The organism is Mycoplana sp. 10N416 (assembly GCF_056394765.1).
In genome coordinates, this window is record NZ_JBFTIM010000003.1 from 1 (window position 1) to 56,957 (window position 56,957).

General features: G+C 63.9%; 50 protein-coding genes (1 of these 50 running past the window's edge). 15 read left to right on the forward strand and 35 right to left on the reverse strand.

Annotation, left to right across the window (positions count from 1 at the left end):
• The 6 genes from AC1DDS_RS07215 to hemP form a co-directional block, all read right to left on the reverse strand.
• Positions 1 to 250, reverse strand: a 250-nt coding sequence (locus AC1DDS_RS07215; RefSeq protein WP_477478623.1) for an exonuclease domain-containing protein, incomplete at its 3' end; no start/stop codon positions are given.
• 396 nt (positions 251 to 646) lie between these two features.
• A complete protein-coding gene (locus tag AC1DDS_RS07220) occupies positions 647 to 1,441 on the reverse strand; it encodes a heme ABC transporter ATP-binding protein (RefSeq protein ID WP_477478262.1) in 795 nt (264 codons plus the stop codon).
• A gap of 10 nt (positions 1,442 to 1,451) precedes the next feature.
• Positions 1,452 to 2,546 (reverse strand): FecCD family ABC transporter permease, encoded by a 1,095-nt coding sequence (locus AC1DDS_RS07225; protein ID WP_477478263.1) that lies wholly within the window; start codon positions 2,544 to 2,546, stop codon positions 1,452 to 1,454.
• 12 nt (positions 2,547 to 2,558) lie between these two features.
• Complete coding sequence (locus AC1DDS_RS07230) at positions 2,559 to 3,443, reverse strand: heme/hemin ABC transporter substrate-binding protein (protein ID WP_477478264.1); 885 nt, start codon at positions 3,441 to 3,443, stop codon at positions 2,559 to 2,561.
• A 10-nt stretch (positions 3,444 to 3,453) separates the two neighbouring features.
• Positions 3,454 to 4,515, reverse strand: a complete 1,062-nt coding sequence (locus AC1DDS_RS07235) for a hemin-degrading factor (protein WP_477478265.1) — start codon at positions 4,513 to 4,515, stop codon at positions 3,454 to 3,456.
• A 9-nt stretch (positions 4,516 to 4,524) separates the two neighbouring features.
• Positions 4,525 to 4,734 (reverse strand): hemin uptake protein HemP, encoded by a 210-nt coding sequence (gene hemP / locus AC1DDS_RS07240; protein WP_477478266.1) that lies wholly within the window; start codon positions 4,732 to 4,734, stop codon positions 4,525 to 4,527.
• A gap of 205 nt (positions 4,735 to 4,939) precedes the next feature.
• On the opposite strand from hemP, the gene AC1DDS_RS07245 reads away from it, so the two are divergent.
• The 3 genes from AC1DDS_RS07245 to AC1DDS_RS07255 are packed head-to-tail and all read left to right on the forward strand — an operon-like array spanning position 4,940 to position 8,929.
• Positions 4,940 to 7,177, forward strand: a complete 2,238-nt coding sequence (locus tag AC1DDS_RS07245) for a TonB-dependent hemoglobin/transferrin/lactoferrin family receptor (RefSeq protein WP_477478267.1) — start codon at positions 4,940 to 4,942, stop codon at positions 7,175 to 7,177.
• A 6-nt stretch (positions 7,178 to 7,183) separates the two neighbouring features.
• Positions 7,184 to 7,621 (forward strand): hypothetical protein, encoded by a 438-nt coding sequence (locus AC1DDS_RS07250; protein ID WP_477478268.1) that lies wholly within the window; start codon positions 7,184 to 7,186, stop codon positions 7,619 to 7,621.
• Between the two features lie 18 nt (positions 7,622 to 7,639).
• The gene (locus AC1DDS_RS07255) at positions 7,640 to 8,929 is read left to right on the forward strand and encodes an energy transducer TonB family protein (protein ID WP_477478269.1); all 1,290 of its coding nucleotides are present in this window, start codon (positions 7,640 to 7,642) and stop codon (positions 8,927 to 8,929) included.
• Between the two features lie 415 nt (positions 8,930 to 9,344).
• Here the strand turns inward: AC1DDS_RS07255 and AC1DDS_RS07260 are convergent, their stop codons facing one another.
• The 8 genes from AC1DDS_RS07260 to AC1DDS_RS07295 are packed head-to-tail and all read right to left on the reverse strand — an operon-like array spanning position 9,345 to position 18,504.
• Positions 9,345 to 9,731, reverse strand: coding sequence for a nuclear transport factor 2 family protein (locus tag AC1DDS_RS07260; RefSeq protein ID WP_477478270.1), 387 nt, complete (start codon positions 9,729 to 9,731; stop codon positions 9,345 to 9,347).
• Complete coding sequence (locus AC1DDS_RS07265; RefSeq protein ID WP_477478271.1) at positions 9,728 to 10,702, reverse strand: ABC transporter permease; 975 nt, start codon at positions 10,700 to 10,702, stop codon at positions 9,728 to 9,730. The genes AC1DDS_RS07260 and AC1DDS_RS07265 overlap by 4 nt, the downstream gene beginning before the upstream one ends.
• Before the next feature lie 11 nt (positions 10,703 to 10,713).
• The gene (locus AC1DDS_RS07270) at positions 10,714 to 12,249 is read right to left on the reverse strand and encodes a sugar ABC transporter ATP-binding protein (RefSeq protein ID WP_477478272.1); all 1,536 of its coding nucleotides are present in this window, start codon (positions 12,247 to 12,249) and stop codon (positions 10,714 to 10,716) included.
• Between the two features lie 21 nt (positions 12,250 to 12,270).
• Positions 12,271 to 13,308, reverse strand: a complete 1,038-nt coding sequence (locus AC1DDS_RS07275) for a sugar ABC transporter substrate-binding protein (RefSeq protein ID WP_477478273.1) — start codon at positions 13,306 to 13,308, stop codon at positions 12,271 to 12,273.
• Between the two features lie 29 nt (positions 13,309 to 13,337).
• A complete protein-coding gene (locus tag AC1DDS_RS07280; protein ID WP_477478274.1) occupies positions 13,338 to 14,348 on the reverse strand; it encodes a Gfo/Idh/MocA family protein in 1,011 nt (336 codons plus the stop codon).
• Positions 14,345 to 15,250, reverse strand: a complete 906-nt coding sequence (locus tag AC1DDS_RS07285; RefSeq protein ID WP_477478275.1) for a sugar phosphate isomerase/epimerase family protein — start codon at positions 15,248 to 15,250, stop codon at positions 14,345 to 14,347. Before AC1DDS_RS07285 ends, AC1DDS_RS07280 begins: the two co-directional genes overlap by 4 nt.
• Complete coding sequence (locus tag AC1DDS_RS07290; protein WP_310422465.1) at positions 15,250 to 16,590, reverse strand: aspartate aminotransferase family protein; 1,341 nt, start codon at positions 16,588 to 16,590, stop codon at positions 15,250 to 15,252. Before AC1DDS_RS07290 ends, AC1DDS_RS07285 begins: the two co-directional genes overlap by 1 nt.
• A gap of 42 nt (positions 16,591 to 16,632) precedes the next feature.
• Positions 16,633 to 18,504 carry a thiamine pyrophosphate-dependent enzyme gene (locus tag AC1DDS_RS07295; RefSeq protein ID WP_477478276.1) on the reverse strand — a complete coding sequence of 624 codons (1,872 nt, stop codon included), beginning with the start codon at positions 18,502 to 18,504 and terminating at the stop codon, positions 16,633 to 16,635.
• A 142-nt stretch (positions 18,505 to 18,646) separates the two neighbouring features.
• On the opposite strand from AC1DDS_RS07295, the gene AC1DDS_RS07300 reads away from it, so the two are divergent.
• Both AC1DDS_RS07300 and AC1DDS_RS07305 read left to right on the forward strand, forming a co-directional pair.
• Positions 18,647 to 20,074 carry an FAD-binding oxidoreductase gene (locus AC1DDS_RS07300; RefSeq protein ID WP_477478277.1) on the forward strand — a complete coding sequence of 476 codons (1,428 nt, stop codon included), beginning with the start codon at positions 18,647 to 18,649 and terminating at the stop codon, positions 20,072 to 20,074.
• The gene (locus AC1DDS_RS07305) at positions 20,032 to 20,811 is read left to right on the forward strand and encodes a FadR/GntR family transcriptional regulator (protein WP_310422457.1); all 780 of its coding nucleotides are present in this window, start codon (positions 20,032 to 20,034) and stop codon (positions 20,809 to 20,811) included. Before AC1DDS_RS07300 ends, AC1DDS_RS07305 begins: the two co-directional genes overlap by 43 nt.
• 68 nt (positions 20,812 to 20,879) lie before the next feature.
• Here the strand turns inward: AC1DDS_RS07305 and AC1DDS_RS07310 are convergent, their stop codons facing one another.
• The 5 genes from AC1DDS_RS07310 to AC1DDS_RS07330 all read right to left on the reverse strand — a co-directional run bounded on the left by AC1DDS_RS07310 (position 20,880) and on the right by AC1DDS_RS07330 (position 26,043).
• Positions 20,880 to 21,884, reverse strand: coding sequence for an arginase family protein (locus AC1DDS_RS07310; protein WP_310422454.1), 1,005 nt, complete (start codon positions 21,882 to 21,884; stop codon positions 20,880 to 20,882).
• 68 nt (positions 21,885 to 21,952) lie between these two features.
• Positions 21,953 to 23,557, reverse strand: a complete 1,605-nt coding sequence (locus AC1DDS_RS07315; protein WP_477478278.1) for a 5-guanidino-2-oxopentanoate decarboxylase — start codon at positions 23,555 to 23,557, stop codon at positions 21,953 to 21,955.
• Positions 23,558 to 23,597: 40 nt separating this feature from the next.
• On the reverse strand, positions 23,598 to 24,332 hold the full coding sequence (locus AC1DDS_RS07320) for an amino acid ABC transporter ATP-binding protein (RefSeq protein WP_310422448.1): 735 nt from the start codon (positions 24,330 to 24,332) through the stop codon (positions 23,598 to 23,600).
• Positions 24,333 to 24,356: 24 nt separating this feature from the next.
• Positions 24,357 to 25,100 carry an amino acid ABC transporter permease gene (locus tag AC1DDS_RS07325; protein ID WP_477478279.1) on the reverse strand — a complete coding sequence of 248 codons (744 nt, stop codon included), beginning with the start codon at positions 25,098 to 25,100 and terminating at the stop codon, positions 24,357 to 24,359.
• 121 nt (positions 25,101 to 25,221) lie between these two features.
• Positions 25,222 to 26,043: a transporter substrate-binding domain-containing protein gene (locus AC1DDS_RS07330; RefSeq protein WP_477478280.1), complete on the reverse strand. Its 822-nt coding sequence runs from the start codon at positions 26,041 to 26,043 to the stop codon at positions 25,222 to 25,224.
• 173 nt (positions 26,044 to 26,216) lie between these two features.
• On the opposite strand from AC1DDS_RS07330, the gene AC1DDS_RS07335 reads away from it, so the two are divergent.
• A complete protein-coding gene (locus tag AC1DDS_RS07335) occupies positions 26,217 to 26,798 on the forward strand; it encodes a cupin domain-containing protein (RefSeq protein WP_310422439.1) in 582 nt (193 codons plus the stop codon).
• 47 nt (positions 26,799 to 26,845) lie between these two features.
• On the opposite strand, the gene AC1DDS_RS07340 is transcribed toward AC1DDS_RS07335, so the two are convergent.
• The 9 genes from AC1DDS_RS07340 to AC1DDS_RS07380 form a co-directional block, all read right to left on the reverse strand.
• Positions 26,846 to 27,235 carry a RidA family protein gene (locus AC1DDS_RS07340; RefSeq protein WP_310422436.1) on the reverse strand — a complete coding sequence of 130 codons (390 nt, stop codon included), beginning with the start codon at positions 27,233 to 27,235 and terminating at the stop codon, positions 26,846 to 26,848.
• A gap of 24 nt (positions 27,236 to 27,259) precedes the next feature.
• Positions 27,260 to 28,483: an NAD(P)/FAD-dependent oxidoreductase gene (locus AC1DDS_RS07345; protein ID WP_477478281.1), complete on the reverse strand. Its 1,224-nt coding sequence runs from the start codon at positions 28,481 to 28,483 to the stop codon at positions 27,260 to 27,262.
• 373 nt (positions 28,484 to 28,856) lie between these two features.
• Positions 28,857 to 30,218, reverse strand: a complete 1,362-nt coding sequence (locus AC1DDS_RS07350; protein ID WP_477478282.1) for an FGGY-family carbohydrate kinase — start codon at positions 30,216 to 30,218, stop codon at positions 28,857 to 28,859.
• A gap of 8 nt (positions 30,219 to 30,226) precedes the next feature.
• Positions 30,227 to 30,541, reverse strand: coding sequence for an L-rhamnose mutarotase (gene rhaM / locus AC1DDS_RS07355; RefSeq protein WP_477478283.1), 315 nt, complete (start codon positions 30,539 to 30,541; stop codon positions 30,227 to 30,229).
• An 8-nt stretch (positions 30,542 to 30,549) separates the two neighbouring features.
• Positions 30,550 to 31,554, reverse strand: a complete 1,005-nt coding sequence (locus tag AC1DDS_RS07360; protein WP_477478284.1) for an ABC transporter permease — start codon at positions 31,552 to 31,554, stop codon at positions 30,550 to 30,552.
• Entirely contained in the window at positions 31,554 to 32,531 is a 978-nt protein-coding gene (locus tag AC1DDS_RS07365) for an ABC transporter permease (RefSeq protein WP_477478285.1), read from the reverse strand. Before AC1DDS_RS07365 ends, AC1DDS_RS07360 begins: the two co-directional genes overlap by 1 nt.
• Positions 32,528 to 34,054, reverse strand: coding sequence for a sugar ABC transporter ATP-binding protein (locus AC1DDS_RS07370; RefSeq protein ID WP_477478286.1), 1,527 nt, complete (start codon positions 34,052 to 34,054; stop codon positions 32,528 to 32,530). The genes AC1DDS_RS07365 and AC1DDS_RS07370 overlap by 4 nt, the downstream gene beginning before the upstream one ends.
• A gap of 233 nt (positions 34,055 to 34,287) precedes the next feature.
• Positions 34,288 to 35,277, reverse strand: a complete 990-nt coding sequence (gene rhaS, locus AC1DDS_RS07375) for a rhamnose ABC transporter substrate-binding protein (RefSeq protein ID WP_477478287.1) — start codon at positions 35,275 to 35,277, stop codon at positions 34,288 to 34,290.
• A 44-nt stretch (positions 35,278 to 35,321) separates the two neighbouring features.
• Positions 35,322 to 36,134: a DeoR/GlpR family DNA-binding transcription regulator gene (locus AC1DDS_RS07380; protein WP_310422414.1), complete on the reverse strand. Its 813-nt coding sequence runs from the start codon at positions 36,132 to 36,134 to the stop codon at positions 35,322 to 35,324.
• A 202-nt stretch (positions 36,135 to 36,336) separates the two neighbouring features.
• Here AC1DDS_RS07380 and AC1DDS_RS07385 point away from each other — a divergent pair, with 202 nt between their 5' ends.
• From AC1DDS_RS07385 to hutC, 3 genes are all read left to right on the forward strand, one after another.
• On the forward strand, positions 36,337 to 38,430 hold the full coding sequence (locus AC1DDS_RS07385; RefSeq protein ID WP_477478288.1) for a bifunctional rhamnulose-1-phosphate aldolase/short-chain dehydrogenase: 2,094 nt from the start codon (positions 36,337 to 36,339) through the stop codon (positions 38,428 to 38,430).
• Between the two features lie 29 nt (positions 38,431 to 38,459).
• Positions 38,460 to 39,749, forward strand: a complete 1,290-nt coding sequence (gene rhaI / locus AC1DDS_RS07390; protein WP_477478289.1) for an L-rhamnose catabolism isomerase — start codon at positions 38,460 to 38,462, stop codon at positions 39,747 to 39,749.
• A gap of 290 nt (positions 39,750 to 40,039) precedes the next feature.
• Positions 40,040 to 40,822 (forward strand): histidine utilization repressor, encoded by a 783-nt coding sequence (gene hutC / locus AC1DDS_RS07395; RefSeq protein WP_477478624.1) that lies wholly within the window; start codon positions 40,040 to 40,042, stop codon positions 40,820 to 40,822.
• Between the two features lie 9 nt (positions 40,823 to 40,831).
• Here the strand turns inward: hutC and hisC are convergent, their stop codons facing one another.
• From hisC to AC1DDS_RS07410, 3 genes are read right to left on the reverse strand one after another with little or no spacing between them, the layout of a single operon-like run.
• Positions 40,832 to 41,932 (reverse strand): histidinol-phosphate transaminase, encoded by a 1,101-nt coding sequence (gene hisC / locus AC1DDS_RS07400; protein WP_477478625.1) that lies wholly within the window; start codon positions 41,930 to 41,932, stop codon positions 40,832 to 40,834.
• A gap of 49 nt (positions 41,933 to 41,981) precedes the next feature.
• A complete protein-coding gene (locus tag AC1DDS_RS07405) occupies positions 41,982 to 43,091 on the reverse strand; it encodes a 2Fe-2S iron-sulfur cluster-binding protein (RefSeq protein WP_477478290.1) in 1,110 nt (369 codons plus the stop codon).
• Between the two features lie 13 nt (positions 43,092 to 43,104).
• Positions 43,105 to 44,157 carry an aromatic ring-hydroxylating dioxygenase subunit alpha gene (locus AC1DDS_RS07410; RefSeq protein ID WP_310422396.1) on the reverse strand — a complete coding sequence of 351 codons (1,053 nt, stop codon included), beginning with the start codon at positions 44,155 to 44,157 and terminating at the stop codon, positions 43,105 to 43,107.
• Positions 44,158 to 44,286: 129 nt separating this feature from the next.
• Between AC1DDS_RS07410 and AC1DDS_RS07415 the strand changes: the two genes are divergently transcribed.
• Entirely contained in the window at positions 44,287 to 45,216 is a 930-nt protein-coding gene (locus tag AC1DDS_RS07415) for a LysR family transcriptional regulator (protein WP_477478291.1), read from the forward strand.
• Positions 45,217 to 45,367: 151 nt separating this feature from the next.
• Here AC1DDS_RS07415 and AC1DDS_RS07420 read toward each other — a convergent pair whose 3' ends face one another.
• Positions 45,368 to 46,714 carry a formimidoylglutamate deiminase gene (locus AC1DDS_RS07420; RefSeq protein ID WP_477478292.1) on the reverse strand — a complete coding sequence of 449 codons (1,347 nt, stop codon included), beginning with the start codon at positions 46,712 to 46,714 and terminating at the stop codon, positions 45,368 to 45,370.
• Between the two features lie 102 nt (positions 46,715 to 46,816).
• Between AC1DDS_RS07420 and hutI the strand changes: the two genes are divergently transcribed.
• The 5 genes from hutI to AC1DDS_RS07445 all read left to right on the forward strand — a co-directional run bounded on the left by hutI (position 46,817) and on the right by AC1DDS_RS07445 (position 54,193).
• Complete coding sequence (gene hutI, locus AC1DDS_RS07425; protein WP_477478293.1) at positions 46,817 to 48,076, forward strand: imidazolonepropionase; 1,260 nt, start codon at positions 46,817 to 46,819, stop codon at positions 48,074 to 48,076.
• A complete protein-coding gene (gene hutH, locus AC1DDS_RS07430) occupies positions 48,073 to 49,608 on the forward strand; it encodes a histidine ammonia-lyase (protein WP_477478294.1) in 1,536 nt (511 codons plus the stop codon). Before hutI ends, hutH begins: the two co-directional genes overlap by 4 nt.
• 2 nt (positions 49,609 to 49,610) lie before the next feature.
• Complete coding sequence (hutG, locus tag AC1DDS_RS07435; RefSeq protein WP_477478295.1) at positions 49,611 to 50,411, forward strand: N-formylglutamate deformylase; 801 nt, start codon at positions 49,611 to 49,613, stop codon at positions 50,409 to 50,411.
• Between the two features lie 16 nt (positions 50,412 to 50,427).
• Positions 50,428 to 52,101, forward strand: coding sequence for a urocanate hydratase (hutU, locus tag AC1DDS_RS07440; protein ID WP_477478296.1), 1,674 nt, complete (start codon positions 50,428 to 50,430; stop codon positions 52,099 to 52,101).
• A gap of 85 nt (positions 52,102 to 52,186) precedes the next feature.
• Positions 52,187 to 54,193: a HutD family protein gene (locus tag AC1DDS_RS07445; protein ID WP_477478297.1), complete on the forward strand. Its 2,007-nt coding sequence runs from the start codon at positions 52,187 to 52,189 to the stop codon at positions 54,191 to 54,193.
• Between the two features lie 335 nt (positions 54,194 to 54,528).
• Here the strand turns inward: AC1DDS_RS07445 and gfa are convergent, their stop codons facing one another.
• The 3 genes from gfa to AC1DDS_RS07460 form a co-directional block, all read right to left on the reverse strand.
• Positions 54,529 to 55,104, reverse strand: coding sequence for an S-(hydroxymethyl)glutathione synthase (gene gfa / locus AC1DDS_RS07450; RefSeq protein WP_477478298.1), 576 nt, complete (start codon positions 55,102 to 55,104; stop codon positions 54,529 to 54,531).
• 47 nt (positions 55,105 to 55,151) lie between these two features.
• Positions 55,152 to 56,279: an S-(hydroxymethyl)glutathione dehydrogenase/class III alcohol dehydrogenase gene (locus AC1DDS_RS07455; protein WP_477478299.1), complete on the reverse strand. Its 1,128-nt coding sequence runs from the start codon at positions 56,277 to 56,279 to the stop codon at positions 55,152 to 55,154.
• Positions 56,280 to 56,457: 178 nt separating this feature from the next.
• Positions 56,458 to 56,957: the 3' portion of an ABC transporter permease gene (locus AC1DDS_RS07460; protein ID WP_310416862.1), read on the reverse strand. The gene runs 193 nt beyond the window's last position; the window shows 500 of its 693 coding nt (coding positions 194-693); the start codon falls outside the window, past its right edge; it ends in the stop codon at positions 56,458 to 56,460.

Below are 56,957 nucleotides of genomic sequence, written 5' to 3' on the forward strand. Positions count from 1 at the left end.
GCCGCAGTCCGCCGTAGACGGCGGTCACCGCACCGATCGTGCCGGTCTCATCGAAGCTGAAGGCAACAGCGCCGATCTCGATGATCTCGTCCTTGCGCGAACTGAGACCGGTCGTCTCGGTGTCGATGATGACGCCGCGCAACGGAAAGGCCGAATCTGGCAACCGGACAACCGGTCGAGGCTGGAGCTTTGACAGGATCCGATAGCGGCCCGTTGCCTGCAGATGCCGGACCATGTCGTCCTCGTTCATCGCCGGCGTCGCGCGTCCATCCGGACCTGTTCGCCTGACCACGATCGGCGCATCATCCGCAAACATGTCAAACTGAGCCGTCATTCCCGTCATTCTCTCCTCGCCTACCCCGAGTGCCAACCAAGCAAACTGCCGCCGATCAGCCCGTACTCTGCACCGGCTTTCAGTTCAACCGCAGCAAGGCCATCAGCATCGGCCCGATGCGAGAACTCGCCGGGCGCCGCTTTCCAGATAGGTGGCGTCGAGCCGCATCAAGGAGAGGCCCTGCAAGGCGTAGACGCTGGCATCGAACAGCGCGGTTGCCGTCGAAGTATTCCATCATCGCGTCCAGCCAGGACGCTGGTCAGGCAGCCGAAGCCGATCGATATGGATCTGCCCACCCTGCCCTCCGCTGTGTCAGCGTGATGCAATCGATTGCGGCAGCACGAAGGGTGTGCCGCTGGCCGGCACGGCGCCCACCTTGAGGCGGCAGCCGAAAACCGTCTCGATCAGCCCATCGTTCAGCACGTTGCCCGGCGTGCCCGCAGCGACCAGCTGGCCGCCGTGCATGACGTGGATGCGGTCGGCATACATGGCGGCAAGGTTGAGGTCGTGCAGGATGGCGACGACGCCGCCGCCGCTGGCCGCGAAGTCGCGCGCCACGTCCATCACCACCAACTGGTGGCGGATGTCTAGGCTGGAGACCGGCTCGTCCAGCAGCAGGTAGCGCGGCCGGCCGTCCAGCACCGGCGCCCAGACCTGGCACAGCACGCGGGCAAGCTGCACGCGCTGCTGCTCGCCGCCGGACAGTTCCTGATAGAAGCGGCCGGCATAGCCAGCGAGGTCGACCCGGGCTAGCGCCCGTTCCGGCAGCCGCCCCGCCTCACCGGCAGGCGCGCCGGACCGGCCGCTGGCAAGCCCGAGCCTGACCACCTCGTGCACGGTGAACGGAAAGGCGAGCGACGCGGCCTGCGGCAGCACGGCGCGGAGGCTTGCGGCTTCGGCCGGTTTCATCGACGCCACGTCACCGCCGTTGATGGCGATACGGCCGCGATAGGCAAGGTCGCCCGAAAGCGCCTTCAGCAGCGTCGACTTGCCCGAGCCGTTCGGCCCGACAATCGCCGCCACCTCGCCCGGCCGCGCTTGCAGATTGGCGCCGGAAACGATGCGCCTGGCGCCGATCGCGACCGATACATCATGCAGCTCGATCATCGCGGGCTCCTCATAGGTCGATGATGCCGCGCCGGCGCAGCAGGATCCACAGGAAGAACGGCCCGCCGATCGCCGCGGTGACGATGCCGATCGGCAGTTCGGCCGGCGCCACCACCGTGCGCGAGAACGCATCGGCGAGCAGCAGCAGGGCGGCGCCGAGCAGCGCCGAACCCGGCAGCAGGTAGCGGTTGTCCGGGCCGATGACGAGGCGCAGCACATGCGGCACGACGATGCCGACGAAGCCGATGCCGCCGCTGACCGCTACGGCCGCCCCGACGGCCGCGGACACGGTGACGATGGCGGCATATTTCAGCCGTTGCACCGGCACGCCGAGATGGGCGGCGGTCGCCTCGCCGAGTGCCAGGGCATTGAGGCCGCGGGCCAGGAAGGGCATGGCCGCCAGCGCCGGCAGGATGACGGCGGCGGCCGCCGCCAGCTTCTGCCAGGTGGCGCCGGCCAGCGAGCCGAGCTGCCAGAAGGTCAGGTCGCGCAACTGCCGGTCGTCGGCGATGAACACCAGCAGCCCGGTCAGTGCCATGGCGAGTGCCGCCAGCGCAATGCCTGCCAGCAGCATGGTGGCAACCGAGGTGCGCCCCTGGCGGGTGGCGACGCGATAGAGGATCAGGGTGGCGGCAAGGCCGCCGCAGAAGGCGGCGAGCGGCAGCGCCGCCGGGCCGAGCAGGGCCGTCAGCGGGGCGAGCGCGGTGGTGCCGAGCACGATCACCGACACCGCGCCGAGCCCGGCGCCGGCGGAAACGCCGACAAGGCCGGGATCGGCCAGCGGGTTGCGAAACAGGCCCTGCATGACCGCGCCCGAGACTGCCAGCGCCGCGCCGACCAGCACCCCCATGATGACCCGCGGCAGGCGGATGTCGTGGATGATGACGCGGTCGCGGGCGCTCAGCGCATCGGCGGGTGCGCCGGCGAGCCAGTGCCGGAGCACACCGAGCGGTGAAGCATCGGAGGCGCCGGACGTGAGGCTGAAAAGCGCGACCACGACGAGCCCTGCTGCGAGTGCTGCGAGCACCAGAAGGGCACGGCCGGAACGGTCGCCGGCCGGGCGTGTGATCATGCCGGCCGGGCCGGCGAGCGACTGGTTCACCATCTTGCCCACCGCTCAACGATTGGCTTGGTCGCCGTAGAGCGCTGCGGCGAGGTCATTGACGGCATCCGCCGTGCGCGGGCCGAAGCCCAGCAGATAGCTGCCGTCCATGCGCACCAGCCGGCGGGCGACGCCGGCCGGCGTCTGGGCGATGGCAGGGTGGGCGAGCAGGTCGGCGTCGGCGATGCCGGGGCCGGCATGATCCACCACCAGCACCACGTCGGGGCGGGCGGTGACGATCGCCTCGTCGGAAAGCTGCTTGTAGCCGTCGTAGCCCTCGACGGCATTGACGCCGCCGGCCAGCCGGATCATGCCGTCCGCGGCCGTACCGGAGCCCGAGGCCAGCACCCTGCCGCCGGCCAGCGACAGCACGAACAGCACCCGCTTGCGCTCCGCGATGTCGGCCGTGCGGCTTTCGGCTGCCTCGAGCTTGGCGTCCACTTCCGCCGCGAGCTTGTCGGCCTTGGCCTCGACGCCGAGCGCCTTGCCGACGACACGGATGCGCGTGAGGATGCCTTCATGATCGAAGGACTCGGGCACCTCGATATAGCGCACGCTCGCCATCTTCAGCACCTGGATGGCCTGCGGCGGACCGCTGCCCTGCAGGGCGAGGATGCCGGTCGGGTTCACCGACAGCACCCCTTCGGGCGAAAGTTGGCGCATGTAACCCAGGTCGGGAAGCTTGAGCGCCGCATCCGGATAGAGGCTGGTCGCATCGCGGGCGACGAGATGGCTCTCCTCGCCCAGCGCGAACACGATCTCGGTAACGGAGCCGCCGATCGCGGCAATACGCGAGGTGTCGGCGAACGCCGCCGCATCATCGGCGGCCCAGGCGCCGCCCGCCCACAGGGCGGAAAGGCCGAGGGCGCCCGCCAGCGCCAGCCCATGCAGGATTCTCATCGCAGTTCTCCTATGCCGCAACCGGCGCGGCGAGGCGCGGCAGGGTTTCGGCCAGGGCACGCCAGTCCGCCCGCTCGCCCTCGCCTTCATGGCGCTGGCCGAAGAACTGGATGATCATCCGCCCGTTCGCGTCATAGAGTTCGAGCGATGTCACGTGGCCATCCTTGGTCGGCTTGCGCACCAGCCATGTCTCGGCGATGTTGTCAGTGCGTAAGTGCAGGTGGAAGGTCTCATCCATCACGTTAAGCCACGGCCCCATCGGCTTGACGTTCCTAACAGGACCAGAATGGATCTGGATGCAGCCGCGGTTGCCGACGAAGCACATGATCGGCAATTCGGCCGCCACGACCTGCTCGAACATCACCGATGCGACGCCGGCTTCGAGCTGCGAGGCATACTCAGCCCCGACCATTCGCACCGCTTGCCGGCGGCCGAGCTTCATCTTGCGCAGCATGCCGAAGAACTGGTGCACGTCGGTGAGCTTGCTCCAGCCCTCGCGCAGCGCCGCGGCATCGGTCGGCGTGTCGGCGACCTCTGCGTCCATGTCGGCCGGCGGCGGCTCGACGGCGATTGCCAGCGACTGGTCGGCGGATTGCAGCCGGGCGACCAGCTGCTGATAGGCGGAGAGATCGGAAGACGGGCGCAGATGCACCTTGTGCACGGCATCGCCCGCCGCATCGAAGAACTGCAGGCTGCGCCGGATATCGTCGCCGTCGCGCTTCTCCACCGCAAAGCCATGCTTCCAGATCTTCGGGAAGATGCGCAGGTCGATGTTCTCGCCGAGCGCCAGCGCGGCATGCTCGCCGGTGACCACCTTGTCGTAGATGCCGATCTTCTCGTGCACGGCACTGTCGTTGCGGGTCAGCGCCATGACCTCGCCGACGGCTTCCAGGCCGGTCAGCAGGTCGTTGGCGCGCGCTTCGACGCGGACGACCCCGTCACCGCAATGGGCCGCAAGCAGCTCTGCCTCGGTGATGCCGAGCTGGGTTGCGAGATCGCGCTCGCGCATCTTCGGATTTTCTGTGCGTGCCCGCCTGATTGCGTCGGAGGCCGGTTTTGCGCGCTGGTCCATGTCTACACCTTACTTGTTGAGAATGAGCTTGCCCTGTCGGGTGATCTTGAGCCGATAGAGGGCGCCATGGTGCTCGATGCCGATCTCATGCTCGCCCTGGAAAAGGGTGTCCGACGACAGGGTCCTGACCGAAGCCGGGATGCGTTCGGCGCACATTGGCGCGTGTGCTTCGAAGCGGCGATCCCGGGGGCGGGAATCGTCTGGATCGTGCGTGTCCATTCGGATTGGGCTCCTGCGTGGATGAAGCGGGCTGTGGAAAGGTGCCCGCGAAAATCCAAATCATTTGTTGACTTCAATAATCATGTTTATTAGTCACTGCAATACCGGACTAACTGAGTCAAGATTTAAGTTACCGGATTTCATCAAGAATGCGAGCAAGCCATGGCCAGCCAGCATGCAACGACGATTTTGGAGTTGGACTGCAATGGGGTTGGCGAATTGGGGACGGGCCGGTGCATCCGGGCCGGAGAGCCGTAGGGCGGCGAGCGGGCTGACCGCGCTTCTGGCAGGCGTGGCGGCGACCGCATTGATAGCAGCATCGGCGCACGCGCAGCAGGCGGGACAGCCCGGCGAGCAACAAGACGAACAGGTCGGGCAGGCCGAAGCGAGCAGGACGGATGAATCCGGCGCCACACTGCTCGACAAGATGATGCTGGCCAGCCGCACCGGCGAAACGGCGATCGAAAGCCTTTCCTCCTCCAGCCACGTCGACCAGGAGCAGCTCGACCGGCGCATGGCGGCCACTCCGAGCGAGATGCTGTTCGGCGTTCCGGGCGTGACGATCCAGGCCGATTCCCAGCGGGCGGCCTCCTCCGCCAACATCCGCGGCCTCCAGGATTTCGGCCGTGTCGCGGTGATCGTCGACGGCGCGCGTCAGGATTTCCAGCGCTCCGGCCATGGCACCCAGTCGACGTTCTACCTCGATCCCGAGTTGGTGAAGTCGGTGGACGTGATCCGCGGCCCGGTCGCCAACACCTACGGCTCCGGCGCCATCGGCGGTGTCGTCTTCTTCGAGACCAAGGACGCAGTCGACTTCCTCAGGCCGGACGAGACCTGGGCCGGTTCACTGACCCAGGGCTACGAGAGCAACGGCCACGGCTGGACCACCAGCGCCACCGGCGCCTACCGCTTCAACGACAGCGTGGATGCGCTGGGCAACATCGTCTACCGCGACTACGGCGCGTACAAGGATGGCGACGGCAACCGGGTCGATGGCAGCGGCTTCGAGGTGCTGGGCGGCCTGCTCAAGACCACCATCCTGCCGTCCGACAACAGCGAACTGAAGCTCGGCTGGGTCGGCGCCAGCGACCAGTGGAACCAGTTCAGCGGCGGCAGCCCGGGTTACGACATCAATCTGGAGCAGAACACCTTCACCGCCCGCTACAACATCACCGACGACGACCGCAGCTGGCTCGACTTGCACATCAACGGATCGTTCAACGGCACCAGGCTCGAGCAGACCAGCCTCGTGCCGGTCGGCGGCCGCTTCGATCCGGCGACCGGGCTTCCGGTGGTGCTGCCGATCGGTACGAAGGCCAACTACGATGTCGGCACCAGCGGCTTCGACATCTGGAACACGTCGCGCTTCGACACCGGCCAGGTCGCGCACGAGCTGACCTATGGCGGCGACTGGGTGAGCGACGACGTCGACACCACCGGCGCGGCGGGCGGCGACAACTTCTACACGCCTTCGGGCAAGCGTCGTGTTTCTGGAGCCTACATCCAGGACAAGCTCTCCTGGGAGTGGCTGGAGGTCATCGCCGGGCTGCGCTACGACAGCTACAGCCTCAAGGGCGACGACACCAATACCTCGGGCGACCGGCTGTCGCCGCGCATCAGCCTCGGCGTCTCGCCGTTCCAAGGCCCCGCCCTGGAAGGGCTGCAGTTCTACGGCACCTATGCGGAAGGCTATCGCTCGCCCTCGCTGAGCGAGACGCTGATCAGCGGCCTGCATCCGGCGGGCGTGGTGTTCCCCTTCCTCCCCAATCCGGCTCTGCGGCCGGAAACGGGCAAGACCTGGGAATTCGGCGTCAACTACAAGGCCGACGGCGTAATTGCGGAAGACGATGCGCTGCGCCTCAAGGCCGCCTACTTCAACAACGATGTCGACGACTACATCGACGGTGCCACGCTCAGCGCCGGCCAGCCCGGATGCCCGTTCCTGCCGGGCCTGCCACCGGTCTTCGTGCCCGGCGGCTTTTACGTCCCCGCCTGCTTCCAGTACCAGAACTTCGCCAATGCGAAGATCCGCGGCTTCGAATTCGAGAGCGTCTACGACGCCGGTTGGGGCTTTGCCGGCCTGTCGGCCTCGCTCATCGAGGGCTACACCGTCTCGTTTGCCGGCGTGCGCGCCGACCTGGCGACCATCCCCTCCTCGCAGGTCACGGCCCAGCTCGGCTTCCGGTTCTTCGACGACCGGCTGACGGTCGGCGGCGAGGTGCAGTACAACGGCAAACCGAAGGGCAACCCGATCGCCGAGGACTTCACGCTCGTCAACACCTTCGCCAGCTACCAGGCCAGCGACAACCTGAAGCTCGACTTCCGCATCGATAACCTCTTCGACGTCAACTACGTCAACCCGCTGAACGCCACGGCCACGAGCACGGTCTTCGAGCCGGGCATGACCGTGAAGCTGGCGGCGACCATGCGATTTGGAGGCTGATGCAGCATGAGGACGGCAACCCTTCTTCTTTCGGCAGCCGTGGCGACAGCAATTCCCGGGGGTGCAACCGCACAGGAGGCGTCGACAAACGACGCCTCCGCCCTGACCCTTGAACTCAACGGCGCGCAGCCTTCCGACAAGGGCTGCCGCCTCACCTTCGTGGTGAAGAACGACCTCGGCGCCGACCTGTCCAAGGCGGCATTCGAGATCGCCCTGTTCAACGAGGCCGGGGTGGTCGACCGGTTGACCGTGCTCGACTTCAAGGACCTGCCGGCGGGCAAGACCAAGGTCGTGCGCTTCGACCTTGCCGGCGCGGATTGCGGCAAGACCAGCCGTGTGCTGGTCAACAGCGCGACCGAATGCACCGGTTCCGGCGTGGAGCCTTCGGCCTGCATGCGCAAGCTTAAGACCAGCAGCAAGACCGGCATCTCTTTCGGCGTCTGAGCGGGGGCACGGGGCATCATGGCATCTCTGGACCCCGCCTTTTCCACACAAGGCCCGGCCTGGTCGCTGGACAGGTTCCGCGCCATGCCAGCGGAACCGGACGATGCCGGCATTCTCATTCGCGCCGCGGCGCGGCCGTGGAGCAGCGGCGACTTGCCCGAACGCACGCGGCTGGCGCCGGCGAGCGCCGAGCTTGGCGTCGCTGCGGGCGAGCCGCTCGACGCCACCCGGCCGACGGTGCGCCGGCGCAAGTGGAAGGCGGCAATGACCGCCTCCTGCCTGCTGCATCTGGCCACCGCCGCCTTCCTGCTGGCGGAGAACCACGAGGCGGTGATGATCGCTGGCGCCGAGCAGTCCGGCGTGATGCTGCTCGGAAACGCCCCGGAGGACCAGAGCGCGGCGGGCATGCCCTCAGAATTGCCGGCAGCCCAGGTTACGCTGGTGACCCTGCTGGAGCCCAAGCCGGTCCAGAAGGTTGCCGCCGCGGCGGTGCCGGTGGCGGAGGCGGCGGAGCCGGTCGAGACGGAGGTGGCGGAAGCGACGACCGCGGACGTGGTCGAGCACGCGGCAGCCGAGCCCGTTTCGGCGGAACCCTCCCCGGCCGCCGCCAATCCCGCCCCCGAAATCCTGACCGCGCTCCAGCCTGATGAGGACGTGACCGCGGTATCCGAACCTGCCAGGCAGGTCGCGGAGCAGCCGAAGTCACCCGGCACACCAAGGCCGGCTGAAAACGTGGAGACCAAAGAGGCTGCGACTAGCGAGCGCGTCGTGGCTGAAGCGGACAGGCCGATACCGGTCGAGAAAAAGACGGTGGCAAAGGCGGAACCGTCCCGCAAGAAACCCGCCAAAAAGCCCGACAGAAAAGCCGAAACGGCGTCGGCGAAGGCAACTTCGCAAAGGCCCAAAGCTGGATCCGGCGGCAACAGCGAGGCCGACGCGCGACGTGGCGCCGCCCAGGGCGAGGCCGCCGGCACGACCGTCAGCGCATCGAAGGGCGGGGCAGCATCGGCCGCCGGCAACGCCGCGGTCTCCAACTATCCCGGCAAGGTGGCCGCCCGGCTGCGGCGTGCGGTGCGTGGTATTTCGAGCCTGGCGCGGGCCAAGGCACGCAATGACGTGCGGGTGTCGTTCGTCGTCGATGCCAACGGCGACGTCGGCGGCATCCGCATCATCCGCGGTTCCGGCTCGCCCGAACTCGACGAGGCTGCCCTTGCCGTGGTGCGGCGGGCGGCCCCCTTCCCGCCGATCCCGCCGCAGGCCGGAAGGGCGAGCTGGGCCTTCACGCTACCGCTGGGCATTGCCCGCTGAATCGGCTGCGGTGGGAATGCAACGTCTGACACGACCCGAAGGATATGGCTCGGCATGAGGGCCGCCGTATTCGTTGCCGTCGCGACCGGCAACGGGACCGCTTCGCTTGGGAAGGCTTTGGCGCTTCCGGCGGATTCCCCATGCTGGGGACAGCGTCTCAGGAACTGCTGTCTAGACGACTCTCGGTCGCTCCAATACCGCATGATGACCTTGCTCATTGGGCCAGTACCCCTCCTCGATCGAGGGCGGTCGCGAAGGCCCGAGCGAAAATTCACCGCGGCCGCGTTTCGCCTCAGGTCGCGCAGATATCCCCCAGCAGCGACCTGCGCGTCGCAAGCGTCCCGATATGTTGGCACGACCATGACGACAGGCTTGAAGTAGTGAAAGGTGTGGTTCAATCAGCCGCAAGGGCCGGTCAGGCCTGCCGCTCGCATTGGTGGAAGCTCTTTTGAGTGACCCTTGTCGTTCCATCATATTTCAGCAGCGCCAGCATGTCGCAGTAGTCGAAGCGGCCATTGGACGTGTGTACGATGATCACTCCTACATCCCCTGCCAAATGGACGGCCACGACCTGATATTTCCTGGAGCCCTGACCAGCCCGCTCGGGGGCGCACATCGCGTTGATCCAGCGGTCACGCGGTATGCTGATCGCCTTGCCTTCATCGACCCCGACGATATGCGCAGTCTCGGCGAAGAGGGTGGTTAGTCGCTCGCGGTCCTGCGTCGCGACGCCGAGGACGTAGTCCTCGGCCGCTTTGAGCGCCTCTTCACAACCAAGAACGTCGGTCGGAAAACTGGTCATTTGATGATGCCGATCTTCTTGCGATCAATCGAAATGATCACCGCCGCGATCAATACAAGACCCTTGATGATCAACTGCGAATAGGAAGAGACGCCTGCGAGGTTGAGCCCATTGGACAGGATCGCAATAATCAGTGCACCGATCATCGTTCCGGCCACGCCTCCCATCCCGCCAGTGAGTGGCGTGCCGCCAATCACGACTGCCGCGATGACATCCAGTTCGAGCCCCGAGCCCGCCGTTGGACTACCGGCTCCCATTCGTGAGGCCAGGACGATGCCCCCGAGGCCGGAGTACAGACCGGCAAGAGCAAATGTGGTGATCTTGATCCGCTCGACCTTGATTCCGGAACGCTGGGCGACAACCTCGCCGCCACCAACAGCGACGATGCTGCGGCCGAGAACGGTGTGATGCTGGACAAAGTAGGCGATGGCGAAGGCAATGAGTGCAATGAGCACGATCGCCGGGATACCCGCGATCGTGCCGGATCCGATCCATCGCATCGTTTCGTCGCGGATCATGATCGGCCGACCCTGCGTGATGTGCAGCATCAGCCCGTGACCCGCAACCATGAGGCCGAGTGTTGCGATGAACGAAGGGACTTTAAGCTTTGCATAGACCGTGCCGACCACCGTACCCAGCACCGCACCGACCAGTAGCCCGGACGGGACAGCGACAATGCCTATGCTTTGCATGAAATAGGCGACGATGACGGCCGAGAGACCGACTACGGCGCCGACGGACAGATCGATCGACGCCATGAGAATGACGAACGTGGCGCCCATCGCCGCGATCGACAGCACCGCCGTCTGGCGCAAGACCGTTTCGAGGTTACGAATTGAGAAGAACTGGTCCGAGAAAATCGCAAAGCCGATGCAGACGATGACAAGAACCAGCAGAGGGAAATAGGTCCGCAGGCTCTCAATGGACAGTGCCGCGGGCGTGGATCCGGATGTGGTGGTATTTTGGCTCATGGCGCCGTCCTTCAAAGCATCGCATTAATCAGATTGGTTTCGGTGATGGCGTCGCCTTCGAACACGCCCGAAACACGCCCGTGGCGGATCGTCACCACGGTATCGCTCAGGCGGATGACTTCGGCCATGTCTTCGGATGCCATCAGGATGGCGAGGTTCTTCTCGCCGCTCAGCTTCAGCATCAGATCGTAAATCTCGAACTTGACCCCGATATCGACGCCGCGGGTCGGATTGTTGAGCAGCATGAGCCGGGGATCGGTCAGGAACCACTTGGCAAGCAGCACCTTTTGTTTGTTGCCGCCACTGAGCGAACGAACCAGGTCGGCCGAACTGCGCGCCTTGATGCGGAACATGTCCATGCCAATTTTGGCCTGCTCGGCCTCGCGGCCACCGTCGACAAACGGTCCCCGGGCATTTTTGGGCAGACACGCAAGCGCGATATTGAAGCGGATCGACTGGGTATCGATCAGGCCTTCGACCGCACGCTCCTTCGGCACCATCGCGATGCCAGCGGCAATGGCGTCGGCAATGGAAGCGCCTGAAAATGCCTTTCCTTCGAGAAGGATCTCGCCTGATGTCACCGCCCGTGCGCCGAACAATGCCTCGATAATTTCATCGGCGCCGGAACCAGCAAGGCCCGCAAGCGCCACGATCTGCCCCTTGCGCACGGACAACGAAACATCGTTGAAGCCCGGCCCGCAGAGCCCCCTCACCTCGAGCATCGACGATGTCGGTACGACCCGTTCCGGGCGCTTCCAATCGGCTAGATCACGGCCGACCATGAGTGCCGATAGCTGGTCCTCGTCGAGTTCGGCGGCCGGACGGGTCGTAACATAGGCCCCATCCTTCATGACTTCGACGGTCGTGCAGCTGCGAAAGATCTCCTGCAAGCGGTGAGAAACATAGATGATGCCGACGCCCTGGGCGCGCAGCTCATCCATCAGGCGATGCAGAGTTTCGGCATCGTCATGGTCGAGCGATGCGGTGATCTCGTCAAGCAGGAGTACCCTTGGATTGGTGGACAGCGCGCGTGCCAACTCGATCATCTTCTGGGTCGACGGAGATAGCCGGCGCATCTCCGAACGGGGATCGGCGTTGATCCCGAGCCGCTTGAGCAGTGTTTCGGCGGCGCTGTAAAGCCGGGTCCAGTCGATCTTGCCGAACCGGCTGAATTCCTGCATGCGCCCGAGAAACACGTTCTCCGCCACGGAAACGTGCGGCAGGATGTTGAACTCCTGATGAACCATCGACACGCCGCTTGCGACGGCGGAGGAAGCCGATACCGGCCGGTATTCGCTGCCGGCAACAGTCATCCTGCCGGCGTCCGGCACGACTTCACCTGCCAGAATCTTGAATATCGTCGACTTGCCCGCACCGTTTTCGCCGCAAAGCGCAAGTGCTTCACCGGCACGAAGATATATGTTGAGTTCCTTGACCGCCTGGACGGGACCATAGCTCTTCCGCAAACCCTCTGCAGCCAGAAGAACTGGCTGCAGAGGGGAGAAGCCGCCATCGACCCTGCTTGATGTCGCTGTGTCGACTAACATGTGTTGGCAATTCCATATCTGTCAGGGAGTGATGACCTTGAAAACATCCGCATGGTTGACGGATGGATTCGTGGTCTTGCTGATGGAAGCCCAGTCGATCAGGGCCTTGCCTTCGGCAAGCGGCTCGATGATTTTCGAGCGATAGTCGCCAATGCCGTCCTTGGTGAGGTAGTAGAGGCTCATCTCGTAGACGGGCTTGTCTGTGGGATGGCCGTTCAGGTGGTCATGAATGATCGTGACGCCGTAGCCGCCCATCACCCAATGGCCGCCGGCCAGCATCGAGAGCTTGCCCTCGTCGAGGGCATCGAGCGCGGCCGCGGTAATGTCTATACCGGCGAGCTTCATTGTCCCCGACCGCCCCGCGTTCTCGATCGAAACGATTGCACCCAGCAGCGGATCGGACCCGGCGCCCCAAACACCATCGATGTTGTCAAAACGGGTGAGGAAATCCTCCATCACGGTCTGACCCTTGGCGAGCGTCCAGTCGGTATACTGCACGTCGAGAAGCTTGACGTCGGTGTGTTCGGCGACTGCCTTTTTCATGCCGTCGTTACGCGCTTCGGAGGTCGAGATCCCCGGCACGCCCCCGATCGACACGAGATTCTTGACGCCATCCTTTTCGATCAGGTGCTTGGCGACATTGTAGCCGGCTGTTTCGTCGTCGAGCTTGATGAAGGAGAGGTAGTTCGGCTTGGCACCCACTTCGACACCGGGATAGGTATCTGTCACAACGACCGGAACCCCGGCCTTGTCGAGCAGATCGATGGCTTGGATGCCGAGCGGCTCGCTCAGCGGCGTCAGGATGACGCCTTTCACGCCCGCGTTGATGAGTGTCTCGATGTCGGAAAGCTGCTTGTCTTCGCGGGACTGGGCGTCGGTCACCACAAGCTCGTAGCCGTAGGCCTCCGCTGCGCTCTTGGCAAAGTTGACGTAGTCCACCCAGAACGCATCGTTCAGCGTCGTCATTGGCATGCCGATCTTCGGACGATCAGCGGCTTCAGCCGTAAAAGCGGCCAGGGTGCCGAGCACCAAGGCTGCGGTAAGCTTCAATACTTTCATGTGATCCCCTTTTCATTTTTGGCTTGGAGTTAAAGTTCGATGCGGCGCCCTTCGACTGCCGAGCGGTAAATTGCCTCGGCGATTTCAACGATCCGGCGCGCCTCGCGCCCGTCGACAGCGAGTGAAGTCTTGCCGTTGACGGCATCGATGAAGTTGGCGACCGCAAGGCCCACCGTGTCCGGCCACTCCGCTTTCGCAATCTCGATGCTATGCCACCCACCCTCTGACCATTTCAGCAGGTGCGGTTCGTCGCTGAACTTCTCGAAATGTGCTTCCAGCCCCGGAACACGGATGAGCGCGTCGCGGGTGACCGCCTCGATCTGATCGTCAAAAACGCCCTTCGGCGCGTGATAACCGGCTTCGATGACCGCACGACCACCATCGCGGAACTCGAGCGTGACGATGCCCACGTCTTCGCCGACCCCGCGCGGGTTGTCGGTGTCGAGCGAGGCGCTGACCGCGCTGACTTCCCCCATCATCGAGCGGGCGACGTAGAGGCGGTGGAAACCCGCATCGAACAGTATGCCGCCGCCTGTCAGGTCCGGATCCGCCCGCCAGCCGCCAAGCTTGCCACCGATGGACAGTCGCAGCCTGAGGATCGTCGGTCGGGAAAGACGACCAGCGGCAATCTCATCGCGAAGCCAACGATGTGGTGGATAGAAGAGCTGGTTGTGGCTCGCTCCGAAGAGCTTCCCCGCCTTGTCGGCTGCCGCGATGAGGATGTCGCATTCGGCCGCCGTAACCGTGGCTGGCTTCTCGACGAACACATGCTTGCCTGCCTCGAGCGCCTTCAGGCAAAGGCCGGCATGGAACTTATGCGGAACGCAGACGACAACCGCCTCCACATCGGGATCGGCGATCAGCTCTTCGGCAGTGGCATAGCCGCGCGCACCCGTCTGTTCAACGGTGGCCTTGACGAGTTCGGCATTGAAATCCGCTACTGCAAACAGCTTTGCGTCGCTCGCCGCCAGCACACCATTAACCTGGTGGCGGCCGACCTCGCCGAGACCGATGACGCCAACTTTCAATTCCTTCGTCATTTACGCAGACCTTCCGGCATGAATTCTTCGATGGCACGCAGCTGCTGCATGCTGAGTTCGGACGCGCGTTTCGGGTCGCCCTTCAAGATTGTGCGGTAGTACTGATAGGCTTCGAACTCGACGGACATGAAACCGCGATATCCGGCCCTGTCGAGGGCGTCGAACATCTCCCCCCAGTCGACCCGCCCCTCGCCGATGAGCGGGAAGATGAACTCCCGCCCCTCGCGCCCAGGCATCCCGGCGACATCCTTGATGTGGACATGGCGGATGAAAGGCGCCAGTTCGCCGATGATCCAGCCCATGTCGTCACGTGCCAGCGCGAAATGGCTCGGGTCGAAATTGATGGCGAACGCGGGATGGTTCGCAAACCGGCGTAACATCACGCCGGTGCTGTGGAAGTCATGTGCCAGCGTGCCCCAGCAGGGTTCGAGTGCCGCCTGAGCGCCTGCAGCGGCAACACCATCGAGCATCCGCTCGTAGGCGTCGAGCATGATGCTCCATGCCCTCCCCTCGCTGAGGGCGGAACCGACATCCACATGCCCCGCTTCCCAGCGATTCGGCCCGGTCAGGACGTTGACGAGCTTGACGCCTGATGCGGCCGCGGCTGTCGCGGTGCGTACCGTCAGATCGATGCGCGCCTTCAGCTCATCGGCATCGAGGCACACGAGATCCTGTTGAACAGCAATCTCGGAGACCTCGAGCCCCTTCCCGCGGCTCATGGAGATGACGCCCGCAAGGTCGTCATCGCTCATCCGACGCGGATCAAAATGCGCCAGCGTCCACTCGACGGCACCGTACCCCTGTTCGGCCAGGGTTTCGGCCACCTTCTCCGCCGGCCAGCTCTCATAGTCTAGGCAGGCAAGAAAGCCCCAACGCCTGAAATCACTGCCTTGCGCGCCCATCAGTGCATGGTCTCCAAACGGACCTGCGCAGCGGCGATGCAGCGCTCGAAGCGGTCAAGCATTTCGTCGGCTTCGTCGCGCGTGGTGTTGACCGCGGGCTTGAGCTTGAGGACGTTACCGAAATCGCCAAAGACCGGACCGCTCTTGCCGATCAGCAGCCGCTCGACATCGAGCGCATGCTTCCAGACGAAGCCTGTCAGTTCGTCGGCCGGCTCCTTGGACTCGCGATCGAGAACGAGTTCGACGCCGATCATCAGACCCAGGCCGCGGACGTCACCGATGATCGAATAGCAATCTTTCATCTGGTTGAGGCGGTCCATGAAATGGGCTCCGATTTCGGCCGAGTTCCGACCGAGTTCTTCGTCTTCCATGACTTCCAGCATCGCGATGCTGCCGGCGCAGACGGCGGGGGTTGCCATCAGCGTGAAACCGGCTTCCCAGCCACGCAGTGAGGTGAAGCCTTCACCGGCAACCACGCCCGACAGCGGCAGCCCTGCTCCGAAGGCCTTGCCCATGATGATGAGGTCAGGTTCGACGCCGAGGACATTGGAGGCGAACACGTCGCCGCAACGGCAGAATGCCGTCTGCACTTCGTCGGCAATCAGCGCCACGCCGTTTCGCGTGCAGATCTCGCGCACCGTTTCGATGTAGCCTTCCGGCATGGGGATCATGCCGCCGTTCGACTGGAACAGCTCAATGATCACGCCAGCCACCTTGGCATCCGGCTGGTGCTTGATGGCCGTTTCCATGAACCGCGCGCACAACAGGTCGCAAGAGCCGGGCTTGAGGCCGAAGGGGCAGCGGTAGCAGTTGTAGTTGGGGACCCGGATCTGCCGCGTAAGGTAGCGGTCCAGCCCCTCCTTGGATCCCTCCAGCATCTTCGGATAGGAGTAGCTCAGCGCCAGCGTGCTGAAGGTTGTTCCGTGGAACGCGCTGTAGAGCGAAACGAATTCGGATCCACCGGTGGCGCGCATCGCGAGGTGCATGGCGCCCTCCACAGCATCAGCGCCGCTCAGCGCAAAGAGTACGCTGCGCATGTTCTTCGGCGCATGCGAAAGCACCTTCGCGGCAAGCTTCGAGCGTTGTTCGTTCTCGAAGACCGGCGTCACATACTCGATCTGGTCCAACTGGGACTTGATCGCCTCGATGACCTTCGGGTGGCGATAGCCAAGGTTCACCACCCATTCCCCGGAAACCGCATCGAGATACTCTGTCCCCTCCTCATCCCAAAAGCGCACGCCTTGACCGCGAACGATACGCAGGTCGTAGTGGCCCATTGGCTTGATGACCGATGAAACGGTCGGCGATTTGGTGACGGGGTTGTCGGTAACTTCAGACATGGATGTTCTCGTTCAAATCTTCGATGATCAGGGGAATGGCTGTCAGAGGTAGTGCCGCTGCAATTCGTCGCGACGGCCTTCGTACTTGCTTCTAAGCTCGCGGGCCGTGGCATCCTGGGCCACCTCCGGCGGGGCGATATCCCAGAAGCTGTGCTTGGTGCCGACTGACATCTTGTGGGGATCGACTTCGATCACGACCACGTTGAGCCCGGGATCCGCATCGGCGGCAGCAAGGGCCGCCTCCAGATCCTCCGGTGTCGCTGCGCTGTGGACGCGCGCGCCGAGGCTGGCAGCGTTCTTCGCGATATCGATGTCGAGGTATGCACCGTTGAGCTTTCCGGCGTTGTCCCGCCCGCGAAACTCGGTCGAGAAGCTCGACCCGGTCGTCAGGACCTGGAGGTCGCGGATGATCTGGTAGCCGTGGTTGACGAAGACGCAGACCGTCAGCTTGAGACGCTCACGCGCAGCCACCAGAAGATCGCTGGGATTCATCAGATAGGTGCCGTCACCAATTACGACGTACACGTTCTTCTCGCCGCCGAGAACGAGGCCGATGCCGGCCGGAATCTCGTAGGTCATGCAGGAAAAGCCGAATTCGAGATGGATTCGTTTGTTGTCTCGGGTATCCCAGAGCTTGGCGACATCACCCGGCAAACTTCCTGCCGCACCGATGACATAGGAATCAGGCCGCACGGCACGGTTAACGATCGCGAGCGCCTGCGCCTGGCTCATGACCTCCTTCGGCTTGGCTACGAGGGTGGGTGCGGCAAGCGACGTCCAGCTTTCGATGGCCGTTTTCATTTCGCCGCGCCATTCCGCCTGCTGGCCGACGCCTGCCTCGGTCGCGGCACGCGCAAGTGCCGATAGCCCCTGGCGAGCATCCGCAACGATCGGTTCCGCACCGAGCTTGGTGGTGTCTCGGCCGGTGATGTTGATGCTTGCGAATTTGACGTCGGGGTTCTGGAACAACGTCTGCGAGCAGGTCACGACGTCCGTGAGCCGCGTTCCGATTGCGAGCACCAGGTCAGCCTTGGTCGCAAGTTCATTGGCGGCGAGATTGCCGGCAATGCCGACGGCCCCCAGTGCGAACTCGGACTCGCCGCGCATGGTGCTGCGACCGGCAACGGTCTCGACAACCGGGATCCCGAATTGCTCGGCGAAGGCCTGCAACTCACGTTCGGCTTCGGAGTAGTAGACGCCGCCGCCACTAATGATCAGCGGCTTGCGCGACGCTTTGAGAAGCTCGGCGACGCGAGCGACCTGTCCCGCCTCCGCCGGGCGGCGTTCGACATGCCAGACCCGCTTTTCAAACAGCTCTTCCGGGAAATAGCCGGCCTCGCCCTGCACATCCTGACAGATAGAAAGCGTCACGGCGCCGGCCTCCGAAGGCGAGGTCAACACGCGCGCAGCCTCCATCAGCGACGGAATGAGCTGTTCCGGACGAGTGATCTTGTCAAAGAATACGCTAACCGCGCGCAGACCATCCGCCACCGACAGATCATATTGCGGGCTTTCGAGCTGCTGGAGGACGATGCCCTGCCGGCGGTTCGCATAGTGATCCGATGCCAGAACCAGCACCGGCACGCGCTGAACCGTAGCACTTGCCGCGCCGGTGTACATGTTCGCCGTACCGGGACCGATCGAGGCGGTGCAGGCGTATGTCGAGAGACGACGCTGAACACGGGCGTAGGCGATCGCGGTGTGCAGCATGCTCTGCTCGTGGAACGGCTGATAGAAGGGAATGCTGCCACCGCACTCTGCAAAGCCCTGCCCGAGGCCGGAAAGATTACCGTGCCCGAAAATTCCGCAAGCCCCACCGATCAGTGGTCGCTCGATACCGTCGCGCTCCGTCCACTGAGCCGCAAGAAAACGGGCAACCGCCTGCCCTGCCGTCAACCTGATTCCCTTGCTCATAATGTCATGCACCCCCGGGTAGAAAAATTATTTGATGCTCGATCCTAGTTATGCTCTTCTAATCTTGTCAAGATCATAATATGTAATTCATCATACAACTTGCATAGCGAAAATGCAGGTATTTCAGATGGAAGCGCCTACGATGGATCGGACTGAAAAATTTATTGATGTGATCGTTCAGACGTTCCCGTCTGCGGCCTACGTCATTGAGGGGCAGGAGCGACGGCCTTACGAAGCTGATTGGCGCGGCCTTGTCGACCGCCCCGCGGTAGCGGTTCTTCTGCCCGCATCCACGGCCGAAGTCGCTGCCATGGTGAAGCTCTGCCGTGAGTTTGGGATAGCCATCGTTCCACAGGGAGGACGTACCGGCCTGGTGGCAGGCGCCGTGCCAGTCGGCGCGGTACCGCAGGTTATTGTCAGCACGCAAAGAATGAACAAGATCCGCAGCATCGATCCGATCAACAACACGATGGAGATCGACGGTGGCGTGATTCTACAAGTCGCACAGGAAGCTGCGGCGGCCATCGACCGGCTGTTTCCGTTGAGCCTTGCCTCGGAGGGCTCCTGTCACATCGGCGGAACGATCGCCACGAATGCCGGCGGAATACAGGTTTTGTCCTATGGCTCCATGCGCCAACAGGTGTTGGGTCTTGAGGTTGTCCTGCCCGACGGTCAAATTTGGAACGGACTTCGCGGTCTCCGCAAGGACAACACCGGTCTGGATCTAAAGCAGCTCTTCATCGGCTCGGAGGGCATGTTCGGGATCATAACCGCCGCGACCGTCCGCCTGCTGCCACGTCCGAAGAGCGCTTTGACGATGCTTGCGGCAATCGATTCCGCCGGGCAAGCATTGAAGGCATTCACCAAAATACAAAACCTCTGCGGTGCCGACTTGACGTCCTGCGAGTACTTCACCGCCGGCGGACTTGAAATGGTGCTGGACCACTTGCCCGATAGCACGGCGCCATTTCGGGAAAGGCATCCAGCCTATGTTCTGCTGGAGGTCACATCGCTCGACAGTTCTACGGATTTCTTTGGCCGCCTGGAGCCCGTTCTGGCCGAACTGCTGGAAACCGGAACGATTGCCGACATGGTTGTTGCCCAGAGCGAGGTGCAACGCCTGGCGCTCTGGAAGCTGAGGGAGGGAATTTCCGAAGCCGAGAGGGCTGCCGGCGGCGCAATCAAGCATGACATCGCCGTCCCCATTTCAGGAATCCCTGATGTAATTGACAAAATTTCGCAATGGCTGCATGGCATTCTCCCATCATGCAAGCTCAATGTTTTCGGCCATCTCGGCGATGGGAACCTTCACGTAAATATTGTACCGCCCGCCGGCACTTCGCTTTCTAGTTTCTACTCTCAAGGGAAGCGTGTTACGGCCTATGTCGAACAAGCTGCCATAGAAGCCGGCGGCACATTCAGCGCGGAGCATGGAATCGGCCAGCTACGGGTAGAATCGCTTGAGAAGTATCGCGCGCCTGTTGAGCTGGAACTAATGCGAACCATCAAGGATGCAATTGATCCCACATGGATGATGAACCCAGGAAAAGTGCTAAGCCTCGCACGTTAAGCAGACGCGCTGCGGCTGTGAAGATTCGAGCGCGGCCGATCGTTCGCCCGGTACGCCTATCCGACCAGGTTATTGAGTCGCTGCGCAATGACATTGAGTCTGGCCGCAGCGCTCCGGGCTCGCGCCTGCCCACCGAAAAGGAGCTTACTGAGAGTTTCAACGTCAGCCGAACGGTCATCCGAGAGGCGATATCGCGCCTGCAGACCGATGGGCTGGTGCTCGCCAAGCAGGGATCCGGCATCTACGTCGCAGATCCAACCGAGGTCGCCCGCTCGTTTCGGCTCGGTGTGGAAGACAGCGAACAGAAGACATCGATCCGTGAAATCTATGAACTGCGCATCGGGGTGGAAAGCGAAGCGGCCGCGCTGGCCGCGGTACGGCGCACGAAAACGGATCTCACATTGCTGGAAAGGGCGTTGAAGGCTCTCGCATCCGCCAAGAATTTCGACGGTGGTGTCGATGCCGACATCACGTTCCATCGCTTAATCGCGCAATTGTCGAAAAACTCGGCCATTCTACGGTTCCAGGAATTCCTCGCTGCGATGTTGGGGGAGGCGATCAAGGTCGCACGCGGCAACTCAGCGCGCCATTCCGGGTTGGCGGAAAAGGTACTCGATGAGCATGTCAGGATATTCGAGGCGATCGCCGCTGGCGACGCGGAGGAAGCAAGACGCGCCGCGCGCCATCACCTCGTCAACGCGCAGGAGCGATTGAACCTTCATCAGAAGCACGGCTAGCCGCTTGGCGCCCGCTTCCGCGGGACTGGAAGCGCAGTTGCGACCGCGCTTCCACTACGGTGCGATGCCTATTTGCCATTGGTGGCGATATAGTCCGCCATCAGCGACATCAGTTCGAACATCACCACCATCGCATTCATGGCCGTGATCTGGTTCGGGCTGTCCTTGGTCGGCATCAGGCAGACGACGTCGGCGCCCACGATGTTGAGACCGCGCAAGCCCTGCAGCATGCGCACGGCCTCGCCGATGCGGATGCCCGGATAGCCCGGCTCGATGTTCGACACGCCGGGAGCGTCCGCCGGGTCAAGGGAATCGAGATCGAACGTGACGTAGACCGGCGCGTCGCCGATGCGCTCGCGCAGGATGTCGATCACGCCGCGGGGGCCGATCTCCTCGAATTCGTCCATGCCGACGATCCGGTAGCCGAGTTCCTCGCTAGTGTTGCGCGAGCCGGGCGTGCCGACATTGGGGCGGATGCCGACCTGGGTCGAACGATGGGCGTCGACGTGGCCCTCTTCGACGAGATAGCTCGCCCAGTGTGCGGCGGAGCGACGGTTGCCAAGCCAGTGCGGCAGGTGGTTGTAGCTGTCGGTGTGCGAATCGAAGTGGACGAGCGCCACCTTTTCGCCCTTGGTCAGCCGGGAATGCTTGCCCGCGACCGCCTTGACCAGCGGCCCGGTGATCGCATGGTCACCGCCCATCGACACCAGACGGGTGCCAACCTTGTCGAAGCGCTTGGCGAAGGCCTCGATGTGTTCGACGCAGATGTCGTTGACCATCGCCTCCGGCAACGGCACGTCGCCGGCATCGTTGATGCGGCAGACATCCCACGGAATGAAGTTGAAGCGGCCATGGCCGCGACGATACAACGCCGACACGTTCCGGACCGCGCGGGGTCCGAGGTGCTGGTCGCGCTCGGTCGAGCCGTTGCCGGAACTGTGCGGCACACCGATCAGCGCGATATCGCTCTCTGCCGGATCTTCCTGCCATGGGCAGCGGTAGAAGGTCGGGATGCCCCACCAATACCAGCGCTCCATCTCCTTCTTCGCCGTTTCAACATCGTACTCGGACATCGTTTACTCCTTCTCCTGTTTTTCCCGCCGGTTCCGCCGGTGTGAAATTGATTGCGCTTCGCGTTTGACTAGGGCTTTCCGGTCAGGAAGGCGGCGCCTTCCCGGATCTCCAGCACGCTCGGCACGGTGCGGGTTGCGGCCGCGGCCAGCTCTGCCCGCAATTGATCGAAACTCTCGATGTGCGCACCGTGGCATCCGAAACCGCGCGCGATCGTCACAAAGTCGGGAACGACAAGGTCGACCCCAAGTGGCGCTATCCCGTCGGCGGCCATGCAGTTGCGAATTTCGCCGTAGCCGTCGTTGTTCCACAGCAGCACGATGACGGGCTGCTGCGCCTCGACTGCGGCCGCGAGTTCACCGATCGAAAAGAGCACGCCGCCGTCGCCCACCAGGGCAATGACGGGGCGCTCACCGACGCCGATTGCAGCGCCGATCGCAGCCGGAAGACCATAGCCGAGCGTGCCGTATCCGGTGCTCGCATTGAAGAAGGACCTGGGCTGGCGCGCGCGGAAGAACTGGTTCGCCGCATAGACCGTCTGGGTCGAATCCCCGACGAAGACTGCATCGGGCAACGCCGCGTCGACGGCCTCCATCAGGCGGCGATAGGGCTCGATGCCCGGAGGCAGTGCTTCAGCGCCCGCGGCACGGAGCGCGGAGGCGCGTCGCACACCCTCACCCTGTTCACGTGGCGTTACACGATCGGTCAGGCCCTGGAGTGCGGCCGCCGCATCGCCGAAGAGAGGCAGATCGGCGAAGGGGCGCCGCGTCAATTGCTCGGAATCGATGTCGATCCGGATCAGCTGGCCGGAAACAACCGGCTCGACCGGAAGCGGATACATCTCGGTCTCGCCGAGTTCCGTGCCGACGGCAAGTACGACGTCCGCGCAGCGCAGGGCCTCGAGCATCGGCGATGCCCCCAGATTTTCCCCTGCCAGCAGCGGATGGCCCGGCGGCAGGATGCCGCGACCGTTGACCGTCAGGATTGTCGGCGCGTCGAGAATCTCGACCAGCCGGCGCGCCTCGGCCGCTGCCGAGACTGCACCCCCCCCGAGCACGACCAGCGGCGTACGTGCCCGCCGCAACATCTCGGCCGCCGCATCGAGTGCAGCCGCCGCCGGCGCTGGTCGGGCCGGCAACGGCGAGACGGCGAGAGGACCGTCATCGACCACGGCCGCAAGCACGTCGACCGGAATTTCCAGGTAGACCGGCCGGGGACGACTGCCGGAAAACACTGCCATGGCTCGCGCCATCGCTTCGGGAAGCTGTGCCGGGCTCAGAATGGTCTGGCTGAACGCGGATACTTCGGCCGCCAGGTTGCGTTGCGCCCGCAGTTCGTGCAACGCGCCGACCGGCGATCCAAGCTGGTCACGCGGACAGACGGTCGAGATGACCAGCATCGGCACCGAATCCGCGTAGGCCTGCCCCATGGCCGTGAGGATGTTGGTCAGGCCCGGCCCGCTTACGGTGAAGCAGGCGGCGACCTTGCCGGTGGCGCGTGCATAACCGTCCGCCATGAAGCCTGCCCCTTGTTCATGGCGGGGCGTGATATGACGGATCGTCGAGCCCGCCAGGCCGCGATAGAGCTCCACATTGTGGACCCCGGGAATGCCGAAGATCACCTCGATCCCATAGGCTTCCAGCAAACGGATGGTCATCCCTGCACAAGTCGGCATGGCCTCGTCCTTCAATTTTTCGGGGATGCAGTGATTGCTGTCAGTGCAGCAGCTGCGAGAGGAAATTGCGTGCCCGATCCGACTTCGGGGCGTCGAAGAACTCATCAGGCGGCGCCACCTCGACCACCTGCCCGGCGTCCATGAAGATGATGCGGTCTGCGACCTTGCGGGCAAAACCCATCTCGTGGGTGACGCACAGCATCGTCATTCCGCCGCCCGCCAGCTCGACCATCACGTCCAGCACTTCCCCCACCATCTCCGGATCGAGCGCCGAGGTCGGCTCGTCGAACAGCATGACTTCCGGCTCCATGCAGAGAGCGCGGGCAATCGCCACGCGCTGCTGTTGGCCGCCGGAAAGCTGGCTCGGCATCTTGTGGGCCTGGTTGGCGATATGGACCCGCCCCAGCAGCCGGATCGCGGTCTCCTCGGCTTCGGCGCGCGACTTGCCGCGCACTTTCATTGGCGCGAGAACGCAATTCTCCAGCACCGATAGATGCGGGAAAAGATTGAAGCCCTGAAACACCATGCCGACTTCGCAACGGATCGTTCCAACATTCTTGGTGTTGCCGTCCAGTTCGACATTGTTGACATGGATCGTGCCGACATCATGCGGCGACAGATGGTTGATGCACCGGATCAGGGTGGATTTGCCGGAGCCGGACGGTCCGCATATGACAATTTTCTCGCCCTTGCTCACCGACAGGTTAATCCCCTGGAGAACCTGGAAGGCACCGTAGTTCTTGCCGACATTGGTCAGCCGAATGATCTCGCTCATGAATGTCTCCTTGTTCCTATGGCCTCAGGCGCGGCGCATCAGCGCCATGGCCTTCTGAACGGCGCCGGCGTCGCCGGCGGCCTCGACTCGGGAGCGATCCCAGCTGTACTTGCGCTCGAGCTTGCCCTGCAGGAAGACCAGCGTGTAGACCATGATCAGGTAGTAGACGAGCGCTGCAGCGTAATACTCAGAGAACTGGAACGTGGTGGAAACCGCGCGTGAGGCGGCGCTCATCAGTTCCTGCAGCGAGATCACCGAGGCGAGCGATGTGATCTTCAGCAATGTGATGAACTCGTTGGCGGTCGGCGGGATCGCCACCCGCATGGCCTGCGGCAGCGTCACATAACGGAATATCTGGAAGCGGCTGAGGCCCAGCGCCTTGCCGGCATCTTCCTGACCCGGATCGACCGCCTTCAGCGCCGCCCGGTTGATCTCGACCTGATAAGCTGCCTCGTTCAGGCTCAGTGCGATCCAGGCCGCGAGGAACGGCGTGAACCACGGCTCGCGGAAAATGGGGAAGAACTGCGGCAGCGCGTTCCAGACGAACAGCAGTTGCAGCAGCGTCGGCGCACCGCGCAGAACGCCCACAAGTCCCTTCAACGTTTTCGGCAAAAGGCCGCCCCCGCGGTTAATGGTCACCGCCACAGGGATCGAGATCAGGATGCCGACGCCATGCGACAGGACCGACAGGATGACGGTGATGCAAGCGCCGCGGAAGAACGCCTCCGACGTGAGCGCACCCCAGAAGGCTGAAAAATCGAAAGTCATGTGAACTGGCCTTGGTTTTCTCGGGACCGATGCGAAACCAGGACACGGCCCGCGTACTGCGCGGACCGGCCATGAAAGGCGCGAAGACGGCTGGAGCCATCCTGCGCGCGCTTGCGCCAAATTACTTGGCGACGGCGATCGCCTCCGGCGACAGCTGCCATTTTTCGGTGATCGTCTTCAGCGTCCCCTTCTCCGCAAGAGCGGCGAGCGCTGCCTCGACGGCCTGCTTGTCGTCGCCGTTGCGACGCAGGTAGACGCCGAACCGGTCCTGACCCGGGAAGGTATAGACAATCTTCAGCTGCCCGGGCTGCTGGAGCTCGCGATAGGCAAGCTCGGTGTCCTGCGAAACGGCGGCGGCGGCGCGGCCCACCAGAACCTGCTGGATGACGTCCGTCTGCTTCGGATAGGTCTGGATGCTGATTTCCGCCTTGCCGTCGGCCTTCAGCTTGGCGCTGACCTTCTCAAGCTCCTCGACATAGTGCGTTCCCGACTGCACGGCGACGACCTTGCCGGCAAGGTCAGCCGGATCGGCGATGGCCAGATCGCTCTTGGCAGACGTGAAGGCGACGAGGGCGGTTCCGAGGTAGGACGCAGCGTCGTAGGTCTTGGTGCGCTCCTCGGTGACGAGGATGCCGCTGATGACGGCGTTGCAGCGCTGCGCCTCGAGGCCTGGAAGAAGGCCGGTGAACTCCGACACGACGATCCGCGGCTCGACGCCCCAGTGTGCAGCCAGCGCCTCAGCCACGTCAATGTCGTAACCGACCGGCTTCTGATCGCCGGCCGCCTCGAAGAATTCCATCGGCGGGAAAGTCGCGTCCGTGCAGACGACAAATTCACCCTTGTCGATGAAGCTCGGACGGATTTCTTCGGCTGCCAACGATACGGCCGTCGACGCGGCCAATGCCGCAAGCGCGATGCACGAAATTTTGGTTGCGTGAGCCACTGGTTTCCTCCCCTTTGGCAAAGTCGTAAAGCCCGACCTGTTCGGGTTGGATATAGGGCTCTCATAAAGTACGCTATGTGTCAACTAAGTTCTTTATTGGCGAACTTCTATTGCACTGGCTTGGGGTTCGCTGGTATCTTCGCAGTCGGAAGAGACTCATTTAAGGTAGTTCCATGGCAGACACCCCAACCTCCAAAGCCGGCGCAAAGCCGCCGCCGCGCATCGGTCATGTCTTGCGCGAAAGACGGCGCCAGTTGGACATGACGCTCGAGGCCGTGGCCGAAGCCACATCCCTGACAAAGGGCTTTCTGAGCGACATCGAGCGCGACAAGACATCGCCGTCGGTCGCATCACTGGTGAAGCTTTGCGAAGTGCTGGGCCTGCCGGTCGGCGATCTGTTCAATTCCCCCGAGTCGGCTGTCGTGAAGGCCGAAGAACGAACCCCCATCAAGTTTGGCGGGACTGGCGTCTCCGACCATCTGCTGACCCCCAGCGGGAGCATGCGGCTGCAGGCGATCTGGAGTGAGATTGAACCGAAAGGCACCGGCGGCGAGCAGCTCTATGCGCTGCGGGCGGAAGAGGAGTTCATCATCGTCCTGTCAGGAGAGCTGGCCCTGAAGCTGGAGGACGAGACGTTCATCCTGCGCGAAGGCGACGCCATGACATTCGACCCCCGACGCCCGCATACCTTCTACAACCCTTCCGAGACCGAGCCGACCGCCGCGATCTTTGTCATGACGCCAAGACCCCGGTGAAGGCACTGGGGCTTGGGGCCGCCTCTGGCGCCCCCAAGCCGACGGCATCAGGGTTCGCGGGCGGCGACCGCATCGATCTCGATCAGCAGGCCGGGAGCGACAAACCCCGAGACAATGACGACGGTCGAGGCAGGCGGCGGTTCCGGCATGCGCAGATCACGCCATTTCTTGTAGCCGCCGACATGTTCGGCACTCGTGAGGAAGCCTTGCACCTTAACAAGATTGGCCATCGTCATGCCGTGGTCGGCGAGCAGCCGCTCGATGTAGTCCCAGGTCAGTTCGGCCTGGCGGTCAAAATCGGCGGGAATACTGCCGTCGGCCTCGAGGCCCACCTGACCGGACAGGAAGAGGTACTCGGCATTGCGCTCGACGCGCACCGACTGCGAATAGCGGCTCGGCGGCACGGGCACGCCAGCGGGATTGCGAAAATCTGCCATAGGTTCATTTTCCTTTCGTGCGGTTCAGGATGTGGGTCGCTCCAGCCAGTCCAGCAGGCGATAGAACTCGCCGACGACCGGCAGGAACCAGGGATGGCCCTGGTATCCGGGCATGGTGGTGAAGCGGGTGCGGGCAAAGGCGGTATCGCCGCCCCGCCCGAGGATGCGCCGGCCGATACGGTCGCCGAAATAGCTCATCAGGGCGACGCCCTGGCCGCAGCAACCGAGCGCGAAATGAATGCCTTCATGCTGGCCGACATGCGGCACCTTCTGGAAGGTGAAGGCCACGCTTCCGGTCCAGCTGTGCGCCACCCGCGCCTTGGCGAGCGAGGGGAACACCGTGGACATCGCCGCATGCAGACGTGCCGCGCTTTCGTTCGTGCTGATCGGACGGAAGCTGGTGCGTCCGCCGAAGATCATGCGCGTACCGTCCGGCGACAGGCGGTAATAGAACAGGTTGCGCTTGGTATCCTGGATCATCCGTGCGGCCGGGATCAGGGCGCGCAGTTCGGCCGGATCCATCTGTTCCGTGGCGATGATGTAGCTGCCGATCGGGATCACCCGGCGCCGGAACCAAGGCATGCCCGGATCGGTATAAGCGTTCGTCGCTACCACCACCTGCCCGGCCTGCACACTGCCGCGATCGGTATCGACCGTGTAGCCGGCACCTTGCCGATATGTCCGCCGCACACGGCAGCGGCTGCGGAAAGAAACGCCCGCAGCGCGGCACGCAGCCACGAGCCCTGCGTGATACTTGGCGGGATGCAGCCCGCCCGCCATCGTCGTCGTGCGTCCGCCATAGTAGATGCCGGAGGCAAGTTCTCTCTGTTGCTCGGCCGCCGGCACCATCTGCGTCTCTACACCCAGGGCCGCCAATTCCTCGGCCTCGCGCGCCAACCCGTCGTAGTGCTTGGGCGCATAGGCGGCAAAATACATCCCCATGCGCTCGTAGTCACAGGCGATGCCCTTTTCTGCGATCGACTGCTCGAGGAACAGGACGGAATCCTGCGCCTCCTGAAACAGCGCGTTGGCCGTGTCGCGGTCATAAGCGGCACAAAGCTCCTTGTGCGACAACTTCAGCGTCCCGGACACCATGCCGCCGTTGCGGGTGCTGGCGCCGAAGCCGAGGTCGTCCGCGTCGATGACAACAACGGAGAGGCCACCCGACGCCAGCCGGTGGGCAGCAGACAGCCCTGTGTAGCCGGATCCTATGATGGCAACGTCACAGGCGCCTGGGACGGGTTCCATATCGGTTGGAGGGCTGGACTCGCGGACCTGCCACCAATACGGATCGCTTGCTATGTCTTGGAACCGTGCAGTTTGCAAAAGGTCGCCCTCGCCTATAAATGAACTTTATTCGTTTATAGCGAACTTTTTGAAATGGGCAAGGGTTCGTCGATCCGCTCGCCTTGAACGGAATCGAACTGCAGGCCGGCGGTGAGAAAAAGCTATCTCACGACCACGATTTTCGCGGCTTACGGCGCGGAGAGTGCCCCACATTCCGAGAACATGCAGCCGTCTTTATAGGGTTATCGCGCGCCCTGAAAAGCTTGTGACAGGCTCTTGCCGTTTTTTGATCGAGCATTCGTCAGCCAACGATTGAAGTCCTTCGTTGCCGGCTTCAATCGCCTGCGAGGCTCCGCCATTCTTCGACATAGACTGCCGCCGCCTTCGGGAGCGACGCCTCGACCGGTCGCAACCGCGGCTTCATGACACTTTCAACTGCGAGGCACGCCGCACCGACGCTGGTGCCGGTCGCGCTTTCGCCGACCAGCACATCGCGGCTGGTGGCCGTCTTCAGCATCACAAGGTAAGGACCATTCGCCGCAAAGGGCCCTTCGACGATGACGGGTCCGTCCGCGCCAATCAGCGACAGGCACGTGGCAGTCATCAGGGCCAGGTGGAAGGCGATCACGACCTGGACCTCGTCGTCGCTCAATGCGTCGCGATCGACGGTCCATCTTGCCTCGCGCCCGGGATAGGGCCCGGAATCGCCGGGGATGGATGGGAGCAGCATTGCCCGGCGCGCGAGAACCGATGTAATCGCCGCCACGCCGATCGGAGCGTTCGTGCCGCCAAGCAGTGAGAACGCCCGGCCGCCCATGAAGCGGGCCGAGGGCACCGGATCGCCGAGTGCATTGACGTTGACCAACGTGTCGCGCTGCTCATCGAGCGCCGTCGGCTTTGCTCCCATCGCCATCGACACGACCCAGGTACCGGTCGACACGACGGCATAGGGCGAGGGCATCGTCAGGACATAGGGAAGCAGCGAGGCATTGGAATCGTGAATACCGCAATAGACGGGCGTGTCGGCGGCAAGGCCGGTCGCCGCCGCGACCTCCTGCTTGATCTTGCCGAGTATGTCGGACGCCTTGTGCAGCGGAGGCATGAGGCGGGCCCAACCTTGCCTTTCGACCAGCGTCGAAAAGCAGCGGTTCTCCGGTTCCCACAGATCGGCATGGCAACCAAGCGACGTCACCTCGCTGCTTGCAACGCCCGTCAGCCGCAGGGACCAATACTGGGCATACATGAGAATGGCAGCAGCGTTTGCGAAGCCTTTAGGAAAGCGGCGCTGCTGCCAGTAGAGCTGCATCCCGGCATTGAGCCCGACCGGAAGCCTTGGCGTGCCGGTTTCGGAAAAGGCAGGCCGAAGCGCCTCATATTCATCACGCAGATCCTGTGGCCCGACATGTTCATAATCGAGCACCGGCAGGGCCAGATCGCCGTTCGCATCGACCAGCACGGCGGTCGCCCCGTGTGTCGTGACCGAGATGCGGTCGATCCGCCGCTCGGCATTGAGTTCCTTCAGGCTCTCCAGAGTGAAGGTCCAGAGCCGTTCCGTGTCGAAATGCGGATAGGGCGGCGCATCGACGACGCCGTTAGGCGTCGTGCGCACGGCGACCTCGCCAAGAGTGTCCCCGTCGACGAGCACCACCTTGGCATTCGTCTTGCCGATATCGATGACGGCGATCGTCCTTGCCATTCTCCGGCTCACTCCATCTGGAAGACGGTGCGGAGCGGAACGGCGACCGGTTCGTTGTCCGGTTTCGTTTCCATGACGTCGGCCATGTGAGCCCACCAGCGCTTCATCACCGGATGTTGCGGCAGCCGGTCCATGGCATGGTCGTCGCGCCGCCACAGGACGCCGAACAGAAGGTTCGTCTCCTCGTCGAGGTGGATCGAGTAGTCCGAGACGCCCGCTTCTTTCAGCAATGCCGAAAGCTCCGGCCAGATTGCGTCGTGGCGCGCCTTGTATTCCTGGGCCATGCCGGGGTTGAGGCGCATGCGGAAGGCATATTTTTCCATACCGGTCCTCAGTGGCTGAAGCGACGCTTGAAGCGGCCGTACAGGATGGGCAACGCGATGACAGAGATCAGAAGCAGGCCGATGAAGATCGACATGACGATGCCCGGCACGTTCAGCAGGCCGAAGCCGAAGGTGACCATGCCCATGATCAGCGCCGCCAGCACCACGCCGCCGATCGTGCCCGATCCGCCGAGAATGCTGACGCCACCGAGAACCACCATCGTCACGATCTCGAGCTCCCAGCCGAGCGCGATCGACGGGCGAGTCGAACCCAGGCGCGAGGTCAGGCAGATCGAGGCGATGGCCGACATCAGACCGGTCAGCAGGAAGAGTATGAACTTGACCCGCGCCACCCGGACACCGGAGAAGAGCGCCGCCGTCTGGTTATTGCCGATCGCGTAGACCGCACGACCGAAATTCGTCTTGTGCAGCAATACCGCATAGAAGATCGCGAAGCCCAGGAACAGGCAGAACTCGAAGGAGAACACCCACCAGACATAGCCCTGCCCGAAGAAGGAGAAGCTTGCCGGATATTCGGTAAACGCCTGGTCGCCGAGAATGATGAAGGCGGTGCCGCGGAACAGGCTCATCGTGCCGATCGTGACGACGATCGAGGGCAGGCCGAGGCGGGTGACGAGAAGACCATTGATCGCGCCGCAGGCAAGCCCGACCGCAAGTCCGACCACCACAAGCGCCGGCGTATCGAAGCCCTGTGTCGCCGCGTAGCCCATGGCCGTTGAGGTCAGTGCGACGATCGCCGCGACCGACAGGTCGATCTCGCCGGCAATGATGACCAGCGCCATGGCAAAGGCGATCATCGCCTTTTCGGTGAAGTTGAATGTCGCGTCGGACAGGTTCCACGGATCGAGGAAGTAGGGGGACGCCAGCGAATTGGCGATGAAGATCAGGATCGCCACGACCACGAGTAGGCTTTCCCAGCTCTTCAGGAAGCGGGCGCCGCGACTCTGCAGCCGGTCGGGAATGTGGCGCGTCTGGATGTTCGCCTCGGACATCAGTGCGCCTCCGCCTTCTTCAGAATGACCCTGCCCTTGCGGCGCTCGGCGCGGGCGTTGACGGCAACGGCGATGATGATGACCGTGCCGGAAATCGCCATTTGGGCGAAGGGCGAGATGTTGATGACCGGAAGCGCGTTCTTGATGACGCCGAGAAATAGGGCCCCGAGGACGGCGCCGGGTACCGAACCGATGCCGCCGGCGATCGAAATGCCGCCAATCACGCAGGCGGCGATGATGTCGAGTTCGAAGCCGAGTGCGATGTCCACATAGGCGACCGCATAGCGCGACACCCAGAGATAGCCGGCAAGTCCCGCCAGCGTACCGGACAGGCAATAGGCAAGGAAGCGGGTGCGGCCGACATCGATGCCGGTATAGATCGCCGCATGCGGATTGCCGCCAACCGCATAGAAGGCGCGGCCGAGCGCGGTCCGGGTCATGACGACGAGCATGATGGCGATGATGACGATGGAGAACCAGGAGAGCGTCGGAATGCCGAAGAGATCTGCCCGCGGCAGCCCCTTGAAGGCCGCACTCATCTGGTGGGCGTTGATCCACTGGCCGCTGGTCAGAAGGAAGATGGTGCCGCGATAGATCGTCAGCGTGCCGAGCGTCACGACGATCGGCGGAATGTCGAGCTTCCAGACCAGGAGGCCGTTGATCGAGCCGAGGAGCGCGCCGAGCGCCATGGCCGCAAGAATGATCAGCGGGATCGGCAGGCCGGGATGCGCCAGGTTGATCAGGCCGGCGACCATGCCGCACAGCGCGAGATTCGCCGCCATCGACAGGTCGATGCAGCGCGTGAGGATCACCGCCATCTGACCAAGCGCGAGGATGATCAGGATCGAGGTGTCATTATAGACGCGGCCGAGATTGGCCGGCTGGACGAAGCCCGGGAAGCGCAGTGCGATCAGCGCGACCAGCGCCAGGATCGCCACGACCAGCAGGGCTTCGCGGTTCTTGAGAAGCATGTTCATTGCGCGGTCTCCGAAATGCCTGCGGCGGCGCGCACCAGTTTTTCCGCGGTGAGTTCGGCACGGTTGAACTCACCTGCCATCCGCCCCTCGCGCATGACGATGACGCGGTCGGACATGCCCATGATCTCGGGGATTTCCGATGACACCATGATGACGCTGAGCCCCTGGGCCGCAAGCTCGCTCATGAAGGCGTGCACGGCGGCCTTGGAGCCGATGTCGATACCCTTGGTCGGCTCGTCGAGAATGATGACCTTCGGCTTCGTCGCCAGCCACTTGGCGATCACCACCTTCTGCTGGTTGCCGCCGGAAAGCGTGCCGACATCCTGGTCGAGCGCGGCGGCGCGCAGATCGAGCCGGGCGGTGTATTCGCGCGCCAGCCTGAATTCCTCGGCCATCCGCAAAAATCCCGAACGCGACGTGCGGGTGAGCGACGGCAGGGTGACGTTCTGGAAGATCGGCATTCCGATGATCGCGCCCTGCCGGCCGCGCTCCTCCGGCACATAGACGATGCCGGCCTCGATCGCTTCGGCCGGCGAGCGGATGACCAGCACCTGCCCGTCCAGACGCACCGCGCCCGCGGACGGCCGGGTGATGCCGATCAGCGACTGCATGAACTCGGAGCGCCCGGCACCGACGAGGCCGTAGAAGCCGAGGATCTCGCCGCGACGCAGTTCGAAACTGATGTCCTCAAATTCGGTCGGATGGCGGTAGCCGGAGACGGTCAGCACCGGCTCGCCGATCTGAGCCTCCTGCTTGGGGAAGACCTGGCCGACGTCGCGGCCGACCATCATGCGCACGAGGTCGTCCTGGCGTGTGCCGGCGATCAGCCCCTCGCCGACCATGCGGCCATCGCGGAAGACGGTGTAGCGGTCGGCAATGCGAAAGATCTCGTCGAACTTGTGGCTGATGAAGAGGATCGCCTTGCCGTCTGCCTTCAGGCGGTCGATCAGTTCGTAAAGCTCATGGATCTCCTTGTAGGAAAGAGCAGCGGTCGGCTCATCCATGATAACGACGCGTGCATCGATCGACAGCGCGCGGGCGATCGCCACCAGATGCTTGCTGGCGATGCCGAGGTCGCGCAGGCGGATCGTCGGATCGAGATCGGCACCGACGCGCTGAAGCAGCTTGCGGGCATCGGCGTTCAGCTTCGCCCAGTCGATGAGGCCAAGCCGCGTGCGCGGCGCATGACCGAGGAAGATGTTTTCGGCGACGGAGAGTTCGTCGAACAGGACCGTTTCCTGATGGATCGCGGTGACGCCGGCCCTCGCGGCGGCGCTTGCGGTCGGGAAATGGGTCTCCGTGCCGTCGACGCGGATCGTACCGGCGTCCGGCTGATAGATGCCGGTGAGGATTTTCACCAGCGTCGATTTTCCTGCACCATTCTCGCCGACCAGGGCCGTCACGGAACCGGGATAGAGCGACAGTGAGACCTCGGAGAGCGCGCGCACGCCGGGGAAGGTCTTCGAGATCCCCTCCAGCGCGATCGCCGGCTTCGTCCGCGATGTGGTCGTGTCCTGCAACAAACGTTCATCCGCCGGGTTGGTTTGTCGAAAGCGGAGCCGCAAATCGCGCCGCGCTGCTTAGATTCTGCCCCTCACCCTAGCCCTCTCCCCGCGAGCGGGGAGAGGGGATACTGCCGCATATGCCGCACAGCTGGCGGCCGAAGCACCGCCACGGGGAGAAGGTGGCCGGCAGGCCGGATGAGGGGCATTGCAAGCCGTTGGCCCGCACACACTCCCGGCCACCATCCGCCAGATCAGAAGATCTTGGCGAATTCCTCGACGTTCGAGGCGTCGTAGACAAACGGGTCGGCCATTGCGCCTTCGTTCTTGTCGTCGAGCTTGACCTTGCCCATGCGGCCCATGTTCAGTTCTGCGCCGGGCTTGGCTTCTGCGCCACCGATCAGGTCGTTGGCGATCATGGTTGCCGAGTAGCCAAGGTCGATCGGGTTCCAGATCGCGAACGACTTGGACGAACCGGCCTTCACGTGACCTGCCATTTCGGAGGGAAGGCCGAGGCCGGTGACGTTGATCTGGCCGGTCTTGCCCGCGTCCTCGACGGCCTGGGCTGCGGCCACGATACCGACGGAGGTCGGCGCGATGATCGCCTTCAGGTCCGGGTAGGACTGGATGAGGCCTTGCGTCTCGCGATAGGACTTGTCGGCCAGGTCATCGCCATAGACGGTCGTCACGATGTTCACGCCCGCATAGTTCGGCAGGACCTTCTTCATCTCCTCGATCCAGGTGTTCTGGTTGGTCGCGGTGGCGGAAGCCGACAGGATCGCCACGTCACCCTTGCCCTCCGGCAGGTTGTCGGCGGCCATCTTGACGCACATGTTGCCGATCAAGGCGTTGGACGACGGGTTCAGGTGCATCAGGCGGCCTTCGGGGGCCACGCCGGAATCCCAGGAGATGACCTTGATGCCGCGATCCATCGCCTTCTTCAGCGCCGGAACGAGCGCGTCGGTGTCGTTGGCGGAAACAGCGATCGCGTCGACCTTCTGGGCGATCAGCGAGTTGATTACCTCGATCTGCGCCTCGGCGGTGGTCGTCGTCGGGCCGGTGTAGATCACTTCGACGTCGCCGAGTTCCTTGGCGGCTTCCTGCGCGCCCTTGTTGGCGGCTTCGAAGAAGCCGATGCCGAGTGCCTTGACGACGAGGGCGATCTTCTTGTCGGCTGCGTTGGCGGTTCCGGCAAGCGCCGTCGAAACGGCTGCTGCCATCAGCAATGCTTTCCAGATCTTCATGTCCAAGTCCTCCCTGACTGGTTCGTTCCCCTCCCCTGCCGGCCCTATGCCTGCGAGGGAGCATTCTCCACCTGCACCGCCGCCCGAACGTCAGCGACGATCAGGTTGACGCCGGCATTTTCCAGCATCGAGGCTTCCCGGTCCTCGATGCCCGAATCCGTGATCACCGTGGCAATGCGCTTCAGCCCGCACAGGATCAGGCTGGAGCGCTTCCGGAATTTCGAGGAGTCGACCAGCACGACGAGATCGTCCGCCTGGTCGATCAGCTTCTGCTCGGCCTGAATGAGCAGCGGATCGGCCTCCATCAGCCCGAGTGGCCCAAGGCCCTGCGCCCCCATGAACATGCGCCGCGCATAGAAGTTGCGCGTCACGTCGTTGTCGAAGGGGCTGAGGATGATGTTCTGCTCGCGGTAGATCGTGCCACCCGACAGCATCACCGTGTTCTTGGAATGCTTCAAAAGGTGTTCGGCGATCGGAAACGAGTTGGTGAACACCTGCATGCGGCGGTTCGCCAGGAAATGCACCATTTGGAACGTCGTCGTGCCGCCATTGATGATGATCGGCTCGCCATCCTCGCAGAGCGCGACCGCTTCCTTGGCGATCGCCTGCTTCTGCTTGGCATGCAGCACCTCGTTGACGTGGAAGGGGCGACCGGCGAGCCCGGGAAACTGCGGTGGATTGATCGCCTCCGCACCGCCACGCACGCGTCGGAGGCGCTTCTGCAGGTGTAGGGCCGCAATATCGCGCCGGATCGTTGCCTCGGAACTGTCCGTCATCTCCACCAGGTCCTGCACCGTGACAACGGGCTTGTCCTGGACGGCCGACAGAATGACCCGATGTCGTTCCTTCTCGTGCATGGCTCCTCCTGATTGCCTCATGCTTCCATCACGACCGCGCAATGTCAATCATGAGCAATCATATTTTTTCATTGTGCAGCGCAGTATGACTGAATTTGATCGTTTGTGATTGACATTGTCGCGATATCCGTGAAATTTTACTCCATCAAATTCGACAGGCGACCGCCAGGGTCGCACGACAAACGACCGGGAGGAATTGCCGATGTTGGACAAGCAACAAGGGTCGCGCCTTGCCAATCTCTGGGACGAGGCGAAGGCCGCTTCGATGAGCGAATCCGAGCGTCTTCTCTATCGCTCCAACCTGCTCGGCTCCGACAAGCGCATCACCAACTACGGCGGCGGCAACACCTCGGCGAAGGTCATGGAGAAGGATCCGCTCGGCGGCGGGATGGTCGAGGTCCTGTGGGTCAAGGGCTCGGGCGGCGACGTCGGCACGATCAAGATGGACGGCTTCGCCACGCTTTATATGGACAAGCTCGAAGCCCTGAAGGGCCTCTACCGCGGGGTCGAGCACGAGGACGAGATGGTGGGCTACCTCCCCCACTGCACCTTCAACCTCAACCCGCGCGCTGCCTCGATCGACACGCCGCTGCACGCTTATGTGCCGAGGAAGCATGTCGACCACATGCACCCGGACGCGATCATCGCGATCGCCGCTGCGAAGAACAGCCGCGAGCTGACGCAGAAGATCTTCGGCGACGACATCGGCTGGCTGCCGTGGAAGCGGCCAGGCTACGAACTGGGCCTGTGGCTGGAAAGGTTCTGCAAGGAAAACCCGACGGCGCGCGGCGTCGTGCTCGAAAGCCACGGTCTCTTCACCTGGGCCGACACGGCCAGGGAATGCTACGAGACGACCGTCGAAATCATCAACAAGGCGATCGCCTGGTTCGAGGCGAACAACACCGCACCAGCTTTCGGTGGCGCGGTGAAGCCGGTGCTTGCCGCTGCCGAGCGGCGCGCGGTTGCCCGGAAGCTGATGCCGGTGATCCGCGGCATGATCAGCGCCGACGAGAAGAAGGTCGGCCATTTCGACGACAGCCAGGCGGTTCTCGATTTCGTCACCTCGAAGAACCTGGCAGCGCTCGCAACCCTTGGCACGAGCTGCCCGGACCATTTCCTGCGTACCAAGATCCGGCCGCTGGTCGTTTCCTTCGATCCGGCCAAGCCCGACGTGGATGCAACGCTTGCCGGCCTTGGCGATGCGGTCGCCGCCTATCGCACCGACTACGCCGGCTACTATGAGCGCTGCAAGCGCGCCGACAGCCCGGCGATGCGCGATCCCAACGCGGTCGTCTATCTCGTTCCCGGCGTCGGCATGATCACGTTTGCCAAGGACAAGGCGACGGCACGCATTTCGGCGGAGTTCTACGTCAACGCCATCAACGTGATGCGCGGCGCGTCCGGCGTCTCGACCTATGTCGGCCTGCCGGAACAGGAAGCCTTCGACATCGAATACTGGCTGCTGGAGGAAGCGAAGCTGCAGCGCATGCCGAAGCCGAAGAGCCTTGCCGGCCGCATCGCGCTCGTCACCGGCGGCGCCGGCGGCATCGGCAAGGCGACCGCCAACCGACTGATGGCGGAGGGCGCCTGCGTCGTTCTTGCAGACATCGACGTGGAAGCGCTGGCCGCGGCACAGGCCGAACTTGCCGGCCGCTACGGCAAGGATTTCGTCCGCTCCGTCGCGATGAACGTCATTGATGAGACGCTGGTCGAAAAGAGTTTCGCCGACACGCTCTCCGAATTCGGCGGCCTCGACATCCTCGTTTCGAATGCCGGCCTCGCCTCGTCGGCACCGATCGAGGAGACGACGCTCTCGCTGTGGAACAAGAACATCGACATTCTCGCGACCGGCTATTTCCTCGTCTCGCGCGAAGCCTTCAAGATCTTCCGCAAGCAGAGGTGCGGCGGCAACGTCGTCTTCGTCGCGTCAAAGAACGGTCTTGCCGCCTCTCCCGGCGCGTCCGCCTATTGCACGGCGAAGGCCGCCGAGATCCACCTCGCCCGCTGCCTGGCCCTTGAAGGCGCATCCGAGCAGATCCGCGTCAACGTGGTGAACCCGGATGCCGTTCTGCGCGGCTCGAAGATCTGGACGGGCGAGTGGAAGGAACAGCGCGCCGCCACCTACAAGACCGACGATCTGGAGGCGCACTACCGCGAGCGTTCCATGCTGAAGCTCTCGGTCTTCCCCGAGGACATTGCCGAAGCGATCTACTTCCTCGCCTCAGACATGTCGGCGAAATCGACCGGCAACATCATCAACGTCGACGCTGGCAACGCCCAGTCGTTCACGAGATAAGGTCAAGCCGGGGTTTGGGAGGAGCCAACATGAACATGATCTCGAAGGACGTGATCGCCGCCGAGAACGCGAAGCGCGCAACCGATCTGAAGAGCGACTATGCCCATCTCGGAGAACAGCTTGCCCGCCGCGGCGTCGATATCGATGAAGTAAAGAAGAAGGTCGCGGCTTACGCCGTCGCCGTTCCCTCCTGGGGGGTCGGCACCGGCGGCACGCGCTTTGCCCGCTTCCCGGGAGAAGGCGAGCCGCGCGACATCTTCGACAAGCTGGAGGACTGCGCCGTCATCCACGAGCTGACGCGGGCGACTCCGACCGTCTCGCTGCATATCCCTTGGGACAAGGTTGCCGACCTCGGAGCGCTGAAAGAAAAGGGCGAAGCGCTGGGCCTTGGCTTCGACGCCATGAACTCCAATACCTTCTCCGACACACCGGGCCAGGAGCATTCCTACAAGTTCGGCTCGCTTTCGCATGCCAATGCCGCGACGCGCCAGCAGGCGGTCGAGCACAATATCGAATGCATCGAGATCGGCCGAAAACTCGGCTCGAAGGCGCTGACGGTGTGGATCGGCGACGGCACGAACTTTCCGGGACAGGCCGATTTCACCAGAAGCTTCGAGCGCTATCTCGAGGCGATGAAGGCGATCTACAGACACCTGCCCAACGACTGGCGCATCTTCACCGAGCACAAGATGTACGAGCCGGCCTTCTACTCGACGGTCGTGCAGGACTGGGGTACCAACTACCTGATCGCCAAGGAATTGGGCGAGAAGGCCTATTGCCTCGTCGACCTCGGCCACCATGCACCGAACGTCAATATCGAGATGATCGTCGCCCGGCTGATCCAGTTCGGCAAGCTTGGGGGCTTCCATTTCAACGATTCCAAATATGGCGACGACGATCTGGATACGGGTTCGATCGATCCCTACCGCCTGTTCCTCGTCTTCAACGAGTTGGTGAACGCCGAAGAGCGCAAGGCCGAAGGCTTTGCCCCCGCGCATATGCTGGACCAGAGCCATAACGTCACCGACCCGATCGAAAGCCTGATGCGCAGTGCCACCGAAGTCTGCCGTGCCTATGCGCAGGCCCTGATCGTCGACCGGGCGGCGCTCACCGGCTATCAGGAAGGCAACGATGCATTGATGGCGTCGGAAACGCTGAAGGCTGCCTTCCGCACCGATGTCGAGCCGATGCTCGCCATGGCACGCTATGAAAACGGCGGGGCAATCGACCCGGTCAGCTGTTATCGCGCGGCGGGATACCGCGTGACGGTCGCCGCGGAACGCCCGGCCATTGCCAGCGGTGGTGGTGGGATCGTTTGAGGAATGATCGTCCAGGCGAGCCCCACTGCGACGCGGAGCTTCGGTCCTGCGGCGCGGCCTCAGATCATGCCCATCGTCGAGCATCGATCACACAAGTGGCTGAACAATCGCTCCGGATTTCAAAAGCGCGGTTCAAGGATTTAACCTGCATCACCGTTGGCGCCGCCGAGCTGGCGGCGAAAGTCGATCGGGATGCGCGAACCAGACCGCGCAGCCATTCAAGGCTCATTGAGGTTTCATTTAGTCGAGTTTCACCTAGGGTAGCAGTCGTAAAAGAATCTATTTCATATATGGAGCAAAGACCGATTGCCGTCGCGGCAACATTCACATCGGCTATTCATTGGGGGGAAAACGTGACGAAAGACGAAACGCTCGACCGTCGCATCCAGGAGGAGATCGAAGGTCGCATCGTTTCCGGCGATTGGCCGCCGGGGTATCGCATTCCCTTCGAGGTCGACCTGGCCGCGCAGTACGGCTGCTCGCGCATGACCGTCAACAAGGTGCTGACCCGGCTGGCCTCGGCGGGCCTGCTCGAGCGGCGCCGGCGATCGGGCACGGTGGTCACGCGTCCGGTTGCGCAATCGGCGGTGCTCGAGATCCACGACATCGAGTCGGAGGTCAGGAGCCTGAATCTCTCCTACGACTACCGGCTCGTGCGCCGCGTCCAGAGAAAGTTCCGAGCCGCCGACGCCGGGCGGCTGGCGCTGCCGCCGTCCGCCTCGATCCTCGAGCTGCACTGCATCCACCTCGCCGGCCGCAAGCCCTTCTGCCAGGAGGACCGCATTCTCAACCTCGATGCCGTACCGGAGGCCGCCGACGTTGATTTCACCGGCATCGCGCCGGGTCCCTGGCTGATCAACCAGGTTCCCTGGAGCACGGCCGAACACCTGATCAAGGCGGTGGCTGCGGACGAAGAGCAGGCCAAAGCGCTGGATATCGCCTCCGGCACCGCCTGCCTGGTCGTCGAGCGGCGCACCTGGAACGACAGCGGGCTGATCACCCATGTGCGGCTGACCTATCCCGGTGACCGGCATGCGCTGGTCGCGCAGTTCTCGCCACAGGCGAGGGTTTGACGATCCGCCTCATGCCGTAAGCCAGCGTCCGAGCGCGGCCAGGAACCGGTCATTTTCGGCGGGGCTGCCGACCGTGACCCGGACGAAGGTCTCAAAACCCTTCTCCTTCCACGGCTTGACGATGATCCCTTCCGACAGGAAGTGGTCCATCGCCGCCTGGCTGTCGCGGCGGACGTCAAGAAAGAGGAAGTTCGTCTGCGATTTCGGCGCGAACAGGCCCATGGCCGCGACCGCCGCCGCCATCCGCTCGCGCTCCGCCTTCACTGCGGCCACTGAGCGGTGCATCCAATCCTCGTCCTCCAATGCCGCGACCGCAGCTATCTGGGCCGCCGCATTGACGTTGAACGGCGTTTTTGCCGAGGTCATCGTCCGGGCCAGGCGCTCATCGGACGTGACGGCGTAGCCGACACGGAGCCCGGCAAGGCCATAGGCCTTCGAGAACGTGCGCAGCACCACATGCGAGAGCGCCGTGTCGCGCAAAACCTTGAGGCCGTCCGGGGTGTCGCCGTCGGTGAACTCGAAATAGGCTTCGTCGAGGACGAACAGCGTTTCCTGCGGCACCGCCGCCAGGATGCGCGACAGGCTAGCGTGATCGAGCGCCGGACCGACCGGATTGGACGGCGACGACAGGAAGACGATTGCCGGCTTCTCGGCCATTGCCGCGACGATCGCATCGATATCGAAGCCGAGATCCTCGGCCATCGGGACCTTGACGACGCTTGCGCCATTGGCGAGCGCCTCGATCTCGTGCAGTCCGAAGCCAGGCGAGACGGTGACGACCGTCGCCCCCGGCTGTAGCACGGCGCGGCAGATCGCGGCGATCATCTCCTCCGAGCCATTGCCGACGACGATGCGCTCGGGCGCAACGTCGAGCTTGGCGCCAAGTGCTGCGCGCAGCGCAACGCAAGCGGGGTCGGCGTAGCGCGACGGATCGAGCCCGGCGAGCGCCGCCGTCACCATCGGCGAACAGCCATGCGGATTCTCGTTGCTGGCAAGGGCCGCGATCTCGTCGCGGCCGCTCAGCTTGCGGGCAACTGCGATGTTCATTCCGGCATTGTAGGGCGGAAGGGCGGCGACATGCGGATTGAGCCGGATACCGGCATTGGTCATTTCGTTCACAGGCCCCTCCTCGGGCAATCAGAATTCAAGAACTCGGCGGTCAGAGGTCGAGCACGACGGACGATTTCGGCTTCGAGCAGCAGAGCAGCACGCGATTTGCCGGCACCTCGTCGAGCGGCTCCTCGGTATAGTCGACCTCGCCCGACACCAGGCCCTGCACGCAGCTGCCGCAGACCCCCGCCCGGCAGGAGAACTCCGCTTCGACGCCCTGCGTCTCGAGAAACGCCAGGATCGATTCGCTGGCCTCGTTCCAGGCAAAGCTGCGACCAGACTTCTCAAGAACGATGCGGATGCCGTCGCCGTCGTCGTTGGCGACCGGCGGTGCCTCCGCGACAACCGCGGCCTTCGCCGCCTGCTGTTCGGAGTCAGACAACAGGCTTGCCGGCCCGAAGAATTCGTAGGCGATGTTTTCCTTCTTCACCCCGAGGCCGAGCAGCAGCTTGTACATCGCCTGCATGAACGGCGGCGGGCCGCACATGTAGACGTCATAATCGTCGAGCGGCAGCAGGCTCTGGATGGTCTCCCGCGAGATGAACCCGGTCGAATGGCATCGCGCCTGCTGCACGTCGTCGTCGCTCGGGAACCGGTAGCAGTAATGCACCTTGATGCCGGACCTGTGGGCAGCCAGTGCCCGCACCTCCTTTTCGAGCGCATGCACCGCGCCGCTGTCGCAGGCGTGGATGAACCACACCGGCCGGTCGCTCTCGGTCGCCAGCACCTTCAGCATCGAGACGGTCGGCGTCAGTCCGACGCCGCCGGACAGCAGCACCACCGGGCGCTTGCTTTCACTGTCGAGCTTGAAGGCGCCGCGCGGGCCGTCGATCTCGACGACCGCGCCGGTCTCGATCTCGTCATGCAGCCAGCAGGAGCTGACCCCGTCCGGAGTTCCGGATGCGGGCGATGCCTCCCGCTTCACGGTGATCCGGTAGACCCCCTCCTCGCGCGGCGAGGAGGAGACCGTGTAGTTGCGCAGCACGTGGCCGCCGGTGCCCCGGTCGGGGACTCGAATTGTCAGAAATTGCCCGGCCTCGAACGGCCGCCAGTGCTGCCGTTCGAGCGGTGCCAGATGGAACGAGGTGATAGTGGCGCTTTCGCGCACTTTCGCCACCACCTCGAAGGGGCGGAACCGCGAAGCCTGGGCGTCCGACATCTGTCCTCAACCTTTATTCGGCAGCAGCCGGCGTCGATGCCGCGGCGGCCTCGGCCTCGGCGGCGATCATCTGCGCCAGCCTGCGGCGGAAGCGCATCGGACCGACGTCGATCTTCAGGTCGAGGTTCGGAGTCTGCTTGTTGGCCATGCCCTGGTGAACCGCTTCGAGAACCACGCGGTCCTCCTCGAAGGCACCGCGCACGGATTTCGCGAAGCTTGCCGAAACCTCGGCATCGTCAGGCGCGAAATTGCGCATCTGGAACCAGTAGTACTTGGTGTGGTTCTCATCGACCGGCGTCATGAAGTTGTAGCTGTCCATGAGGAAGGTATTGGCCGGCAGCTCCTTGCCTTCGCCGCCGGTATGGGCCGGTGCGAAGATCGCCTTGATGATGGCGTTGCTCGGATAGCGCACTTCATAGTGCTGCTTGCGGTCGGTATTGCCTTCGAACTGCAGGAACGGCGCATAGAACGGAGCCGGTTCGGAGTCGATCATCCAGCGCCAGACGGTGACGCCATCATCCTTGACGGTCGTTTCCAGCGGCGTTTCCTCGCAAGCCGAGCTTGCGAAGGACGACTGGTGCACCCAGGCGACGTGCGACGGGTCGAGCAGGTTGTCGGTCATGTACTGATAGTTGCACTTCAGCATCATCGATTCGCCACGGTTGACGCCCCAGGCGGGGTTGTCGAAGTGCTCGACCTCGAAGATGTCCTTGGGGTCGGCCTTGGCGGCATCGCCCATCCAGATCCACAACAGGCCGTAGCGCTCGTGCACCGGGTAGGAACGGACCCTGGCGACATGCGGGATGCGCTCTGCACCGGGAACCCGGGTGCAGGTGCCGGAACAGTCGAAGGTGAGCCCATGGTAACCGCATTCGACGTCGTCGCCCTTGATGCGCCCCATGGACAGCGGCAACTTGCGATGCGGACAGGCATCTTCGAGCGCGGCCGGCGTGCCGTCCTGCTTGCGGTAGAGAACCACGTTCTCGCCGAGAATGGTGACGGGCTTCAGCTCGCGGCTGACCTCGTGATCCCAGGCGGCGACATACCAAGCGTTCTTGAGAAACATTTCACCCTCATTATCATTGCAGTTAGGGGCAGTATCGGCCGGGCCAACCCCTGCGACAAGCTGTCCGGTATTGCGTTTTTGTTTAGATAATCTAAAAAGCGGGCAACTTGACGATTGAAAGTTTTCCCGATGTCGATGCCAACCTTGCGTGGCCTGCAGGCTTTCGAAGCCATCGGCCGCTGCGGCACGGTCAGCGCTGCCGCCCGCGACCTCGGCGTGTCGCCGGGCGCGATCAGCCAGCAGGTGCGCAATGTCGAGCAAAGCCTTGGCCTGACCCTGCTCGAGCGCAAGGGCCGCCGTGTGGAGCTGACCTCGTGGGGCCGGCTCTACTATGAGGAGATCGCCAAGGGCTTCCGACAATTTGCCCACGCCGCCGAGGTACTGGAGCGGGCCCGCAACCAGAGCGGCATCGTGCTCAGCGGCCTGACCTCGGTGATCAACAAATGGATCAGCCGCAAGATCTTCGACTGGCAGGCGCTGCACCCGGACGCCGCCATCCGCGTCATCGGCAAGGACGACGAGCCCCGCATCGGCTTCGACCAGGTCGACTTTCGCATCACCTACGGTCGCCGGGCGGCAGTTCACGAGCACTATACCGAGCTCTTCACCGACTGGGTGGTGCCGGTCTGCGCGCCTGGTCTCCTGTGGCAGCATCCACTCGAAAGTCCGGCCGATATCCTCAAATTCCCGCTGCTCAATGTCGAATGGGAAACGGGCTACCTACCGCCGCCGCAATGGAGCGACTGGGCAAGAATGGTGAACGCCAGCGGCGGGCAAAGGCTTTCCAGCCTGTCCTTCACGCTGTCGAGCACCGCGATCGACGCCGCCGTAAACGGTCGCGGCTTCGTGCTGGCGCAGGTGTCGATGATCGCTGACGAACTCGCCTCGGGCAACCTGCTCATCCCTTACGATATCCGCATGAAGCTGCCGGAAAGCTACTTTCTCGCCTGGGACCGGTCCGCGCTCGAAAAGCCGTTCGGATCCGCATTCCACAAATGGCTGGTGCAGATATCGAAGAAGCAGGCGCTTCTTTCCGCCCCGCGGCCGGAGGCAGCCTGATCTACGGAAGGCAGGCATCCGAACAAAAAAGATCGCGTGAATCCCTTTTCACGCGATCTGCTTCGGGCCTGCCGAGTTCGTGAGGACGCGACGAACTGATGTGCGGGTCGCAGGCCGAAGGTCATCCGGCCTGCGTGCTACTTGACGAGGGTCAGTTCGCCAGCAGGGCCTGCATGGTGGCCCGGAATCGCGTGGCGATCGCCTCGCGCTTCGTGTGCCGGCCACCAGCGACGACCTTCTTGCCGCGCGCCCAGACGCAGTCGACGCTGACGCCGGAGGCGAAGATCCAGCTGTCGAGCAAATGGTCGCCATCCAGATAGGGCACGGCCGCCGCATCGAGCGATACCAGATCCGCGGCAGCACCGGCGACCAGTTCCGGGCGGCATTGCAGGGCCGCGCCGCCGCCGGCCAGCGCCCGGTCGAACAGCGACCGTCCGGTCGAGCCGCCGGTCTCGGCGATCACGTTGCGGGCACGAAGCCCGAGTCGCTGCGAGTATTCCAGCAACCGCAGTTCCTCGGGAATCGAAATCAGGATATTCGAATCCGAACCGACACCGAAGCGTCCGCCCTCCTCGAGGAAGGCCGGCGCGGGGAAGATGCCGTCGCCGAGATTGCCTTCGGTCACCGGGCAGAGGCCGGCGATCGCGCCGCTCTTCGCCATGCGCCGGGTCTCGTCGTCGGTCATGTGGGTGGCATGGATCAGGCACCATTGGCCGTCGATCCCGGCATTGTCCAGCAGCCATTGCACCGGACGCGCGCCTGACCAGGCGATGCAATCCTCGACTTCCTTGGTCTGCTCGGCGACGTGGATGTGGATCGGTCCCTCGCCGGCCAGCCGAACGGCGATCTTCAGCTCTTCCGGGGTGACGGCCCGCAGGCTGTGCGGCGCGACCCCAAGGACTGCGCCGTCAAGGCGATCGGTCACGGTCCGGCAACCGGCCATCAGCGCCTCGAAGCGATCGGCCGTGTTGATGAAGCGCCGCTGGCCCTCGATCGGCGCAGTGCCGCCGAATCCGGAATGGGCGTAGAGGACGGGAAGCAGCGTCAGGCCGATGCCGGTCTCGGAGCTCGCCGCACCGATGCGCTCGACCATTTCGGCGATGTTAGCGTAGGGGCTGCCGTCCTTGTCATGGTGGAGATAGTGGAATTCGCCGACCCGGCAGAAACCGGCTTCCAGCATTTCCATATAGAGCTGCGCCGCGACCGCCTCGACATGCTCGGGCGTCATCGACAGCGCGAACTTGTACATCACCGTCCGCCAGCTCCAGAAGCTGTCGGAGGCCGGACCGCGCACTTCCGCCAGACCCGCCATAGCACGCTGGAAGGCGTGACTGTGCAGATTCGGCATTGCCGCAACGACCACCCGATGACGCTCGTCGCCGGCCTGCGGCGCGCTGCCTGCCTCGATCCTTTCGACCCGCCCGCCCGAAAGGGTCAGCCGCACGTCGCGCTGCCAACCGTCCGGCGTCAACGCCGCGCCTGCGTGAATAACTGTCATAAGGTCTCCTCTCGGGTCCGCCAGTGGATTGCAAATTTTTCCACTTGTCACTCGGATTAATATGTATATACATTATCACAACGAAAGAAAGGCGCAAGGCTGATGGTCGGGAACAATTTTTCTGAAGGCACCGCTGCGAAGGCCGGGCAGATCACGCTCTGGCGCAACGCAAGGCTGGCAACGCTCAACGAGGCGCTCGGCGGTCTCGGGATCGTCGAAGATGGCGCGATCGCCGCCCGCGACGGGCGCATCGTCTATGTCGGGCCGGAAGGCGGCCTGCCGGCGGACCTCGCCGGCGCGGAGGTCATCGATTGCGAAGGTCGCTGGATCACCCCGGCGCTCGTCGACTGCCACACCCATCTCGTCTATGGCGGCAACCGCGCCCGCGAGTTCGAGATGCGCCTCGACGGCGCGAGCTATGAAGAGATCGCCCGCGCCGGCGGCGGCATCGTTTCCTCGGTGAAGGCGACGAACGCCTGCACGGTAGACGAACTGGTCGCAACCGCCCTGCCCCGTCTCGACACGCTGCTGGCGGAAGGTGTCTCCACCATCGAGATCAAGTCCGGCTACGGTCTGAACATCGAGGCCGAAATCAAGATGCTGGAGGCCGCCCGCCGGCTTGAAACGCTGCGCCCGGTGCGCATCCTCACCAGCTATCTTGCCGCCCATGCCACCCCGCTTGAATACAAGGGTCGCAACGACGACTACATCACCGAAGTCGTCCTGCCGGGCCTCGACGCCGCTCACGCCAAGGGCCTTGTTGACGCGGTCGACGGCTTCTGCGAGGGCATCGCGTTTTCCAGCGCGGAAATCACCCGCGTCTTCGAGCGCGCCAAGGCGCTCGGATTGCCGGTGAAGCTGCATGCCGAGCAGCTTTCCGATCTTGGTGGCGCCAAGCTGGCAGCCTCCTATGGCGCGATCTCCGCCGATCACCTCGAATACCTCGATGCCGAGGGCGCAAAGGCCATGGCGGAAGCGGGCACGGTCGCCGTGCTGCTGCCGGGAGCTTTCTACACGCTGCGCGAAAAGCAGCTGCCGCCGGTCAAGGCGCTGCGCGAGGCAGGCACGCGGATCGCGATTTCCACCGACAGCAACCCCGGCACCTCGCCGCTCACCTCGCTGCTGCTGACCATGAACATGTCGGCGACGCTGTTCGGGCTCACGGTCGAAGAGTGCCTGGCGGGCGCCACCCGCGAAGCGGCCCGGGCCCTCGGCCTCATCGGCGAGACCGGCACGCTCGAAGTCGGCAAGTCTGCGGACCTTGCCATCTGGAACATAGATCAGCCTGCGGAGCTCGTCTACCGCATCGGCTTCAACCCACTGCACCATCGCGTCTTCAAGGGAGAGAGGGCAAACTCATGACCATCATTCTTCATCCGGGCTCCGTGCCCCTCAAGGACCTTGAGACCATCTACTGGACCGGCGAGCCGGCCCGCCTCGATCCGTCGTTCGACACCGGCATCAAGAAGGCCGCCGCCCGCATCGCCGAGATCGCTGCCGGCAATGCCCCGGTCTACGGCATCAACACCGGCTTCGGCAAACTGGCCTCGATCAAGATCGACGCCGCCGACGTCGCCACCCTGCAGCGCAACCTGATCCTGTCGCATTGCTGCGGCGTCGGCGCGCCTCTGGCCGAAAATGTCGTGCGCCTGATCATGGCGCTGAAGCTCGTCTCGCTCGGCCGCGGCGCCTCGGGCGTCCGCATCGAAGTCGTCCGCCTGATCGAGGCGATGCTCGAAAAGGGCGTCATCCCGGTCATCCCGGAAAAGGGTTCGGTCGGCGCCTCCGGCGACCTGGCACCGCTCGCCCACATGTCGGCGGTAATGATGGGCCATGGCGAGGCCTTCTTCGCCGGTGAGCGCATGAGCGGCGCCCGTGCTCTCGACAAGGCCGGCCTTTCCCCGGTGACGCTCGCCGCCAAGGAAGGCCTGGCGCTGATCAACGGCACCCAGACCTCGACTGCGCTGGCACTGGCCGGGCTATTCCGCGCCCACCGCGCCGCGCAGGCTGCGCTGATCACCGGCGCCCTTTCGACGGACGCAGCGATGGGCTCCTCGGCGCCGTTCCATCCGGACATCCATACACTGCGCGGCCATCAGGGCCAGATCGACACTGCCGCAGCACTCCGCACCCTGCTCGAAGGCTCGGCCATTCGCCAGAGCCACATCGAGGGCGACGAGCGCGTGCAAGATCCCTATTGCATCCGCTGCCAGCCGCAGGTCGACGGCGCCTGCCTGGATCTCCTGCGCTCGGTTGCCCGCACGCTCGAGATCGAAGCCAACGCGGTCACCGACAACCCGCTGGTGCTGTCCGACAATTCGGTCGTTTCCGGTGGCAACTTCCATGCCGAGCCGGTGGCTTTCGCCGCCGACCAGATCGCGCTGGCGATCTGCGAGATCGGCGCCATCGCCCAGCGCCGCATCGCGCTGCTCGTCGACCCGGCCCTTTCCTACGGCCTGCCTGCCTTTCTCGCCAAGAAGCCGGGCCTCAACTCCGGCCTGATGATCGCGGAAGTCACGTCCGCCGCGCTGATGAGCGAGAACAAGCAGATGTCTCATCCGGCATCGGTCGACTCAACGCCGACCTCGGCCAACCAGGAAGACCACGTCTCAATGGCCTGCCACGGCGCCCGCCGCCTGCTGCAGATGACCGACAACCTGTTTGCGATCATCGGCATCGAGGCGCTGACCGCCGTGCAGGGCGTCGAGTGCCGCGCGCCGCTGGCGACCAGCCCCGAACTGCAGAAGGCCATTGCGACGCTCCGCGCCGTCTCGCCGTCGATCGAGGAAGATCGCTACATGGCCGACGACCTGAAGATCGCCAGCGATCTCGTCGCCTCCGGCACGCTGAACGCCGCCGTTTCCGCCGGCATCCTTCCGGCACTGGAGGGCTGACGATGGCCGTCTTCGAAGTCCGGCAGGGCACCTCGCCGGTCATCCTCGGCTTTCCGCATACGGGGACGATCGTCCCCGATGCGATCCGGGCGCGGCTGAACGACAACGGCCGCATCCTCGCCGATACCGACTGGCACATCTTCGAACTCTATGACGGGCTGCTCGACAACGTGACGACGGTGCGGGCGACCTTCCACCGCTACGTCATCGACGCCAATCGCGACCCGGAAGGTGGGAGCCTCTATCCCGGCCAGAACACCACCGGTCTCGTGCCCGAGACCGATTTCGACGGGACGCCGATCTGGAAGGACGGTGAAGCCCCTGATGCCGACGACATCGCCGCGCGGCTCCGGGATTTTCACGCCCCCTATCATGCGGCGCTTGCTGCCGAGATCGAGCGGGTGAAGGCGATCCATGGCGTCGCCGTGCTCTACGACTGCCATTCGATCCGCTCGCACATCCCCTTCCTCTTCGAAGGCAAGCTGCCGGACTTCAACGTCGGCACGGACATGGGCAAGACCTGCGACAAGGCCATCGAGACGGCAACGTTTGAGGTCTGCGCGAAGGCCGAAGGCTACACCAGCATCCTCAACGGCCGCTTCAAGGGCGGCTGGACCACCCGCCACTATGGAAAGCCGGAAACCGGCGTGCATGCCATCCAGATGGAACTGGCGCAGTCCAGTCATCTTGCCACCGAAGTCCCGCCCTTTGCCTATGACGCCGCCAAGGCAGACCGGCTGCGCACTCATCTCAAGACCATTCTCGAGCGGATCGAACAGATCGCGCTTGGCCTGAAACGCTGACCCGAAGGGAACCGCAATGACCAACCCCCGCCACAACATCCGCGATGTCCGGGCGCCCCAGGGCACCGAGCTCAACGCCAAGAGCTGGATGACCGAAGCGCCGCTGCGCATGCTGATGAACAACCTCGATCCGAACGTCGCCGAAAACCCGCACGAACTGGTCGTCTATGGCGGCATCGGCCGCGCCGCCCGCACCTGGGCGGATTTCGACAGCATCGTCGCGACGCTGAAGGACCTCAACGAGGACGAGACGCTGCTCGTCCAGTCCGGCAAGCCGGTCGGCGTGTTCCGCACCCACAAGGATGCGCCGCGCGTGCTGATCGCCAACTCCAACCTGGTGCCGCACTGGGCCAACTGGGACCACTTCAACGAACTGGATAAGAAGGGCCTGGCCATGTACGGCCAGATGACCGCCGGTTCGTGGATCTACATCGGCACCCAGGGCATCGTTCAGGGCACCTACGAGACGTTTGTCGAGGCCGGCCGTCAGCACTACGGCGGCAGCCTCAAGGGCAAGTGGGTGCTGACCGGTGGCCTCGGCGGCATGGGCGGCGCCCAGCCGCTCGCCGCCGTCATGGCCGGCGCCTCCTGCCTTGCCGTCGAATGCAATCCGGATTCGATCGACTTCCGCCTGCGCACCCGTTATGTCGACGAGAAGGCCGAGACGCTCGACGAGGCGATGGAAATGATCGCCCGCTGGACGAAGAACGGCGAGGCGAAGTCGGTCGGCCTGCTCGGCAACACCGCCGAGATCCTGCCGGAAATGGTCCGCCGCGGCATCCGCCCCGACATGGTCACCGACCAGACCTCGGCGCACGACCCGGTCAACGGCTACCTGCCGAAGGGCTGGACGATGGCGCAGTGGAAGGAAAAGCGCGTCAGCGACCCGAAGGCGGTCGAAAAGGCGGCGCGCGCCTCGATGCGCGAGCATGTCGAAGCGATGATCGCCTTCCAGGACATGGGCATCCCGACCTTCGACTACGGCAACAACATCCGCCAGGTCGCCAAGGACGAGGGCCTCGAAAACGCCTTCGCCTTCCCCGGCTTCGTGCCGGCCTATATCCGCCCGCTGTTCTGCCAGGGCATCGGTCCGTTCCGCTGGGCGGCGCTGTCCGGCGACCCGGAAGACATCTACAAGACCGACGCCAAGGTGAAGGAACTGCTGCCCGACAACAAGCACCTGCACAACTGGCTGGACATGGCGCGCGAGCGCATCTCCTTCCAGGGCCTGCCGGCGCGCATCTGCTGGGTCGGCCTCGGCGACCGTCACCGCCTCGGCCTCGCCTTCAACGAGATGGTCAAGAACGGCGAACTGAAGGCGCCGGTCGTCATCGGCCGCGACCACCTCGACTCCGGTTCGGTCGCCTCGCCGAACCGTGAGACGGAAGCGATGAAGGACGGCTCGGACGCCGTTTCCGACTGGCCGCTGTTGAACGCGCTGCTCAACACCGCGTCGGGTGCGACCTGGGTGTCGCTGCACCACGGCGGCGGCGTCGGCATGGGCTTCTCGCAGCATTCGGGCGTCGTCATCTGCTGCGACGGCTCCGACGATGCGGCCCGCCGCATCGAGCGGGTGCTGTGGAACGACCCGGCCACCGGCGTCATGCGCCATGCCGATGCCGGCTATGACATCGCGCTCGACTGCGCCCGCGAAAAGGGCCTGCGCCTGCCGGGTATCCTCGGCAACTAATCGACCTCGATGCCGCGCATTCCGAAAGGTTGCGCGGCATCGACCTTCTGTGTCTGCGAAATGTGGCATCTACGGTGAGAAGATCATGAGTGATCCGAACTGGACCATCCTGAGAAGCGCGACCGACTACAAGCGCATGCCGTGGAAGAATGGCGGCGGCGAGACCGTCGAGATCGCCGTCTTTCCATCTGGTGCCACCGTCGCCGACTTCGACTGGCGGGTCAGCATGGCCACCGTCGCCAGCGATGGCCCGTTTTCCTCCTTCCCCGGCATCGACCGCACCCTTTCGATCCTCAGCGGCGACGGCATGGCGCTTGATATCGAGGGCCGTTCGCCAGTGCGCCTGACCGGCGCCGACGCGCCGCTACCCTTCCCGGCCGATGCGCCGACGTCGGCAACCCTGCTCGGCGGCACGATCACCGACCTCAACGTGATGACGCGGCGCGGCACCTTTTCCCACACGGTCGCCAGGCTGCAGCTCTCCGGCTCTGCACGCCTCAGGAGCGATGCCACGGTCACCCTCATCCTCTGCCACCAGGGCGACGTCACTCTGACGGTCGGCGATCGCGAAGTCCGGCTCTCTGCGCTCGATAGCGCGATCGCCGCGACGCCCGGCGACATCCACCTTTCTAGCGCGGCCCCCGCCGAACTCTTCGTCGTCGAAATCCGCGCCTGCGAGGCCAAACACGGTGGCGCAACCGAACTCTCAGCCGCCTTTCTCGAACAAATCCGCGCCATTGTCGGCGAGGCGAACCTGAAGACCGGGGACGCGATCGCCAACATCGACTACGGCGTCACCGCCGGCAATCTCGGCACCACCGCCGTTGCCCTGCCCGCCTCGACGCAGGAGGTCGCGGCCATCGTCAAGGCCTGCGCGGCGCATGGCGTGGCCATCGTCACCCATGGCGGGCGAACGGGCCTCGTCGGCGGCGGGCTCTCCACGCCCGGCGAACTGGTCCTGTCGACGGCGCGCCTGAACCGCATCGAGCGGCTGTCGCCGGTCGAGCGCGTCGCCGTCGTCGAAGCCGGCGTGACGCTGCAGGCGCTGCAGACGGCCGCCGCCGAACACCGCCTCGAGCCCGGCATCGACTTGCCGTCACGCGGCTCGGCGACGATCGGCGGCATGGTGTCCACCAATGCCGGCGGCATCACCGCCTTCCGCTACGGCGTCATGCGCCATCGCGTGCTCGGCATGGAAGCGGTGCTCCCGGACGGCTCGATCTATTCCGATCTGACCCGGGTGGTGAAGAACTCCGCCGGCTACGATCTCAAGCATCTGTTCATCGGCGCCGAGGGCACGCTCGGCATCGTCACCCGCATCGCCGTCAAGCTGGAGCCGCTGCCGGCGGCGACCGCGACAGTGCTGTTCGGCCTGCCCTCGGTCGAAGCGGCGCTCGACACCGCCCGCTTCGCCTTCGACGTCCGCTCCGGTCACCTGCGCGCGGCCGAGGCGATCTGGAACTCCTATTTCCGCCTGACCGCCGGCCACCATCAATGGTCGGCCACGGACTATGCACCGGACCATCCGATCAACCTGCTGATTTCGCTCGGCGGCGCCGACGAGGAGCAGTTGCAAGTGGAACTGGAGCGGCTCTACGAGCAGGTCGTGGAGAAGTATCCGGAGACCTCGGCGGTTGTCGCCACGTCCGGTGCGCAGGAGGCCGACCTGTGGCGGCTGCGCGAGGACACCGACCTCATCTATCGCAAGCATCCGGCCGCCCCCTCCTATGACGTGTCCGTGCCGCTTTCGGAAATCGGCGCCTATGCGACCCGCTGCGTCGCCGAACTGAAAGCAATCGATCCTGCGCTTGATCCCTATCTGTTCGGCCATCTTGCCGACGGCAACCTGCATCTCGTCCTGAATGCCGCGGGTGCAGACATGACACCGGAAAAGCTGGCCGCGGTCGAAGCGGTGCTCTACCGCGACATCGTCGCCATCGGCGGCTCCTTCTCCGCCGAGCACGGCATCGGCGCCAAGCGGGTGCATTCCCTGCGCGACACCGCCGATCCGGTGAAGCTGGCGCTGATGCGGCAGATCAAGGCCGACCTCGACACCGCGGCCATCCTCAACCCCGGCAAGGTCATCGACTGAACAACCGTGCATGAAACGCAATGCGCCGCGCCGCCGAAAGGGAGCGCGGCAGCACTGTTGGAACACTGACGTTTCGCTGTCGGAAGTGCGCCTTTTCTCTTCTCCGTCATGCCGGGCTTGACCCACCCAGCCCACTCAAGCCCTTGAGCGCAAAGAATCTCAAGCGCCACGGACGCGGCGCTGCTGGACCCCGGATCAAGTCCGGGGTGACTGAACATGGAGCCTCGCTCCAAGAACAAGCAGTTCTCCCAAAAGGCAAACGCCGCGCTCCCCTCACAGGAAGCGCGGCGTTTGCATGTGGGCAGGCGGCGCCGGCAACCCGGCGCCGGAGTGCTTCAGTCCTTGAGGACGCCCGACTTCCTGGCAACCCAACTCGCCACATAGTCCATCAGCGCCGGCGACAGGCAGTCATAGGGCTCGAGCCCAAGTTCCCTGAGCCGGGCGCGAATGGCATCCATGTCGGACGGCTTGGTGCCGGACTCGATGATCGAGGACACGAAGGCGGCAAAGGTCGGCTCCGGCCAGCCGCTCTCCTCGAAGCGTTCCGGGTGGATGAAGTCGAGGCCCTGGAAGGCATGCTCGCGCTCGACCGGGCCGTACATGTGCACGCCGCACTCCTTGCAGGCATGGCGGCGGATCAGCGCGTTGGGATCGACGATCTCGAGCTTGTCGCCGTTCTCCAGCACGGTGATGTTGTCATGTGCCGTCACGGCGACCACCGAGAAGGCGGCGCCTTCCGGCTTCCAGCACTTGGTGCAGCCGCAGGCGTGGTTGTGGGCGACAGCGCCCGTGACCGCGACCTTCACCGGCCGGTCGGCGCAGGCGCAAACGAGCGTCCCGCCGCCGAAATCCGCCCGTCCCTTCTTCACCCCGCCATCGACGGCGGGGTGTATCGATACCTGACTTGCCATTGCTCTTCCTCCTCCTTGCAACAATTACGAACAGCGAGGCGCGCCTGTCAGTAGACGACCACGCCACGAATGCTCTCGCCCGAATGCATCAGCTCGAAACCCTTGTTGATGTCTTCGAGCGGCATGGTGTGGGTGATCATCGGGTCGATCTGGATCTTGCCTTCCATGTACCAGTCGACGATCTTCGGCACGTCGGTGCGGCCGCGCGCGCCGCCGAAGGCGGTGCCCATCCACTGCCGGCCGGTGACGAGCTGGAACGGCCGCGTCGAGATCTCCTGGCCGGCGCCGGCGACGCCGATGATCACCGACTTGCCCCAGCCGCGATGCGCCGATTCGAGCGCCTGGCGCATCACCTTGGTGTTGCCGGTGCAGTCGAAGGTGTAGTCGGCGCCGCCGATCAGGTCGCCGTTGCGCTTCGTCAGGTTGACGAGGTGGGGGACGATGTCGTCGCCGACCTCCTTGGCATTGACGAAGTGGGTCATGCCGAATTTCTCGCCCCAGGCCTTGCGATCGGGATTGATGTCGACGCCGATGATCATGTCGGCGCCGGCAAGCCGCAGGCCCTGCAGCACGTTGAGGCCGATGCCGCCAAGGCCGAAGACGATCGCCGTCGAGCCGATCTCGACTTGGGCTGTGTTGATCACCGCGCCAATGCCGGTGGTGACGCCGCAGCCGATGTAGCAGATCTTGTCGAACGGCGCGTCCGGGTTGACCTTGGCGACGGCGATCTCCGGCAGCACCGTGTAATTGGCAAACGTCGAGCAGCCCATGTAGTGGTGGATCTTGTCCTTGCCGATCGAAAACCGGCTGGTGCCGTCCGGCATCAGGCCCTGGCCCTGCGTCGAGCGGATCGCCGTGCAGAGATTGGTCTTGCGGCTGAGGCAGGAATAGCACTCGCGGCATTCCGGCGTGTAGAGCGGGATGACGTGGTCGCCCTTCTTCACCGAGGTGACGCCGGGGCCGACGTCAACGACGATGCCGGCGCCCTCATGGCCGAGGATCGCCGGGAACAGCCCTTCCGGATCGGCGCCCGACAGCGTGAAGTCGTCGGTGTGGCAGATGCCGGTAGCCTTGACCTCGATCAGCACCTCGCCGGCGCGCGGGCCCTCGAGCTGTACGGTCATCACTTCCAGCGGCTTGCCCGCGGCAACGGCGACGGCGGCGCGTACGTCCATGGTTCTGGTCCTTTCATGTCAAAATGGGTGCGGCCGAACAGGCCCACGAAAGAGCATCCGGCTGGCGGATGAGTGAAATCGATGTTTGCTCCGCGTCAATGCTGGCACGGACAGGGATCAGATGGCGGGACGAGCATCGCCCCGAAACCGAGCCGCGGCGATCCAGGCCGCGGCAAACTCAACGCGATCGTGTCTGATAACGCATCAGGCGGGCTTCCAGCATCCTGACGAGGCTGATCAGCACCAGGTTGATGATAAGATACAGCGCGCCTGCGATGGCGAAAACCTCGAAGATCGCATACGTCTGGCTCATCAGCCGTTTGGCGTAGCCGGTGATTTCCAGCACGGTGATCGTCGAGGCAAGGCTGGTGCCCTTGACGGTCAGCACGAGTTCGTTGCCGTAGGCCGGAAGGGCCTGGCGGATCGCCAGCGGAAACTGGATGCGGCGGAAGCGCAGGAACCGCGACATGCCGCTGGCTTGTGCCGCCTCGACCAACCCGGCCGGAACCGACATCAGCCCGCCCCGCAGGATTTCCGACGTGTAGGCAGCGGTGTTCAGCGCCAGCGCCATGGTCGCGCAGCGCGTGCCGTCGCTGATCACCCACCAGAACATCTCGCTGTTCTTGATGAAGGACAGTTGACCAAGGCCGTAATAGAAAAGGAAGAGCTGGACGAGCA

Bases quoted from the DNA above. Each gene is read 5' to 3' on its own strand.
- AC1DDS_RS07380 (WP_310422414.1), bottom strand. From the start codon at position 36,134: ATGCACGAGAAGGAACGACATCGGGTCATTCTGTCGGCCGTCCAGGAC.
- AC1DDS_RS07405 (WP_477478290.1), bottom strand. From the start codon at position 43,091: ATGTCGGACGCCCAGGCTTCGCGGTTCCGCCCCTTCGAGGTGGTGGCG.
- hutC (WP_477478624.1), top strand. From the start codon at position 40,040: ATGGAGCAAAGACCGATTGCCGTCGCGGCAACATTCACATCGGCTATT.
- AC1DDS_RS07300 (WP_477478277.1), top strand. From the start codon at position 18,647: ATGGATCGGACTGAAAAATTTATTGATGTGATCGTTCAGACGTTCCCG.
- AC1DDS_RS07230 (WP_477478264.1), bottom strand. From the start codon at position 3,443: ATGAGAATCCTGCATGGGCTGGCGCTGGCGGGCGCCCTCGGCCTTTCC.
- AC1DDS_RS07225 (WP_477478263.1), bottom strand. From the start codon at position 2,546: ATGGTGAACCAGTCGCTCGCCGGCCCGGCCGGCATGATCACACGCCCG.
- AC1DDS_RS07340 (WP_310422436.1), bottom strand. From the start codon at position 27,235: ATGGCAGATTTTCGCAATCCCGCTGGCGTGCCCGTGCCGCCGAGCCGC.
- hutU (WP_477478296.1), top strand. From the start codon at position 50,428: ATGACCAACCCCCGCCACAACATCCGCGATGTCCGGGCGCCCCAGGGC.
- AC1DDS_RS07310 (WP_310422454.1), bottom strand. From the start codon at position 21,884: ATGTCCGAGTACGATGTTGAAACGGCGAAGAAGGAGATGGAGCGCTGG.
- AC1DDS_RS07385 (WP_477478288.1), top strand. From the start codon at position 36,337: ATGTTGGACAAGCAACAAGGGTCGCGCCTTGCCAATCTCTGGGACGAG.
- AC1DDS_RS07325 (WP_477478279.1), bottom strand. From the start codon at position 25,100: ATGACTTTCGATTTTTCAGCCTTCTGGGGTGCGCTCACGTCGGAGGCG.
- AC1DDS_RS07455 (WP_477478299.1), bottom strand. From the start codon at position 56,279: ATGGACGTACGCGCCGCCGTCGCCGTTGCCGCGGGCAAGCCGCTGGAA.
- gfa (WP_477478298.1), bottom strand. From the start codon at position 55,104: ATGGCAAGTCAGGTATCGATACACCCCGCCGTCGATGGCGGGGTGAAG.
- AC1DDS_RS07410 (WP_310422396.1), bottom strand. From the start codon at position 44,157: ATGTTTCTCAAGAACGCTTGGTATGTCGCCGCCTGGGATCACGAGGTC.
- AC1DDS_RS07365 (WP_477478285.1), bottom strand. From the start codon at position 32,531: ATGAACATGCTTCTCAAGAACCGCGAAGCCCTGCTGGTCGTGGCGATC.
- AC1DDS_RS07415 (WP_477478291.1), top strand. From the start codon at position 44,287: ATGTCGATGCCAACCTTGCGTGGCCTGCAGGCTTTCGAAGCCATCGGC.
- AC1DDS_RS07420 (WP_477478292.1), bottom strand. From the start codon at position 46,714: ATGACAGTTATTCACGCAGGCGCGGCGTTGACGCCGGACGGTTGGCAG.
- AC1DDS_RS07285 (WP_477478275.1), bottom strand. From the start codon at position 15,250: ATGGGCGCGCAAGGCAGTGATTTCAGGCGTTGGGGCTTTCTTGCCTGC.
- hisC (WP_477478625.1), bottom strand. From the start codon at position 41,932: ATGACCAATGCCGGTATCCGGCTCAATCCGCATGTCGCCGCCCTTCCG.
- rhaI (WP_477478289.1), top strand. From the start codon at position 38,460: ATGAACATGATCTCGAAGGACGTGATCGCCGCCGAGAACGCGAAGCGC.
- AC1DDS_RS07315 (WP_477478278.1), bottom strand. From the start codon at position 23,557: ATGCCGACTTGTGCAGGGATGACCATCCGTTTGCTGGAAGCCTATGGG.
- AC1DDS_RS07275 (WP_477478273.1), bottom strand. From the start codon at position 13,308: ATGAAAGTATTGAAGCTTACCGCAGCCTTGGTGCTCGGCACCCTGGCC.
- AC1DDS_RS07445 (WP_477478297.1), top strand. From the start codon at position 52,187: ATGAGTGATCCGAACTGGACCATCCTGAGAAGCGCGACCGACTACAAG.
- AC1DDS_RS07360 (WP_477478284.1), bottom strand. From the start codon at position 31,554: ATGTCCGAGGCGAACATCCAGACGCGCCACATTCCCGACCGGCTGCAG.
- AC1DDS_RS07250 (WP_477478268.1), top strand. From the start codon at position 7,184: ATGAGGACGGCAACCCTTCTTCTTTCGGCAGCCGTGGCGACAGCAATT.
- AC1DDS_RS07345 (WP_477478281.1), bottom strand. From the start codon at position 28,483: ATGGAACCCGTCCCAGGCGCCTGTGACGTTGCCATCATAGGATCCGGC.
- AC1DDS_RS07270 (WP_477478272.1), bottom strand. From the start codon at position 12,249: ATGTTAGTCGACACAGCGACATCAAGCAGGGTCGATGGCGGCTTCTCC.
- AC1DDS_RS07280 (WP_477478274.1), bottom strand. From the start codon at position 14,348: ATGACGAAGGAATTGAAAGTTGGCGTCATCGGTCTCGGCGAGGTCGGC.
- hemP (WP_477478266.1), bottom strand. From the start codon at position 4,734: ATGGACACGCACGATCCAGACGATTCCCGCCCCCGGGATCGCCGCTTC.
- AC1DDS_RS07290 (WP_310422465.1), bottom strand. From the start codon at position 16,590: ATGTCTGAAGTTACCGACAACCCCGTCACCAAATCGCCGACCGTTTCA.
- AC1DDS_RS07305 (WP_310422457.1), top strand. From the start codon at position 20,032: ATGGATGATGAACCCAGGAAAAGTGCTAAGCCTCGCACGTTAAGCAGA.
- hutH (WP_477478294.1), top strand. From the start codon at position 48,073: ATGACCATCATTCTTCATCCGGGCTCCGTGCCCCTCAAGGACCTTGAG.
- AC1DDS_RS07320 (WP_310422448.1), bottom strand. From the start codon at position 24,332: ATGAGCGAGATCATTCGGCTGACCAATGTCGGCAAGAACTACGGTGCC.
- AC1DDS_RS07255 (WP_477478269.1), top strand. From the start codon at position 7,640: ATGGCATCTCTGGACCCCGCCTTTTCCACACAAGGCCCGGCCTGGTCG.
- AC1DDS_RS07335 (WP_310422439.1), top strand. From the start codon at position 26,217: ATGGCAGACACCCCAACCTCCAAAGCCGGCGCAAAGCCGCCGCCGCGC.
- AC1DDS_RS07220 (WP_477478262.1), bottom strand. From the start codon at position 1,441: ATGATCGAGCTGCATGATGTATCGGTCGCGATCGGCGCCAGGCGCATC.
- rhaS (WP_477478287.1), bottom strand. From the start codon at position 35,277: ATGAAGATCTGGAAAGCATTGCTGATGGCAGCAGCCGTTTCGACGGCG.
- hutG (WP_477478295.1), top strand. From the start codon at position 49,611: ATGGCCGTCTTCGAAGTCCGGCAGGGCACCTCGCCGGTCATCCTCGGC.
- hutI (WP_477478293.1), top strand. From the start codon at position 46,817: ATGGTCGGGAACAATTTTTCTGAAGGCACCGCTGCGAAGGCCGGGCAG.
- AC1DDS_RS07265 (WP_477478271.1), bottom strand. From the start codon at position 10,702: ATGAGCCAAAATACCACCACATCCGGATCCACGCCCGCGGCACTGTCC.
- AC1DDS_RS07235 (WP_477478265.1), bottom strand. From the start codon at position 4,515: ATGGACCAGCGCGCAAAACCGGCCTCCGACGCAATCAGGCGGGCACGC.
- AC1DDS_RS07245 (WP_477478267.1), top strand. From the start codon at position 4,940: ATGGGGTTGGCGAATTGGGGACGGGCCGGTGCATCCGGGCCGGAGAGC.
- AC1DDS_RS07350 (WP_477478282.1), bottom strand. From the start codon at position 30,218: ATGGCAAGGACGATCGCCGTCATCGATATCGGCAAGACGAATGCCAAG.
- AC1DDS_RS07260 (WP_477478270.1), bottom strand. From the start codon at position 9,731: ATGACCAGTTTTCCGACCGACGTTCTTGGTTGTGAAGAGGCGCTCAAA.
- rhaM (WP_477478283.1), bottom strand. From the start codon at position 30,541: ATGGAAAAATATGCCTTCCGCATGCGCCTCAACCCCGGCATGGCCCAG.
- AC1DDS_RS07295 (WP_477478276.1), bottom strand. From the start codon at position 18,504: ATGAGCAAGGGAATCAGGTTGACGGCAGGGCAGGCGGTTGCCCGTTTT.